The following is a 43584-nucleotide window of genomic DNA, read 5'->3' on the forward strand; positions in this document are numbered from 1 at the left end:
GATCTCCATCGCCCGATGATGAGACCCGCCGGTACGGAAAGGAAGCCCCGACCCCGATCGCCGCGGGCCGGCCCGGCGGGGGTGATGTTGCGCCGGCCGGGGGGTGTTGACTATGACTTGTCAGGCCCGCCCGCCACCCCGTACGAGGAGCCTCCCGTGGCGTTGTTTCGTCGCCAGTCCCGCAGCCAGCAGAACACCGCCTGGGGGCAGGACGTGCGCGGCGTCCTGATGAGCGCGCCGCCGGATCGCATCCGCCAGGACCTGCGGCTGATCGTCAGCCGACCCGGCCCGCACCTGGGCGCGCAGGGCATGGTGTGGCCGCTGGGCGATCGCGGCGAGATCGTCGCCGTGGCGTGCGTCAAGGGCCCCGACGGCGTCGCCGTCACGGTCGAGACGCCGATGGTGCAGCACTGGGGGATGGCGGTCGAGGACGTCTGGCTCCAGGCCGCGACGAACCTGCGGATGGAGGGGTACGGCGGCACGCCGATGGACATCTCCACCGGCAGCACGCTGCACTCGCTGCTCGGTCAGGGCTGGCCCGGATCGGCCCAGTTGTTCCGGCTCGGCGAGGCGATCGGAGACCCGCTGCGCGCGGGTGCGCTGGTCTGCCTGCCCGTGGACAACGGCCTGCTCGCGCTGCCGCTCACCTCGCAGCGCACCGTGGGCATGGCCGGCTTCGTACTCAAGACCGCCCAGGGGCTGACTCGGGATCAGCAGGCCCTGTCCAGCGGGATGTTCTGGTGGCACGAGGGCATTCTGGAGGAACTCGAAGTCAACTGGCAGGGGCCGGAGCACGCCACGCTCACCGGGTCCGCGCGATTCGGGCAGGTGGTTCGCGCACTGCCGCCCCAGTGAGTGATCACCCGTTCCGGCCTTCTCGTCCCACTACGTACCGAGGTGCCGTCATGCCCGCTGTGTTCTCCGAACTCGTCGTAGACGCCAACGACGTCCCCGCCCTCGCCGAGTTCTGGTGTCGAGTGCTCGACTGGGACCTCACCGTCCAGGGCGAGGACATCGAGCTGAACGCGCCCGACGGGTCGCTGCCCACGATCCTGTTCCAGCCGGTCCCCGAGGGCAAGGCGGTCAAGAACCGGCTGCACATCGACGTCAGCCCGGCGATCGGCTCGAACCAGGAGAGCGAACTGGCCCGCCTGCTCGCGCTCGGTGCCAAGCCCGCCGACGTCGGCCAGGGTGAGCAGAGTTGGCACGTGCTGACCGACCCCGAGGGCAACGAGTTCTGCCTGCTGCGCACCCCCAAATAGCCCGGCGCCCGCCCTGCGCGGCGGTCCCGTGCCCGTGAGCCGCCCGCCCCGTGCCACCGCGGGCGCGGGCGCGGCGGGCTCACGTCTCGGTGAGCCGGTACCGGTAGTGCTCCCGCTCCACCGTCCAGGTCCGCCCGCCTGTGTCCGGCGCGTCCGGAAAGCCGGTGCCCGCCGGGACCGCCTCCAGACGCAGCCGATCGGCGTTCACCACCGGTGCGCCGGCCACGCCGTAGTACAGCTCGACCGCCGCGTCGCGGTCGCCGTAGACCAGGATGCGGTCTTGCATGAGCACCGCCAGCGCGGGTCGCTCCGGGTCGAACAGGCCCCACGTCATCCCGTCGCCCGGATGCCCCAGGAACAGCACCGAGCGCGGCTCGGCCAACGCGAAACCGGTCAGCCGCACATCCACCGGACCCAGGACGGGCCCCGCGTCCACCGCGCCGTGGTCGAGCAGGTCGCGCAACACGTCCAACGCGCCCGGCGCCAGATCCTCGCCGATCACCGCGAGGTCGCCGGTCAGCGCGTGGGTCCGGCCCGGCCCGGCGTGCGGGCCGCGGAGCTGGAGGAAACCGCAGCGCGCCACCGACGCGCTGGTCAGCGTCCCGTCGACGGCGCGCTCCCACGCCACGGCCAGTTCCAGGCCCGGCCGCAGCCACATCGGGGCGACCAGCACGCCGTCCGGCGCGAGCTGCTCCACCCAGGCCGGCGGCAGGTCCGGCACCCCCACCGTGGCCTCGATCCGGTCGAACGGCGCCCGGTCCGCGACCCCGACCCAGCCGTCCCCGGTCCGCACGTCCACACGCGTGCCGAGCCCGGCCAGGCGCCGTGCGGCCGCGCGCGCCAACTCGGCGGAGACCTCGACGCTGACCACCTCGCCCTCGGGACCGGTCAGCCGGGCCAGCAGGGCCGCGTTGTACCCGCTCCCGGTGCCGATCTCCAGCACCCGCATCCCGGGTCGCACGGCGAGCTGTTCGAGCATCAGCGCGACCATCGCCGGCTGGCTCACCGTGCTGTCCGGAAGCCCTCGCTCGTCGGTGGACAGCACCACGACCCGGTCCTCGTAGGCGTGGGCCAACGAGGTGGCGCCGGGGGTGAACAGCTCGCGGGGCACCTGCGTCATCGCGTTCGCGACCGCCTCGGTGCGTACGCTCCCGGTCAGGCGCAGCCGCTGCACCAGCGCCATCCGCAGGCGGGCCGCCGCGCGCTCGTCGTTCATGGCCCCCGTGTACCCGCCCGGGCGGGTGTCGGCACCCCGGTACGGCGCTCGGCTGTCCACTGCGCGCCGCTCGACCCGGGCGGTGCGCCCCCTCGGCGCGCTCACGGGTGGGCGGCGCGGGATCCGGTGCGGGCGGTGATCTCGTTCGCCGACAGGTAGGCGTCGGTCTTCTCCAGGTTGCCCATCCGGCCGTCCAGGTCGGACATGAAGCCGAGCCGGACCAGGTCGTCGCCCGCGAAGGCGTGCTGGACCCAGTTGGACAACACCCGGGTGCGGGCCCGGATCGAGGGCACGGTCATCAGGTGGTAGCCGCGGGTGATCGCCTGCGCCGGCAGGCCGCGCAATTCGTAGCCGAGCGGCCGAGCCACCGCCTGGGTGCCGCCGAGGTCGACGACCAGGCCCAGGTCCTTGTGCCGGAACGGGCTCATCCGTTGTCCGCGCAACGAAGCGACCACGTTGGCGGCGGCGATCTTGGCCTGCCGATGCGCGTACTGCGCGGTCGGCGGGCAGATCGCGCCGTTGCCCTTGGCCAGGTCGGGTACGGCCGCGGCGTCGCCGAGGGCGAACACGTCCGGGTGGCCGGGCACGGCCAGGTCGGCGGCGACGGCGAGCCGACCGCGCACCAGTTCGGTGCCCGTCGTGCTCATCAGCGGGCTCGCGGTGACGCCCGCCGTCCACACCAGCGTCCGGCAGGGCAGCTTCTCGCCGGTGGTCAGCGTCACCGAGTCCTCGGTGATCTCCCGCACGCTGATTCCCAGCCGCACGTCGACACCGCGCTTGGCCAGCATCTGTAGCGTGGCCTTGCCCAGGTTCTCGCCGAGCTCGGGCATCAGGCGCGGAGCCACGTCCACGATCATCCAGCGCACCCGCGCCGGGTCCAGGCGCGGGAAGTGCCGGAGCGAGTTGGTGGTGAGCATCTCCAGGCACGCCGCGGTCTCCACGCCCGCGTAGCCACCGCCGACCACGATGAACTGGCAGCGCGAGGCGCGCTCGGCCGGGTCGGTGCTGGAGTTGGCGATCTCCAACTGGGCGATCACGTGGTCGCGCAGGTAGACCGCCTCGGCCAGGTTCTTCATGCCGTGCCCATAGGTGGTCAGGCCCGGGATGTCGAAGGTGCGGGTCACGCTGCCCGGTGCCAGTACGAGCTTGTCGTAGTGCTCGTTGGTGATGTCGCCGGAGATCTTGCGTACGACGCACACCTTGGCCGCGAGGTCGACGCCGATCGCGCCGCCGGGCAGGACGTGGGTGCGCTTGAACATCCGGTGCAGCGGCACGGCCGTGGTGCGCGAGGACAACACGCCGGCCGCGACCTGTGGCAGCAGCGGCCGGTAGACCATGTAGTCCATCGGACTCACGAGCACGATCTCGGCCTCGCGCGGACCGAGGGTTCGTTCCAGTCTGCGCACCGTCTCGAACCCGGCGAATCCTGCTCCGACGACGACCACCCGCTGCACCATGGTTGCCCCTTCCGGGAAGGCCCCGGGCAGGAAACCCGCGACCATTTGGCACATTTTGTCCAAACATATGGGGATCGTCGGCCCGACACGACCGGGGCGGGCCATCCGAGGCGGCGCCGGCGGCGGCTCCGGGCGGCTCAGCCGGCGGGGCGCCGGGACCGACCCAGCGCGAAGCCGGCCGCGACACACAGGACCGGGGCGGTCAGGAAGCCGGCCACCAGATTGAGGCCGCCGTAGCCGGCCAGACCCAGGACCGACCCGGAGGCCGCGCCGCCCGCCGCGCCGGCCAGGTTCATCAGCAGGTCCGACACGCCCTGAACGCCCGGTCGTTCGCCCGCCGGCACCGATTCGGCGAGCAGCGCCGACCCGGCGACCAGAGAACACGACCAGCCGAGGCCGAGCAGGACCAGGCCGACCATGGTGCGCCACGTGGAGTGGCCCGAGGTGCCGGCGACGAACACCGCGACCAGCAGCACGAACTGGCCGCCCAGGATCACCGGGATCCGGCCGAATCGGTCGGCGGCCCAGCCGACCACCGGCGACAGGGCGTACATCCCGGCGACATGCAGGCTGATGGTCAGCCCGATCAGGGTCAACGCGGTGCCGTGGTCCTTCATGTGTACCGGTGTCATCGCCATCACCGACACCATCACCACGTGTCCGAACGCCATCGTGGCCAGCCCGAGCATCGCCCGCGGTGCCCGGCGGACCACCGCGAGCGCACCGCGCAGGTTGCCGCGGGGCGGCTGCCGGTCGCCGAGGTCGATGCGGGCGAGCAGCAGCGGATCCGGGCGCAGCGCGGCCCACAGGATGCCGCCGGCGCCGGCGAAGGACACGACGGAGAACAGGAACGGCCCGGACAATTCGGGCAGGCCGAGTGCGCGGGCGACCACGGCACCCGGCTCGTTCAGGTTGGGGCCCAGGACCGCGCCGACGGTGGTCGACCACACCACGATCGACAGCGCCTTGGCCCGGCCCGCGTCGTCGGCGAGGTCGGTCGCGGCGTATCGGGACTGAAGGTTGGCGGCGGTGCCGGCGCCGAGGACGAGCAGCGCGGCGATCAACAGCGGGAACCACTCCAGTACGGCCGCCAGGATCACCCCGCCGGCCGCGGCCGTCGCGAGCCCCCAGCCGACGGTCAGCGCGACCCGCCGTCCGTGCCGGGACGCGGCCCGCGACATCGGGATGGCGAACACCGCCGCGCCCAGGGTGATCGCGGTGGTCGCCAACCCCGACCAGCTCTTCGATCCGGACAGGTCCTCGGCGAGCAGGCCGCCGACGGTCAGCGCCGAACCCATCCCCACACCGCCGACCACCTGCGCGGCGATCAGGACGCGTACGGTCCGCTGCTGAAGCGCCGATCGGTCGACCCGCTCGGGATCGGCCGACGCGGATATGGCCGGATCCAAGTCGGTCATGCCGGGTTCACCACCAGGTTTGGAAGGGATACGCGAACCCACAGCGTGACGGACGGACCCGGGTGATCCCAAGTGGGGGCCATGGTGACCCGGTCGTCGGTGGCGCGAATCGTTGGGGACTGCAAGATCATTCCACTGGAGCGGGCGGGCGGTCGACTGGGATGATGCGGGCATTCCAATGGGACGATCGACGATCGTGGGGGAGCGGACGTGTTCATTTCCGAAGTGGGCGGAGTCCGGGCGCCGGACACGGCGAGCGCGCGGGCCGCGTACGGGGTCTGTGCGGAGTACGCGGAGATCGGGCTGCGGAACCACTCGGTGCGGTCGTACTTCTGGGCCGCCTCGGTGGGGGCGGCCCGGGGCATCGAATTCGACGCCGAACTGCTCTGCGTCGCGGCGCTGTTGCACGATCTGTCGCTGACCGCTCCGTTCGACAGCCATACGCTCGCGTTCGAGGAGGCGGGTGCGCACCTGGCCCGGGTCTTCGCGGCGGGGGCGGGCTGGGCCGAGCCGCGTCGGGACCGACTGGCCGAGATCATCGTGCTGCACATGCGCGACGCGGTGCCGGCGGAGGCGGATCCGGAGAGTCACCTGCTTCAGATCGCGGTGGGGGCCGATGTGTCCGGGCGCGGACTGGATTCCTTCGAGCCGGACTTCGCCGCGGCGCTGCTGACGGCGGTGCCGCGAGCCGGGTTCGCGCCCGCGTTCCTGCGGGCCGCGCGCGATCAGGCGGAGCGCAAGCCGGCGAGTGTGGCGGCCGAGTTGATGCGGGGCGGGTGGGCCGAGCGGATCTGCGGGAATCCGTTGGACCACTGACGCGGGGCTCGCAGCGGCGCCGCCGGGTGTGTGCCCGGTCGTGGTCCCGGGTATGTACAGGCGCCGCAGACCGGAGGGATCGGCTGACCCATGGCGATGCTCGACGAAGACCAGGCCCGGGCGCTGCTGCGGGCCCTGGACGACCCGGAGCATCTGGCGGCTCCGCCGGATTACGACGCGGTCGCCACGCGCGAGCGTTTCGACCGGCTGGTCGAGCGATTGCACGCGGACTTCGGATGTCGCTGTCCGGTCGAGGGCGCGGCCGGAGCGGCGAGTCGACACGGGGTGATCGTGGTGCCCGCGGCGGCGCTTGCGGGGACCGGGCGGATCACCCTGGTGGTCAGCAACTTCGGCGACATGGTCGTCACGAGCGTCGACGCGCCGGACGATCACCCCGTCGGCGCGGCGCCCGCGTACGTGTCGCCGGCGGACCTGGAGCGGGTCGAGGCCGCGCTCGACGAACTCGGCTATCGGATCGTGCCGGAGGATGTGTTGCGGACGACGTACGACGGGGTGAGCCGGCTCGCGGACCATTACACGGTCGAGGACGGGCCGACGTGGTGGATCAGGTTCTTCGACTACCCGTGATCCGGGCGCCCCGGTGCGGGCCGTGTCGGCGTCCGGGGTGCCCATGCGGCAGGTCGCCGTCGGCCCGAACGACCGTGCCGGGACCGGGGCGCGACCGCCGCCGGGGGCCGGCCGACGGCCCGAGCCGGGGGCGCGTCGATCACGGCGGCGCGACCACCTCTGGCTGGGGTTTTGTTCCATCTCGGTGACGGTCTGGTCGAACTCGCCTACCTCCGGATCGGCTTCCCCGCCTGCTGGTGTGCGATGTCGGTGACCGGAGCGCCGTTGGCCGAGGTCGAGGCGGTGTACGCGTCGACGTGGCGGGACTTGACCGGACCGGCTTCGGATCCGCAGGCGGGCGACGAAAAGCATTGCGACCACTACATCTGAAGTACTATAACTGTAGTCATCGTCGCATGTCAGCGATCCCCACAGGAAAGAGCCCGGATGCGAAAGCTCACGTACTTCATCGCCGCGACCCTCGACGGCTTCATCGCCGACAAGGACGGCAACTTCGACTTCTTCCCGGTGGGCGAGGACGTCCTGGCGCACCTCGTCGCCGAGTACCCGGAGACGCTTCCGGCGCATGTGGCCCCACACGTGGGCGTCGCACCGGACGCCGAGTTCCGGCACTTCGACACGGTCGTGATGGGCCGGGCCACCTACGACCCCGCCCTGCAAGTGGGTATCACGAGCCCGTACAGCCACCTGCGTACGTACGTCGTCACCGGCAGCATCACCGAGAGCCCCGACCCCGGGGTGACCCTGGTGGCCGGCGACCCGGTCGCCAAGGTCCGCGAATTGAAGGCCGAGCCGACCGGCAAGGGCATCTGGCTGGCCGGCGGCGCGCGCCTGGCGGGGAGCCTGATGGGCGAGATCGACGAACTCGTGATCAAGACCTACCCGATCCTGATCGGCACCGGAATCCCGATGTTGTCGGGCGAGTTCGAGGTCACCGCGTTCACCCGCACGGGCGGCACGGTGCTCGCCGGCGGGACGTCCGTCGCGACCTACAGCAGGACGTGACGGCGCGACGGTCGCGCTCCGCCGCCACGCGAGGCCGTCGGCGGCGGGGCCCGGTCGGGGCGGGCTCAGTCGAGGGCGAGTTCGAAGTCCCAGACCCGATGTTCGATGCGTAGACCGGCGAGGGGCAGGGCCTGGCGTACGGCGCCCTCGGTGTCGCCGTCGAATTCGAACACCGCGAGTTCGCGCACGTCCGGATACGTCCGGCGGATCGACTCCACCAGTTCGGCGACCAGGGCTCCCAGGATGGCGGCCCCGACCCCGGGGGCGGTGATCGCCTCGCCCGCGTTGAGGTACGCCCGGTCGTCTTCGACGGCGACGGTGAGCTCGGCGCCCTCGCCGATCAGGCCCACCCGGGGCGGGGGCAGTGTGCGCACCCGGACCGCGGGCAGGCCGCCCGGCGGCCACCAGCCGCTCGGGTCGACCGTCCAGATCCGGGCGATCTCGCCGGTGACCCGGGCCCCGAGCACCCGGGCCGCCTCGCCCTCCGGCCCGGTTTCGGTGCCGCTCCAATGCAGCACCCGCGCCCCGACGGTACGGGCCTGCTCGGCGGCGCGCCGGTACATCCGCACGAACGCGTCCCGTTCCTCGGCGGTCGCGGGCGCAGCCCCGGGGCGGGGCTCGCAGACCAACCGGCGCGCGAGTCGATCGGCCCGCTCGCCCTGCGCGGTCACGGCGGCCTCGCCGTCGCCGTGGATGCTCAGCCGGCCGAGCATCCGGCCGGCGCGACGCGCGGTGACGGTCCCGATCCGATCGCCGGACGTGTCCGCGGCGGAGCCGATGCCGACGCCGGTATCGGCATCGGCCGAGGCGGCGATCGAGGGGGTCTGCGACGGCGACGTCGGGGCGGGAAGGGTCACCGAGGCGTAGACCTCCGTGGCACGCCGCTCCTCGGCCGCGGGGTTGCCGACCCAATCGAGAGAAATGTCGCGCTTCATGGACCCATCGTCCCCCGACCGGGGTGGGCACACAGATCGCACACCGCCGTCCGGCCGGGCCGGCCCCGTCCCGGACCGGACCCGGACCCGGATTCGGGGTGGTCGGGCGGGTGTGCCGTCGGCGGGTGCGGCGTGCCCCTGCCGTGTGGGGTGCGCGGGTGTGGCGGGGCCGGGGTGCTGTGGCCGCGACGCGGCGTGCGAGGGGCCCGGGCCGGGCGTCGGCCGGACCCCTCGGGGCGGGTGGGCTCGGGGCTACGGGTGAAGCGCGGCCACGATCGCGTCCGCGAGGCGGTCGGCGGCGCCGTCGGCGTGGGCGAGAAACAGGGAGGGCTCGGTCAGCTCCAGTTCCAGCAGGGTGGGCGTGCCGTCGGCGCCCGGGATGAGGTCGACGCGCGCGTACAGCAGGGGGCCGACCGGGATCTCGGTCAGCACTCGGGCCGCGACCGCGAACTCCGCAGCGGAGGGCTCGCGTGCCTCGATCTGCTCGCTTCGGTACAGGTCGCCGACCACTTCGGCGGTGCCGTCGAGCATGGCGCCCTTGCGGACGGCGTGGCTGAAGACGCCGTCGAAGTAGACGAGTGCGGTCTCGCCGACGGTGTCGACGGCCTCCAGATACGGCTGGACCATCACGGTTCGGCCGTCCGCGAGCAGGCTCGTGGCGTGCCCGGCGGCGAGTGCGCGTTGTTCGGGTGAGGCCAGGTCGTAGCGCTCGGTGTCGAGGGACCCGGCGCTGACGGCGGGCTTGACCACATGCAGGCCGGACGTGGGCAGCGTGACGGTCGAGTCGGGCTCCAGCCACATCGTCTCCACGACGGGCAGGCCGGCTCTGGTCAGGTCGCGCAGGTAGGTCTTGTCGGTGTTCCAGGTCACGATCGACGCCGGATTGGCCAGCCGCGGCACGCTCGCGGCCCACTCGATGAACTCCTTGCGGCGCGCCGGGTAGTCCCATACCGAACGCAGGACCACCAGGTCGTAGGCCGCCCAGTCCACCGCCGGGTCGTTCCATACGGCGGCCTCGGCGCGGATGCCGTGAGCGGCCAGCGGTTCGAAGAGCAGGCGCTCGTCCGGGTCCAGGTCCGGCAGCTCGGCGCAGGTGACGAGGGCGACGCGAGGTTCGATCATGCGGTCAGATTATCCGGACACGCGGACGGAAGATCACACAAGTCCGACCGTGTCTCATATGAACGACCGACGAGATGGTCGGTGCACGATCTGCCGATGGCCGGCGGCGCACCTCGCGGGAAGGCGTGCGCCGGGCGCGGTGCGGACGCGGGACGGGGCGGGCGTCGGCGACCGGCGACCGGGGCCGGATGCGCCGGCCGGTGGTCGAGTCCGGGGTGGCAACCGGTGGTCGGGTCCGCCGTCGGGAGTTTCGGTGCCTCCTTGGTGGTGAGAACCATGACAGGGAACGAAGCTTGGGGGCACCGTGGTCGGCACGTCGGACACCGCGCCCTTCGGGCCGGTCGAGATAGTCGCCGTACGCCACGGCGAAAGCATGGCCAACGCGGCCTTTGCCGCCGCCGAAGCGCGCATCGGCTCCTCGCCGGCCGACGGGGCACCCGAAGGGGACGACGGGGCAGTCGAGTTCGACCTGGCGACGGCCGGTCGGGACGCCGACATCGCGCTCAGCGCGCGGGGTGAGGACCAGGCCGGCGCCGTCGGGCGACGGCTCGCACTCAAGGGCGAGACGCCGGACGTGGTCCTGGTCTCGCCGTACCGCCGGGCCCGCTCGACCATGCGCATCATCGCCCGCGAGGCCGCCCGGGTCGGCCTGCTGTTGCCCCGGCCGCGTCGCGACGAGCGCCTGCGGGACCGCGAGATGGGGATCCTGGAACTGCGGACGGCCGCCGCGATCGAGCAGCTCTACCCGGAGGAGGCCGAGCGTCGACGCCGGGTCGGCGACCTGTACTACCGCCCGCCCGGCGGCGAATCCCTCGCCGACGTCGCGCTGCGGTTGCGCACACTGCTGACCGACCTGCGGCACGAGGCGCCGGGCGCGCACGTGCTGATCGTCGGGCACGACGCGACCGTGCTGATGCTGCGTTACATCCTGGAGGGCCTCACCGAGACGGACGTGGACCGCCTGGTCCGGACCGACCCGGTGGGCAACGCCTCGATCTCCCGCTGGCGCGTTCGGGACGGGCGGCTGCGGGCGATCCGCTACAACGACACGCGGCATCTGCGCGGCATCGACGTGCGCTGAGCGGCGGAGGTCGCGTCGCCGGCTCTGCCGGGGCGCGGCGTTCGCGGCAGCCGACGGTCGGGCACGGGGGAGTGGGCCCGACCGCCGGCGCCTTGATACCCACGGGATGCGGTGCGCCGTCGCGCATTGGGGGTGTCAGGTCCCCTCCGTCCCGTTCGGTGCCCTCTGGTTTCCCCTCTGCGGGGCCGGAAAACCGCCTCCGAACGAAGAGGTCGAACCCGGCCGGACCAGGCTGCCAACCGATCGCGGACACGACCATTCGAAGGCGATAGCGCCATTACCGAACAGAAATATGACGCTGTGTCAGTAACCGGAAGAGGAACCCTCGCGCCCCATTTCTTCCCTGATCAGCCGCTTGATCACCGATCCGGCACTCCGCCGGAATCCATCGGATCAACCCCTCTCGTCCGCCTGACAACCATCCGGTCGCCGGGTGGGCGAGCGCGGCGCCGGGTGCGTGGGCGCGGCGCCGGCCGGCCGCTCCGGCGCCGCGGTCACTCGTGCGCCGCGGTCACCCCCGGGGCAACCGCTCCAGTGCGCCGATCAGATCCGGGTACCGGCGGGTGCGGGCGCCGCCGTCGACGCCGTAGACGCTGCCGGAGACGAAGGACGCCTCGTCGGAGGCCAGGAACAGGACGACGGAGGCCACCTCCTCGGGTTCCGCGAACCGGCCCAGCGGGGCGTTCTCGACGTACTCCTCGACCACGCCCGGGACATGCCACATGCCGGCCGTGGCCTGCGTGCGGATCAGGCCCGGGGCCACCGCGTTCACCCGGATGCCCGACGGCCCCAGTTCGAGGGCGGCCACCTCGGTCAGGGCGACCACGCCGGCCTTGGCCGCGCAGTACGCGCCCATGCCGCGGCCGGGCTGGACCGCGTTGAGCGAGGCCAGGTTGACGATCGAGCCGGCGCGGCCGTCCTGGGCGCGCATGACCCGACCCGCGTGCTTGACGGTCAGGAACGCGCCGTTCAGGCACAGGTCGACAACACGGCGCCAGGCGGCGTAGTCGTGGTCGGCCAGTTCGGCCGCCGTACCGCCGCCCGCGTTGGCCACCGCGATGTCCAGAGCGCCGAACTCGTCCACGGCCGCCCCCACCAGCCTCGCCACGTCCTCCTCGACGGTCACGTCGCACAACCGGGTCACGCACCGCTCCGGGCCCAACTCCGCGGCCAGCGAAGCCAATCCGGCGGCATCGATGTCGCCCGCGACCACGTACGCCCCCTCGGCCGCGAGGCGGTGTGCGACGGCCCGCCCGATGCCCGCCGCCGCCCCGGTCACCAGCGCCACCTTGCCCGCCACGCGTCCCGCGCCGACACCGCTCTCGATCCGCGCGCTCACGCCGTGCTCCCCTTCGTGTTCTCGTAGTCCTTCACTGCTCCGCCGACGGCCTGCGCCGTGCGGTCGCGCCAGGTCTGGGACAGGCCCACCTGCCAGTCCTGGGACGCGAGCGGGCCGTGCGCGGCACCGGTGAAGTACGGGATCACCTCGCGGGCGATCAGTTCGTAGGAGCGCTTCGTCGCCTCCGCGTCCGCGAAGTCGGCGCCCATGAACAGGTAGGTGCCGAATCCGCCGGACTTCTGCCACAGCCGCTCGATCTGACGAATCGCCATCTCCGGCGTGCCACAGATGAACGAGCCGGTCGTGTTGCCGTGTTCGATCCGCTCGGCCAGTGGCGTGGTGGTGTCCAGCGGGATCGGCAGCACCTTGGCCTGGTAGTTCTGGATGCCTTCGAGGCCGTACGCCACCTCGCGGCGCGCCTGCTCCTCGGTCTCGGCGATGTGCATCATGCCCATCAGCCGCCACTTGGACCGGTCCATGGTCTGCCCGTACCGGTCGGCGACCTCGTTGGCGATGCCCCAGTGGGTGCCGAGCGCGTCGAAGCCGCCCTCCTGGCTCGCGGCGATCGAGAGCATGCCCGCACCGAACCGCCCGGCCGTACGCGGCCCGGCCGGCGAAAACGTCGCGGCGACCGCAAGTTCCGGCGACGGGTGGGTGTACGGCCGCAACTGCAACCGGGCATCGCGCAGCGTGAACCAGTCGCTCTCCCGGGTCACCGGTTCGCGGCCGGCGAGCAGTGCGACGATCGCCTCCAGCGACTCCTCCATCATCGTCCGCTGACGAGCGGTGTCGATGCCCAACATGTGTGCGTCGGAGGCGAGTTGGCCGGGGCCGACGCCGAGCATGACCCGGCCGCGGGTGAGGTGGTCGAGCAGGACCAGCCGATCCGCGACGTGCAGCGGGTGGTGGTACGGCAGCGAGACGACGCCGGTGCCGAAACGGATGTGCCGGGTACGGGCCGCGGCGCTCGCGATGAACAACTCGGGCGAGGCGACGATCTCCCAGCCGCCGGAGTGGTGCTCGCCGATCCACGCCTCGGCGTAGCCGAGCCGGTCCAGGTGCTCGACCAGGGCCAGGTCCTGTTCCAGCATCAGGGTGGGGTTGCGCCCCGCTTGATGAAAGGGGGCCAGAAAGACCCCGAACGCGAGCGGGCTGCGCTCGCCCATGGCGACCTGCCGGGCGATCTGCTGCGGTTCCGTGTGTGCCACCGCGACTCCTTGAATGACCCCGAAACTGATGAGCCGTCACCGTTCCAGGTTGCGATGCGCGAATCAATAGTTGCACTATGCGAAAGGGTTCGCGGATCCGCGATCCGCCGCCCGCGACACGGACACGCCCGCCGCCGTGTTCCGGGCCTGTCCCGGGGCGCGCTACCGTGCGGGGAAGCCCGAAATGCGTTGGCCCGGTCGGCGTGGAGCGGGTAGGAAGGGTTGTCATCCTCGGAACGACCCGTGGAAGACCACCCTCGGATCCCCCGACCGCAGGACGAAGGACGCGCGCACGCCATGGGCTACATCGATGTCAATACCGTCGGCTTCACCCTCCCGGACGGGCGTGTCCTGCTGGACGAGGTGTCCTTCCGAGTCGGTGACGGCACCACCGTGGCGCTGATCGGTGCGAACGGCGCCGGCAAGACCACGCTGCTGCGGATCATCACGGGTGAGCTGAAGCCCGATACCGGCGCGGTCGCCCGAACGGGTGGACTGGGCATCATGCCGCAGTTCGTCGGCCGGATCCGAGACGCGTCCACCGTGCGCGACCTGCTCGTCTCGCTCGCCCCGCCGCGGATCCGGGACGCGATGCGCGCGGTCGACGAGGCCGAGCTGGCGCTGATGGAGAACGACGACGAAAAGCGCCAGATGCGGTACGCGACGGCGCTCGCCGAGTTCGGCGACGCGGGTGGCTACGACATCGAGCCGGCCTGGGACCAGTGTTGCCAGTCGGCGCTGGGCACCACCTACGACGGCGCCAAGTGGCGCGAGGTGCGCACGCTCTCCGGCGGCGAGCAGAAGCGGCTCGCGCTGGAGGCGCTGCTGCGCGGCCCGGACGAGGTGCTGATCCTCGACGAGCCGGACAACTATCTCGACGTCCCGGGCAAGCGCTGGCTCGAACAGTCCCTGCGCGAGACCCAGAAGTCGGTGCTGTTGGTCTCGCACGACCGCGAACTGCTCGCCCGGGCCGCCGACCGGATCGTCACGATCGAACTCGGCGCGGCGGGCAACACCGTCTGGATCCACGGCGGCTCGTTCGGCACCTACCACGAGGCCCGGCGGGCCCGGTTCGAACGCTTCGAGGAGTTGGGCCGGCGCTGGGACGAGGAGCACGCCAAGCTCAAGGCGTTGGTCCTGATGTACAAGAACAAGGCGGCGTACAACGACGGTCTGGCCTCCCGGTTGCAGGCCGCCCGGACCCGACTGCGCAAGTTCGAGGAGGCCGGCCCGCCGCAGAACATCCCGCGCGAGCAGGACGTCAAGATGCGGCTGCGCGGCTCTCGCACCGGCAAACGCGCGGTGATCGCCGAGTCGCTGGAACTGACCGGCCTGATGCAGCCGTTCGACGCCGAGATCTGGTACGGCGACCGGGTCGCGGTACTCGGCTCGAACGGCTCGGGCAAGTCGCACTTCCTGCGCCTGCTCGCGGCCGGCGGCACCGATCCCGAGGTCGAGCACGAACCGGTCGGCGACACGGTGATCGCGCCGGTGGCGCACACCGGCCGGGCCCGGCTCGGGGCGCGGGTGCGGCCCGGGTGGTTCGCGCAGACGCACGACCATCCCGAATTCGCGGGCAAGACTTTGGTCGACATCCTGGGCCGGGGCAACGAGCACCGCAGTGGGCTGGGCCGCGAGGGCGCCGCGAAGGTGCTCGACCGGTACGAACTCGCCTACGGTGCCGAGCAGCCCTTCGACACCCTCTCGGGCGGCCAACAGGCCAGATTCCAGGTGCTGTTGCTGGAACTCTCCGGCGCCAACCTGCTGCTGCTCGACGAGCCGACGGACAACCTCGACCTGGTCTCGGCCGAGGCGCTCCAGGACGCCCTGGAGGCATTCGACGGCACCGTGCTGGCGGTGACCCACGACCGGTGGTTCGCGTCGTCCTTCGATCGCTTCATGGTCTTCGGCCAGGACGGCCGGGTCCGCGAGACGGACGGCCCGGTATGGGACGAGGGGCGCGTCGAACGCGCTCGCGGCTGAGTGAAACAGACGGGTGGGCACGGGAATTCCGCGCCCACCCGAGTCCGGGTGTCCGGGTGCCGGTATCCGGAATGACGTCGACGGGCGCTCTGCCCTACGGTTCGGCGGATGCATCCCCACTTCGACGCGGCGAACGAATCGTACGAGCCGACCGGATCGACCGACCCGGACGACGTGATCATCCGGTGCAACGACAATCCGGCCATCCGGATCCGCCTCCGCGACGCGGTCAGCCCGGACGACGAGGTCGCCGCGCGCTACCCGGCATCGCGGCTCGTGCACTACACCGTCGAGATCCAGGCGCCCGGGATGGCCGCGCATCTCGATCGTGTGGTCGGCTGGACCGGCGAGGCGAGGGAAATAGCCGGCTTCCTGACCGACCTCGCCCGTGACTTCGGCGGCTGGGACGGCGAACGCCGCTGGCACACCGACGATCGCGATCTCACCGTCACGGCGGTCTTCCGGTCCGGCGGGCGAGTCGAACTGACCTGGGAACTGCGACCGAGGCGGATGGGCGGCTGCGGCTGGGCCGCCTCGGTGACCCTGGTGGTGGAGGCGGGCGAGCAGTTGGCGATGCTCGCGGCTGATGTCCGGCAATTCCTGTCCCGCGCGGGTGGGTGAACGAGCCTTTCCACCGGGGCCGGCAAGCTTTGCGAATTCGTTGCTCCGCGGCTCCGTCGCCCCGGTCGACGGGCGGCGGTCTGGGCCGCCGGGCCGGATTGCTCGGCTCGGCGCCGGCATGCGATTCACCCGGCGTCATCGACCCCGGCTCGGATTCACCCGTGCTCGGCGAAGGCCGCGGCAAGGGCGCCGCGGTCGGCGCCCGAGGCGATCAGCAGGCGGAGCAACACCCGTGCCTTGTACGGGTCGAGCAGGCCGGCGTTGAGCAGGCCGCGGCGTTGCAGGTCGGTTTCCGAGCCGATCGCGCCGTAGGTGTGTCGCAGCACGGAACCGGCGCCGGTGCGCGAGGTCAGCACGACGGGGATGCGCGCGGCCAGTTCGCCGAGAACCGGCGCGAGTGCGGCCGGTACGTGGCCGACGCCGAATCCGGCGACCACCAGGCCCCGTTGGTCGGTCGGGAAGTCGGCGAGCAGCGCGCCGTCGTCGTCGAGGGTGACCGAGTACAGCGCCACTCGGGCCGAGGTGAGCGCCACCGGCTCCGGGATCGGCAGCGGCTTGTGCGCCGGCGGCGTGGCCAGGATCCGTACCCGGCCCTCGACGACGACCCCCAGCGGGCCGGTGTCGGGCGAGCGGAACGTGGCGGTGCTCGTACTGTGCGTCTTGCGCACCCTGCGCGCGGCGTGGATCTCGTCCCCGAACACCACCAACGCGCCCAGCCCGCACGCGGATTCGGCCGCCGCGACGCGGGCGGCGGCGAGCAGATTCGCGGGACCGTCGGGGCCGGCCAACGTCGGGTTGCGCATCGCGCCGGTGAGCACGAACGGCTCCGGGTGCGGCCAGACCAGGTCGACCAGGTAGGCGGTCTCCTCCAGCGTGTCGGTGCCCTGGGCCACCACGACGCCGGCCGCCCCCGCGGCGACCGCGCGCGACGCGGCGGCGACCACGTCGAGGACCTGGGTGAACGTCAGATTCCCGCTGGGCACCGCCTGTACGTCCTGCACGTCGAGCGCGACACCCAGATCCGCGAGGCCCGGTACGGCGGCGATCAGCTGCGCCCCGTTCAGGCGGGCGACCACCGTCCCGGCATCCGCGCCGACCGCCCCGGCCATCGCGATCGTGCCCCCGAGTGTGAACAACGCGACGCTCATCGGCAGAGCCTCCTCATCGATTCCTTCAGCGAACGCCGCCAAGGTAACCGCCTCCGACGGCGGCCGTTGCCCGACGTTGCCCCGATCGACACCGGGACGGTGCCTGCGGCGCCGCGGACGCGGTGGGCCGAGTCCGGGCACCGGTCCCGGACGTGCGGCGACCCCGAGGGACAAAGGTCCACTCGGGGTCGCCGGGGGATTTCCGTGGTGCTCCGTTGCCGTGCACTGCCCGGCGGTGTCGCGTGCCGCTCGACCGGTGGTGACATCGTCCGGTCGATCCGGACCGCGGGTCGGTGGTCACCGTCGCCGTCACCGGGTGAGCAGCTGCAGGTTCCGACGCATGCGTACCGACTCGATCGCGGCGGCGCTCTGCACCACTTCGTGGGCCGCCCGCTCGGCGCGACGGGCCTTGGCGGCGGCGCGCCGGCTGCGCAGGGCCGCCATGACCAGACGGTCCCGGTCGGCGCCGGCGAGAAGCTCCTGCTGACGGCTCTTGTAAAGCTCGTACTCGATCACTGTGTCCACCTTCTGTTACTTCGACCCGGTCTCCCCGGCTCGTGGTAACAGCTTCGCGTCCCAGTGGGGGGTCGGGCATGAGGCGGATGCCGCATCTATGCCGGTGCCCGAACCCGGCCCGATACCTAAGCCGCGCCGAGGAACCCTAAGGCGGGGTAAGGCGGCCCGAGGCACGCCCTAAGGCGCCTGAGGCGGCCCGGTTTCGCGGCGTCGACCGGCCGTATGGTCCGGCCTGTTGCGACGGGCGGACGAGCGAGCGTATGCAGATGTATACCGTCGGTCGGCGCGGGGGACAACCGCCGTGTGCGGTGCCCCGGCCGACCGAGGCGGGCACGCGCGCGGATCCGGCCGGGAGCGGGTGCGGGTCGGGAGTCGTGGGTCGAGGAGGAGCGCTGGCGGTGCGGACGCGAGCCGAACGGGACGCGATGACCGCCGAGATCGGCTTCGCCGTGCTTTCCGGGCTGCTGCTCGCCGGTCTGGTCGGGGTCCTGTGCGCGAGTGTGATCGCGATCCTCGGTCTCGACGGCGACACCCGGGACACGGTCGTCGAGAGCACGTTCCTCGTCGCCCTCGGCGTGCTGGTGTGGCGCGTTGCAGCCGTCCTGTCCGCTTCGATCGCGAGCACTCCCGCGTCGATCGCGAGAACCGCGGCGACGAGCGCGGACGCGACGAACGCCTTACCCCCGAGGAGGGTTGAGCCGGCTCGCGCGAGCGCCCCGGCGGTGGTGATGCGCCGCGGCCTGCCGGGCGAGTGCCGATCGATCGGTCCGCCCGGCCGCGCGCGGTTCGAGTGGGGTGCGTATTCACCGGTTCACCGGTTCCGACCCCCGACCCGGCTCCGCCACCGGGCCCGGGAGGATGGCGGGATGGTGTCAACCGTGCTCGCATCGCTGACCGTGCCCTGGATCCCCACCGCGCACCGGATGGACGTCCTGCGCTGTGCCGACCTGCCCGAGGACTACACCGTCACCACCGCCTTCGTTCTCGCGCTGGACGGCCTCGGGCGCACCCTGCTGACCCGGGTGGACCGGCCGGGACGCGGCTGGGAGGTGCCGGGCGGACACCTGGACCCGGGGGAGACGCCGGCCGGGGCGGCGGCACGCGAACTCGCGGAGGAGGCGGGGCTGCGGATGCCCCCCGAGCGGCTCACCCTGCTCGGCGGCCAGCGGATCACCCTCCTGGACCCGCCGCCGGCCGACTACCGCTATCCGACCCGGGCGTTCCAGGCCTTCTACTCGGTGCGGCTGCCGGATCCGGGCGCGCCGACCCGGCCCGACCCCGCGTCCGAATGCGACGCGGCCGAGTGGGTCGAGCCGGCCGAGGTGGCCGCGCGCTGCCGTGGCGCGGCCTGGTTGGCGCTGCACGCCACGCTGCTCGACTGAGGTCCGAGGGCGGCGTACGGGCCGAGCGGCCGATCCCGTGTGCCACCTCACCCCCCTGCTCGGCAGCGCCGCGAAACGGGCTAATCTGCACCGATGATCACCGTCTCCACCGCCAACGTCAACGGCCTGCGCGCCGCCGCCGGCAAGGGCTTCACCGCATGGCTGAACGCGACCGAGGCCGACGTGGTGTGCCTGCAAGAGGTGCGGGCCACGCCCGAGCAGCTCACCGACGAGGTGCGCGACCCCAAGGGGTGGCACGCCTACTACGCCCCGGCGGCGGCCAAGGGCCGGGCGGGCGTGGCCGTGTACAGCAGGGTCGAGCCGAGCGCGGTGCGGATCGGGTTCGGGTCGGCCGAGTTCGACGCGGCCGGACGGTGGATCGAGGTGGACCTGCCCAAGGCGACCGTGGCCAGCCTGTACCTGCCCACGGGGGAGGCGGAGACGCCCAAGCAGGAGGAGAAGAACCGGTTCATGGCCGACCTGGTCGCACACCTGAAGGTGATGCGGGCGACGGCGGCGATCGGCGGACGCGAGTCGTTGGTGTGCGGGGACTGGAACATCGCGCATACCGAACACGACATCAAGAACTGGAAGGGCAACGTCAAGAAGTCCGGCTTCCTGCCGGAGGAGCGGGCCTGGCTCGACGCGTTGTTCGGCGCCGCCGACTGGCACGACGTGGTCCGTCGGATCCACCCCGACGGCCCCGGGCCGTACTCGTGGTGGTCCTACCGAGGCAAGGCGTTCGACACCGACGCGGGCTGGCGGATCGACTACCACGTGGCGACCCCCGCCCTGGCGAACGCGGCCGTGACCGCCGTGGTCGAACGCGCCGACACCTACGCGGAGCGCTGGTCCGACCACGCGCCGGTGACCGTGGCCTACGACATCTGAGCCGCCCGCGGCGGTCGAGTCCGCGGCGAGTCCTCGGCGGACCGCCCGCGAGACGGGTTCGACACGCGGCCCGGTCAGCCCGAAATCGGACCCAGCGCGCGACCGAGCCTGGTCGACCAGACCGCCTGGGCGCCCCGCGCCGACGGGTGCTCGATGCGGAACCGGTCCCAGTCCGGAACCGGCCAGGTCGCGATCTCGCCCGCCGTGATCGGCACCCCGCCCACGACTCGGCCCAGCAGTTCGGGGCGCAGCCGGGTGTGCGGCGATTCGGCGAGCAGGACCGCGTCGTACAGGTCCTTGGCGAAGACGCCGCCCTCGGCCGCGTCCCTGCGCAACCAGCGCAGCTTCCAGGCCAGGGACAGCGCCCGGCTCGCCACCGGCGCCACCACCGGCGGCCCACCGCCGGCGCGGGGGATCGCCGTCCACCGCGCCGGCTCGGGCATCGACTCGTCGAAGGCGTAGTCGACTTGGATGGTGCCTTCGGGCAGCCCGTCCGCACGCCAGGGGATGATCAACCGCACGCCGCGCCCGCCGCCGTCCGCGTCTGCGCCGTACGACCCCCCACCCTCGACGCGCGCGTAACCGCCGTCCAGGACCACGCCCGCACCCGCGTCGGGGCACTCGTTCAGGGCATCGACGAGTTCGTGGTGCGGTGACTCGCCCACGTCGTCCCACTCGTCGTCGTACGGCTCGTCCCACTCGCCGTCCCACTCGTCGTCGCAACAGCTCTCGACCTGCACCCACGCGGTTCCCTCGGGCGGTGGGCAGACCCGGATGCCCCGGGTGTCGAACTCCTCGTCGCACCACAGGTCGGCCGCGCCCGCGCCGGCGAACACCTCGGGCCACTGCTGGACCACGGCGCGGTGCGGGACGTGCGGGTGCGGGCCGAGCGGCTGGACCGGTCGTATCGGCGAGCGCGAGACGACCCAGTCCAGGTCGCCCGGCTCGCGCGCCGCGGCGCCCAGCCACGCGGTCAGTGGCATGCTCCCGCGCAACACCAGTGCGCCGGCCGAGGGCCCCTCCGTGCACAGCCGCAGCGTGTGTTCCAGGGCCCGCCGCCGAGCGGCCCACCAGTGCCGACGCCGCGCGGGGTCGGCGAGCGCCGGCACCTCGATCCCGCTCCCGCGATCGGAGGCCGCGCCGTTCGGCATCGTCCCGCTCACCCGCTCACCCGCAATGGGCGGCGGGGACGGCGGTCGCGGGGTCGCCGGTCCGGTCCGTCGCCACGCCGAGCGGCGAGGTGGGGTGGCTCCAGCGGGACTTCCGCCGGCACCGCTCGCAGCACCAGTGCGTGGTCGGCATCGCCATCAGCTCGGCCATGCGCTCGCGCGTCTCGTCGTCGGCCGGTGTGTACACCACCATCCGAGTCTCCGGCACGCTCAGCCCCAGCCGGGTGCCGGCGAAGTCCATCCGGCCCAGTTGGTTGTGCACGATCCGCTTGATGTGCCGATTGCCCGAGCCGACCTCGCGGCGCGCCCACAGCCGGGCGAACCTCGGGCTGCAACTCGCCAGGCGTTGCACGAACGACTCCCACTCCGGCTCGCCCACGTGCCGGGCGAACGACGCCTGCAACTCGGCGACCATGCGCGGCTCCTCGAACTCCCGGTCGAGGAACGGATTGCACTCGTCAGGAGACATGAACGTGGCCCAGATCACGTTGCGTTCGTTGAGCGGTTGCTCGACCAGACCGGGAAACACCTTGTGGTACGCCGTGTTCCAGGCCAGCACGTCGTATCGGGCGTTGTACACGGCGGTCGGATTGGGGACCAGGCCGTCCAGAATCTCCTGGATCTCCACCGGCAACGTCGTCGCCGCCTGCGCCTCGATCTCCCAGGACACCTGCGCGAGTCGGTACAGGTGGGTGCGCTCGGCCGGGTCGAGTCCCAGCGTGCGGGCCACCGCGTCGAGCACCTGCACGCTCGCGTTGATCGGCCGACCCTGCTCCAGCCACGTGTACCAGGTCACCCCCACGCCGGCGAGCATCGCGACCTCCTCGCGGCGCAGGCCCGGAGTACGCCGGCGCAGGCCCGGCGGCAGGCCGACGTCCTCCGGGGTCCGGCGTTCGCGCCTGCTGCGCAGGAACGCGCCCAGTTCGGTGCGTCGGCTCGCGGTATTGGTGCTCATCCGGCCATCCTCATGCCTGCCGCGGTTCGCTGCCAGGTGCTCTCGGTACCAGGATCGACAGACTCTCGGCAACAGGATCCCGCCACCCGCACGATCGCGGCATGACCATCACGACCGCGGCGCCGGACACGGCGCGACGCGCCCATCCGCTGCTGCTGACCGCACTGCTCACCGCCCAGTTCATGGCGTTGCTGGACACCTCCGTCGTCAACGTCGCCGGCCCCACGATCCGTACCGACCTGGACACCAGCGGTGCGGGACTGCAACTGGTCATCTCCGGCTACACCGTCGTCTACGCGATGCTGATCGTCACCGGCTCGCGGCTCGGCGGCCGGCACGGCTTCCGTCGGGTGTTCGGCATCGGCCTGGTCGTCTTCACCGTCGCGTCGCTGCTGTGCGGCCTGGCCTGGGACGACACCTCACTGATCGCGGCCCGCGCGGTCCAGGGCGGCGGCGCCGCGCTGATGGTGCCCCAGGTGCTCAACCTGATCCAGGCCACCTACGCCGGCGCCGACCGGGCCCGGGCGATGGGTCGTTACGCGGCGACCATCGCCGGCGGCATGGTCGCCGGCCAGGTGCTCGGCGGACTCCTGGTCAGCGCCGACCTGTTCGGGCTGTCCTGGCGGCCGGTGTTCCTGATCAACATCCCGGTCGGGATCGTGCTGTACGTGCTCGCCCGCCGGGTGTTGCCGGCCGGCGGGACCCCCGCGGCGCGCGGCCTGGACGTTCCGGGCCTGGCGCTGCTCGCTCCCGCGTTGCTCGCGCTGGTCGTTCCGCTGGTGATGGGGCACGAGTTGGACTGGCCGACCTGGGGTTGGTTCAGCCTGGGCGCCTGCGCGGTGCTGTTCGCGCTGTTCGCGATCGTCGAGCGACGTGTGCCGGCGCCGCTGATCCCCACTGAGCTGCTGCGGGTGCCGGGCGTGGTGGCGGGTGCGGTCACGCTGTTGTTGGTGATGACGGCGTTCGGCGGGCTGATGTTCGCCACCGCGCTGTACGTGCAGAGCGGTCTGGGCTACAGCGCGTTGGAGGCGGGGTTGACCTTCATCCCTTCCTCGGTCGTGTTCGCGACGGTGTCGTTGCGGTGGCAGCGGTTGCCCGCTGCCTGGCATCGGTGGTTGCCGACGATCGGGATGCCGATCGGCGCGCTCGGGTTCGCGGCCACCGGATGGGCGTTCGGCAGCGGGCAGCCGCTGGTGGTGATGCTTGCCACGATGATCGTGAGCAGCTTCGGCCTGGGCGTCGCGTACAGCCCGGTGATGATGCTCGGGCTGCGCCGGGTGCCGCTGCCGCGGGCGTCGGACGCGTCCGGGCTGATGGTGACGATGATCCAACTCGGTCAGGTGCTCGGGGTGGCCGCGTTCGGCACGCTGTACCTGTCGGTGGGTGGCGACTTCCACCACGCGGGCGAACTGACGGCATGGGCCATCGCTGCGACGGCGCTGGCCACCACGGTGCCGGCGGCTCGGTTGGGGCGGTGATCGGGGGCCGGGACCTCGGGCCGTGAACGCCGCACCGCGCCCGGGTCGTCGGTCAGCCGGTATCCGCCGCGACGTCCGCCGCGTCCTGGGCGGCCAGGACGCGGTGGCCGTGTTCGACCGACCAGGCGCCGAGCGCGCGGAACGGAACCAGGAGGGTTTCGCCCAGCTCGGTCAGGGCGTACTCGACGCGCGGCGGGGCCTCGGCGTAGGCCCGGCGGACGACCAGGCCGTGGTACTCCAGGCGGCGCAGCGTCTCGTTGAGCACCTTGGCGCTGATCCCGCCGATCTGCGCGGCCAGCGCGCCCGGCCGCATCGGGCCGTCGGCCAGTGCGTAGACGACCACGCTGTTCCAGCGGTTGGTGAGCAGGTCGAAGCCGATGCGGGCGCGGCAGTCGGCGACGTACTCGCCCTCGTGCTCGGTCATGGGGCCATTGTGGCCCGGTCGATGGTTACCGGATGGTGCGTATCGGCCTGCCTAGCTTCGAGGGGTCGGAGTCGGTCTCTCGAAGCGAGCGGGGTAGTGCTGTGCGAATCGGAATCCTGGGCGCGGGCAACATGGCCGGCGCGTTGGGCGCGAAGTGGGTCGAGGCCGGGCACGACGTGCTGATCGGGGCACGTTCGACGCAGCGGGCGCGGCAGGCGGCGAAGCGGGTCGGGGCCCGGGCGGGCGGTTTCGTCGAGGCGGCCGGGCACGGCGACGCGGTGTTGGTCGCGGTCGGGCACGCCGCGACCGCCGAGGTGATTCCGCCGGTGGCCGGCCTGCTGGTCGGGAAGGCGGTGCTGGACTGCTCGAACCCGATCGTGCCGGGGCCGGGCGGGCTGATGTTGACCACCGACGGAGGGCGGTCGGCGGCGCGCACGCTCGCGGACGCGGCGCCGGGTGCGCATGTGGTCAAGGCATTCCATCTCGGCGCGGCCGAGTTGTGGGCGGGGCCGCATGGGAGGGGGCTCGCGGTGCCGCTGTGCGGGGACGACCCGGACGCGCTCGCCGTGGCGCACACCTTGGTCGCGGCGCTGGGGTCGGTGCCGCTGACGGTCGGCGGGTTGGACCGGGCGGGCTATCTGGAGGCGACCGCGGCGATCGTGATCGGGATGTGGTTCGCCGGCCAGGATCCGCGGACGATGTTGCCGGCGGCGGAACACGCGCACGGGTAGCGAACACGCGCACGAACCTCGGTCGAGGTGGGCCGAGCTGCCCTGCCCGTGTGGCGGTTCCGGTGGGGTTTCGGGGGTTCGTGGACCTGGTGGGACGAGGACCGGTGGGGGGTACGACGACACCGCAGGAGTGTGGAGCCAGGTCCTACGGGCCCTCGCCCAGATACTCGATCAGAACCGGTACGTGGCTGTGGTCCGGGTCGCGGACGGCGGTGAGCAGGGTCAGTCGGCCCTCGCCCGCCCGGTCGAGCAGCGCGGTGCGAGCCGCGTGCGCCGGTGCGGCGTCCAGTTCGTCGCGGTAGCGGGCGTGGAAGACCTCGTCGGCCAAGCCGCCCGCGTGCCAGGCCCGGCGCAGCTCGGTGGACGGGGTCAACTCCTTGGGCCACGCGTCGAGGTGCGCGTCCGCCTTGGCGAGCCCGCGCGGCCACAGCCGGTCGACCAGGACGCGCAGGCCGTCGTCCGGATCGGCCGGCTCGTATACCCGGCGCACGGTGATGGTGGGTCCGCCGGTCGTGTCGCGCCGGGCCATCGTGCCTCCCGCTCGTGGGGGTGATTTCGGTGGCGTGTACCCGACTCGGGGCGATCTCACCGTCGGTCCGGCCCGGCGCGCGATTCAGTACGCGATGCCCACCGGTCGGCGGTAGGTCGCCGGGTCGTCCAGGACCGCGAGCATGGCGTGCGCGAGGTCGGCTCGGGCGATGGTGCTGCCGCGTGGGACGCTGCCGCCGATCCGGGTGCGGTAGGTGCCGGTGCCGGCGCCTTTGGTGAGCATCGGTGGTCGCATGGTGGTCCAGTCGGCGTCGCTGAGGGCCAGCGCGGCCTCCATGGACGCCAGGTCCGCATACACCCCCTTGAGCATCGAGCGCAGGATCGGGATCAGTGCGCCGCGTACGAACACCGAGTCCTCGCGTGGCGTCGGGCCCACCGGCGCCGCGCTGATCGTCACCACGCGTCGCACGCCGGTGTCGGCCATCACGGCCAGGATCGCGGTGGTCGCCGCCGTTGCGATGCCGGGCCTCTTGCGGTTGCGCGGTCCGATTCCGGACAGCACCGCGTCGCGGCCCTCGATCGCCTCGCGCAGCTCGGCCGGGTTCGTCACGTCCGCCCGTACGACCTCGATGTTCGGGTGTTCGAAGGCGGGTCGGGACGGCGCCCGGACCACGGCGGTGATCTTGTGTCCGGCGGCTGCGGCGTGGCGCAACACGTGTTCGCCGGTGGCACCGGTCGCTCCGAGGACGGTGAGCCTCATGTTCTGCCTCCCGAGGTGGGTGAGTGTTCACTCACCTCTCCATGGTGAATACTTGCTCACCACTACGTCAAGTCCGGGAGACGGACCGCCCCGAACCCCCTCGGAGGCACCCGAAGCCCCCGGATCGGACCGCCCACGACGAACGGACGACCGCCTCGATGCCGCACTCGCCCCGCCCCGAACCCCCGCAGCGGGAGCCGCACTCGGCGACCCGGGGGCCGCGACAGGTCGTGCCCACCCGGCAGCGGATCCTGGACGCCGCCGAGCACCTGATGCGTACGCTCGGCCTCGCGCGGACCACGACCAAGGAGATCGCGCGCGCGGCCGGCTGCTCGGAGGCCGCGCTGTACAAGCACTTCACCGGCAAGGAGGAACTGTTCGTCGCGGTCCTCCAGGAGCGGCTGCCGCCGCTGGGGCCACTGCTCGCCCAACTCGCCGAGGAGTCGGAGGAGTCGGACGGCCCGGATGGGTCCGACGATCCCGATGGATCCGGCGGGTCCGGTGGGTCCGCGGAGTCCGGCTCCGACGGGGTCGAGCGGCGCCTGGCCGCGATCGCGACTCGGGCCGCCGAGTTCTACGAGCAGAGCATGCCGATCGCCTCGTCGCTGTTCGCCGAGCCCGCGCTGCTGCACCGCCACCGTGAGGCGCTGCGCGGTATCGGCGCCGGTCCGCATGTCCCGCTGCGCCTGCTCGCCGCCTACCTCACGGTCGAACGCGACCGGGGTCGGATCGACCCGGACGCCGACCCGGACGCGGCCGCCGCGATGCTGCTCGGCGCGTGCTACCAGCGGGCGTTCCTACGGCACTTCATGGGTATCGAGGACGGCCCGACGGTGGCCGAGTTCGCCGCGAGCACGGCTCGTACCCTGATCCGAGGCATCGCCCGCTCCTGACCCGAGGCGGACCCGGGGCCGGTACGCGGCGGACCGTGCCCGAGGCGCGGGGGCGTCATGTCGGTGTGGGCTGCGAAACTCGCGGCGAGAGGTGGACCGCAATGTCGGAGCGGCCTTCTATCGTGCGCGTATGGAATTGAAGCAAGAGATGATCACGATCGACTGCGCCGACCCGGGCACTCTGGCCGCATGGTGGGCGAAAGCGCTGGGGGTGGAGATCGCCCAGGACTTCGGCGACTTCGTGATGGTCGCGGCGCAGCCCCTGGTCCTGGGGTTCCAGCGGGTGCCGGAGGATCGGGTCGGCAAGAACCGGGTACACGTGGACTTCTCCACGTCGGACCGCCCGGCCGCGGTCGAGCGGTTGGTGGCTCTGGGTGCGACGGTGGTGGCCGAGCGCGATGCGCCGGGGCTGAATTGGACCACGATGCAGGATCCTGCGGGCAACGAGTTCTGCGTCTCGGGCTGATCGCGGACCGGCCGGCGACGCCGGTGGGGCCGATCCCGGTGCGATCGATGTCCGGCTGAGCTCGGCGGGGTGCCGCCGGGCGCATCGTCGGGAACGGAAGCCGGCACGAATACCCGGCGGCCCCGCGCTCGGGGACTGGGTGGGCCACACGTTTGTGCACAGGTAACAGGCCCATGCACACGATCCGGGTCGACGCCATCACCCCCGCGCCACGCTCACCGAGACCATGCGCGAGTGACGGGGCGCGCCCTGCCGCTCGACTCGGATTTTGCAACCACAAGCCCTCCACCGTCCCGGCGGTCGAGGGCTTGTCCTGTTCGGGTCGGGCGGCGTGGGGTTCGGTCAGGGACGGGTGCGGAGGTAGCGGCCGCGTGGGAGTTCGGTGACCAGGACCGGACGACCGTGCGCGGGAACGGTGGTGCGGCGCTCCTCGGTCATGCCCAGTTTGCTCATCACCTTCGCGGACGCGGTGTTGTCCTCGTGGCAGATGGAGACCAGGCGCGGTACGCGGGCGTACTCGAAGGCGAAGCGGAGCACCTCGAAGGCGGCCTCGGTGGCGAAGCCGTGACCCCAGTACGGGCGGGCCAGCCGCCAGCCGATCTCGACGGCGGGCATCACCTCGGGCAGGAACTCCGGTACGGCCAGGCCCGCCCAGCCCGCGAGTGCGCCGACCGGGCCCGGTTCGGCGGTGCGCAGTTCGATCGCGAACAGGCCGAAGCCGCGGGTCTCCCAAGCGAGTTCGTAGCCTGCCAAGGCGGCGGCGCTCTGCTCGGGGGTCCGCGGCAGGCCGTCGCCCACGTAGCGCATCACCTCGGGGTCGGCGTTCATCGCGGTGAGCGCGGGCAGGTCGTCGTCACGCCAGCGGCGGAGCAGGAGACGGTCGGTTTCGATCATCGGACCATCCTGCCGGAATATGACGCTCGGGCCGAGCGGTTGGGCGTGGCGGTGGCCCGTGGTGGGACCGCGGCGAGACCCGCTCCGCAACCCGAATCGACGCCCGAATCGAGCCCAACGCGATGTCCGATTCCCGCCGGACGACGCGCCCGTCATCGCGCACAGTGGAACCCGGAAGCACCTGTGACCAGTGCACACGGCAATCGGCCGGTGCACGCGACACCGGACCGGCGCGCATGGCAACCAGCCAGTACACCCGCCAACCGACCGGCACCCGGCTGCCCCCGTGCGGCCCCGACGAAAGGAAGCGCTCATGATCGTCCACACCACCCTCGACAGCCCCCTCGGTGAATTGCTGCTGATCGGCGACGAACGCCCCGACGGCACGCTCGCGCTGGCCTCGCTGTCCGTGCCGGGCCAGAAGGGCGGCGCCGCGGTGCCCGTCGACTCGCGACCGGACCCGGCCGCGTTCGCCGAGGTGGTTCGCCAACTCACCGCCTACTTCGCGGGCGCGCTGCACGACTTCGACCTGCCGATGGCACCGCGCGGCTCGGCCTTCCAGGAACGCATCTGGGACGCGATCGACGAGATCCCCTACGGCACCACCACCACGTACGGTGCGATCGCCGAGCGGGTGGGTACCTCGCGGGCGGGAGTGCGTGCGGTCGGTACCGCGATCGGGGCCAACCCGCTGCTCCTGGTCCGGCCGTGCCACCGGGTGATCGGCGCGGACGGCGCGCTGCGCGGGTACGCCGGCGGCCTGGAGCGCAAGGAGTACCTGCTCGCCCACGAAGGCGCCCTCCCGGCGCGGGTGCGGTGAGCGCGGTGGACACGCTGTTCGCCGCCGAGCCGGTGGCCGGCACGGAACTCGCCGCGCGGGTGGACGAACACGGCCATGCGCTGACCCACCGCATCCTGGACCCGGACACCTGCCGCGAGATCGCCGAGCTGTACGACCACCCGGAGCTCTTCCGGGCCACCATCGACATGGCTCGACATCGCTTCGGCTCCGGCCGGTACCGCTACTTCGCCGCACCCGTGCCCGAGCCGATCGCGGCGCTGCGTGCGTCCTGCTACCCGCACCTGTTGCCGATCGCCCGGGCTTGGGCCGAGCGTCTGGGTCGGCCCGCACCCTGGCCGGACACCCTGGACGAGTGGCTGACGATGTGTCATGCGGCAGGCCAGACCCGGCCGACGCCGATCCTGCTGCGCTACGGACCGGGAGATTGGAACGCGTTGCACCGGGACCTGTACGGCGACCTGGTCTTTCCGCTTCAGGTGGTGATCGGCCTGGACGAGCCGGGAGTCGACTACACCGGTGGCGAGTTCCTGATGGCCGAGCAGCGCTTCCGGGCCCAGTCGCGCGGCACCGCGATCAGCCTGCCGCAGGGGCACGGGCTGATCTTCACCACCCGGGACCGGCCGATCCGTTCGGCGCGCGGCTGGTCGGCGGCGCCGATGCGGCACGGCGTCAGCACCGTGCACACCGGGCTGCGCCGCACACTCGGCCTGGTCTTCCACGATGCGGCGTGAGGTGAGGTACACACTGATCGGGCCGGACGGGCGGCCCTACCGCAGTGCAACGCCCGGCACGTTGGGCGGTACCACGAACGGTCGGCTGTACGGTCGGCTGGACTGCCGCAGCGCGTTGCGGGCCATCGCGCGCGGCGGCTATGTCGCGAGTCGGGTGTTCTTCGTGGACGAGGCCGCAGCGATCGCGGCCGGGTTCCGACCGTGCGCGGTGTGCCTGCCGATGGCCTACGCCCGCTGGAAGGGCCGCCCGCCCGCACCGCACACCGACGCCGAACTGGCCGTACTGCTCGCCAGGTTGGCCGGCTGCCGGACGTTGGCGATCGGGCACGGGCGAGACCGCGCCTCGACCGCCGCGGCGCACGCGCTCGCGGCGGCCTGGCCGGGTGAGGTGGTGGCGCTCGTCTCGTGGCCCGAGCAGGCCGCCTCGTGGCTGCGTCCGGCATTGCGGCTGACCGCACAGGCTCCGGACGCGTGGGTGGTGGCGGGCGCGGCACCGGGCTGGGCAGGCATGCGTGACCGGCTGCTGCGCAGCACCGACTGGGATCCGCGACGCACGTACGCTTTCGCGTCGTTGGCGGACGCGATCACCGATCCAGGTCGGGACGACGGGCCCTGGTGGGCGGTGGCCCGGCCGGGCTGAGGCCGGCCGAGCCGATGCCGACTACCTTTTCGCGTACCGGATTTGCTCGAAGGGCCAGTGTTCGGCCAGCCAGGCGGAGACCTCGCGGTACAGCGGCTCGTCGAGTTCGGCCCGATCGGCCCGGACCCAGGAGCGCACCGCGGTGACGGCGGGGTCGTCCCGGTCCGGGTAGATGTAGACGCAGCCGATCACGTCGTAGTCGCCGGCGTTGCCACCGTTGTCGAGCACGGTGTACGTGAAGCCGGTGCGCTTGGTGAAGTCGTCGGCGTGCCGGACCAGATCGCGCAGATTCTCGTCCGCGGTCAGCCCGTCGAGCGGCGGCCAGTGGCGATCGGCGAAGCCGGGGGTGGCCCGGATGTGCTCGATGCTCGACGACCACGCGGCCAGATCGGCCCGGTTGTGCCGGGCGGCCAGCGGCTCCAGTCGGAAGGACGGTGTGCTCGGCGGCGCCGGCACGACGAATTCCGTTGGGACGAAGGTGGGTTCAGCCATGGCGGGAGCCTACGCGGCGGGGTCCGGCCGGGCGACCGCGGGTTGTCCGAATTCGGCGGTCAGCGCGGCCAACTCGCGCCACTCCGCGAGTGGCATGCGGCCTTGGTCGGAGGTCAGTACCTGGAGGCAGACGTGGTCGGCGCCCGCGTCCAGGTGTGCGCGGATTCGCTCGGCGATCGACGCGATGTCGCCGAGCGCGCACAGCGCCTCGACCAAGCGGGTGCCCTCGCCGTCGAGTTCGGCTTCGGTGAAGCCCAGCCGGCGCAGGTTGTTCACTTGGTGCCGGGCGATCCGGTAGCCGGCCGTGAAGCCGCGCGCGACGTCCACGGCCCGGGAGCGGTCGGTGGACAGGACCGCGGTCAGCGATACGGACAGGTACGGTTCCGGGCCCATCGTCTCGCGGGCCAGCGCGGTGTGCTCCACCGTCACCAGGTAGGTGTGCGCGCCCCAGGTCCGGGTCCCGGCCAGCGCCAACATTTTCGGGCCGAGCGCGGCGAGGACCCGGCGGCCGGGGCGGTCGGGCGCGGTGGCGACCAGGACGGCGGCGTCCATTTCGTCCAGGTAGGCGCCGACGGTCGCGACGGCGGGAGCGGTGTCGGCCTTGGGCATGCCGGCCACTTCCCCCTGGCCTGCGGCGCGATGACCGCCCAGGCCCAGGACGAAACGGTCCGGATACGCCTCGTTGAGGGTGCGTTCCGCGGCGGCCGTCAGGCGCGGGGTGCGCTCGGACATGATCGCGATTCCGGTGGCGACCGGGAGCGTACGGGTCGCGGCCAGCAGGAGTTGGGCGTGCGTGGTGGCCTCGCGGCCGATGCCCTCGCCGACCCACAGGCCGCCGTAGCCGAGCTCCTCGATCTCGGCCGCCGCCTCGCGTACCGCGCCGGCCGGTTGCCCGTCGAACGCGAAGGTCCACAGGCCGAGCCGCCCGAGGGCGGCCTTGTCGTGCGTCATCGGATTCCTTTTCGTTGTTGCCGTGGGTGGGGGCTGCCGTGGATGGGGTTGTTGTGGGTGGGTCGGGTGCCCGCGCTGTCGCGCGGGCCCGCCGGTTGCGGCGCCGGTTGCGGTTCCGGTCCCGGCGCGCGGCCATGCCCCGGGCACGGCTCCGCCTCGACCCATACGGAGGCTGCCTCCGGTTTGCTTGCCCCACCATATGGAGGCAGGCTCCGTTTGACAACGTCCGAGAGGAAACGCCGATGACCCGACCGATGCGTGCCGATGCCCGCCGCAACTACGAGCGACTGCTCGCCGAGGCCCGTGTGGTGTTCGCCGAGCACGGCGTGGACGCGTCGTTGGAGGACCTCGCCCGCCGGGCCGGGGTCGGCATCGGCACGCTGTACCGGCACTTCCCCACCCGCGACGCGCTGGTCGAGGCGGTGGTGCGGGACCGCTACGACGGCCTCACCGCGCGAGCCGAGGCGTTGCGCGACACCGAGGCCGCGCGCGACGCGTTGGCCACGTGGCTGCGGCTGCTGATCGAGGGGGCGGGCACGTTCCGGGGAATGAGCGCGACGCTGATGAACACACTCGCCGACGAGACCTCGGAGCTGTACGCCTCCTGCCATGCGATGCGTGCCGCCGGCGCGGACCTGCTCACCCGCGCCCAAGCGGCCGGCGAGGTCCGCCCGGACATCGACACGGACGAGCTGTTCACCCTCGCCCACGGCATCGCCTGGGCCCACGAGCAGCGCTGCGGCGACGACCCGGAGCGCCTGCCCGCACTCGTCGACGTGGTCGTCTTCGGCCTCGCCACGCGTCCCTGAGCCGAGTGCCGCACCCGGCGACGGCGAGCGGGTCGGGACCCGTTCGGCCGGTGGGACGGGGGCTGGGTCAGACTTCGTGGTCATGGACATCCAAGCGGACGGCTACGCGGACGGCCTTGCGAAGAGCGGTGCGGACCGCCGGACGGACGGTGGCGCGAACCGGGGCGCGGCGGGCGGATTGACCACCGCCGCCGGGGCGTTGTTCTTCGACGGCGAGGGACGTGTGTTGCTTGTCGAGCCGGACTACAAGCCCGGGTTGGAGTTTCCCGGTGGGATCGTCGAGCCGGGGGAGTCCCCGTGGGCGGGCTGCGTTCGGGAGGTTCGGGAGGAGTTGGGGATCGCCCTGGACGGGCCGCCGAACCTGCTCGTGGCGCAGTGGGTGGCACCGGTGGACGGCCACCGTGGGGGGATGCGCTGGTTGTTCGACGGTGGCGTGTTGAGCCCGCGTCGGCTCGCCGAAATCCGGCTCCAAGCCGACGAGTTGCGCGCCTGGCATCTGCTGACGCCGGACCAGGGAGCGGCGGCGATGCCGGCGGAGCGGGCCCAGCGGCTGCGAGCCGCGCTGCGGGCGCGGGGCAGCGGCCGGGGGATGTACGTGGAGGCCGCGGGCTGACGGGCGCTGCGCCGAGCGGGTGGCGGGTCGATCGGGTGGTCGGCTCGGGCAATTCGCCGGCCGCGTTGCTCAAGGTCGCGGAGCGGCGTTCGGCACGGCGGCGGTTGGTCTCGGCGGGCTGATCGGGTGGTTGCTCGGGTGCTTTGCACCCGGGCCGCTCAGGGTTGCGGAGAGGTGTTCGTCACGGCCGTTGTGAGTACCTGGATCAGTGGGATCGGTGCGTTGTCGGCCGCCGGCGGGTGTACCAGGAGTGTGCCGTCGGCTGCGATGCCGAAGCAGCCGCCGGCACGGTCGGTGAGGATGGCCTCGTCGGGGTCGAGCAGGATGGGCGGGCCCGCGCGGAGGATCGGGGTGTCCGGGGTCAGGCCGGCGCGCAGTACGGCCGCGCGCAGTGCGTTGGCGCGGCCCGGGTGCGAGTTGCGCAACCAGATCTCCTGAGCCTGTACGGCGCCGCGTTCCAGGAACGGCCGACCCGCGTGGTCCAGCGAGAACAGGTCCAGGACCGGTCGACGCCGATCCACGACGCCCGGCTGCCGGCGGGTGAGCCGGGACAGCCCCCGCGCGGGCAGGTATCCGAAGACCGGCAGCGCCGCGATGCCCCGGCTGTCGAACTCCGCCGCCGTCGCGGCGAGGAGCGACTCGATGCGTTCGATGATCCGGGCCCAGTCCGCGGGTCGACGCGCGGCCGATGTCACGCCGGCTCCGGCCGCCGGGTCCGCCAACCGCTGCCGCTCCGCCTCGATGCGCGCGTCGAAGTCGCTCATGGCGGCAACCTATCGGCGCGAACCCGACGACGGGCGGCCACGGACGCCGCCGAATCGGGGCCTCGGCCCGGCGGCCCGACCCCGCCTACGTGCGACGGCCGCCCCTCCTCGGTCGGGCGGCCCGGCCGCCTGGGTGCGGCGCCCGACCCGGCCTCGGTTCGGCCCCCGCTCGGCCCCGCCGCGTCCTGCCGGCTCGACCGTCAGTCCGGCCATCCCCCGTCCTGGCCGAACGGCAAGTCACTTTCCTTGTGAACTACCGCGCCGAGATGAAAATTGACGCCCTATCAGCCTTGTCGATTGGCAGAGGTCGACGTATGTTCATGCCCAACAGGAAGGGGGACCCGTGGCGATCCCGGCACCCGAGGACACCTATGACAAGGTGCTCCAGGCGGCAGAGGAACTGTTCGGCGAACAGGGCTTCGCCGGCACCTCGCTGCAGGCCATCGCCGACCGGGTCGGGGTGACCAAGGCCGCTCTCTACTACCACTTCCGCACCAAGGACGAACTGCTCGACGCCCTCCTGCGCCCGGCCCTGAACGAGCTGGACCGAGTGTTGGAGGTCGCCGAGAGCAGGCGCGGCACCACCGCTCGCCAGCGCCTGCTGTTCGAGGGCTACGTCGACTTCCTCATCCGGTATCGCACCCTCGCCGTCATCCTCGATCGGGACGTCGCGATCGGACGCCACCCCGCCATCCAGCCCCGACTCGCCTCGATCACCGCGCGGGTGCGCGAAGTCCTCGACGACGTCGACGACTCGATCGAGTACCGCGTGTCCACGGCCGTGGCGATGGGCGGTATCTACTCCGCCGTCGCCGCCTTCCCGGAACTGCCCGACGACGAGCTCGGCCGCATCCTGCGCGGCGTGGTCCGCAAGCTCCTGGGCCCGCGTCGCAGGGCACCGAGCCCGGTCGCCGGGACCTGACCGGCGGCACACCGCCGGCCCACCACCGGTACCGGTACGCAGCACCGCGCCATCGCCCCACCGCACCACCGCGCTTCCCGGCACTCGTCCCCGGCCGGTTCCCGCGGCGACCTCGCACACCCTCGGCAACGGGAGTTCCACCATGACGTGTCCGGTCCTCGACCACGGCTTCGACCCCACCGACCCCGACCTGTACACCACGCGCATCCCGCTCGACGAGTTCGCCGAGCTGCGCAAGACCTCGCCGGTGGTGTGGGTCCCGCAGACGCCCGAGGTGTCCAACTTCGGCGACGACGGCTACTGGCTGGTCACCCGGCACGCGGACGTCAAGGAGGTCTCCACCAAGCCGGAGATCTACTCGACGAACAAGAACACGGCGATCATCCGGTTCGCCGAGGGCATGGACATGAGCAACATCGATGCCCAGAAGCTCATCATGATCAACATCGACCCGCCGGAGCACACCCGGCTGCGCAGCATCGTCCAGCGCGGCTTCACGCCCCGGGCGATCAACGCGCTCCAGGCCGCGCTGACCGAGCGGGCCGCGCAGATCGTGCGCGACGCCAAGCTCAAGGGCTCCGGCGACTTCGTCACCGAGGTCGCGTGCGAGCTGCCGTTGCAGGCGATCGCGGAACTGATCGGTGTACCGCAGGAGGACCGCAAGAAGATCTTCGAGTGGTCGAACAAGATGCTCGGCTACGACGACCCGGAGTACGCGGAGTCCACCGAGGTGGGCGCGCAGGCCGCCGCCGAACTGATGCTGTACTCGATGGGCATGGCAGAGGAGCGCAAGGCGTGCCCGGCGCAGGACATCGTCACCCGGCTGATCACCGCCGAGTCCGACGGCAGCCTGTCCTCGGACGAATTCGGCTTCTTCGTCCTGCTGTTGGCGGTCGCGGGCAACGAGACCACGCGCAACGCGATCACGCACGGCATGCTCGCCTTCTTCGACAACCCCGACCAGTGGGAGCTGTACAAGGCGGAGCGGCCGGAGACCACGGCGGACGAGATCGTCCGCTACTCGTCGCCGGTGATGTCCTTCCAGCGCACCGCGACCCAGGACACCGTTCTGGGCGGCCAGGAGATCAAGGCGGGTCAGCGGGTCGGCATCTTCTACAGCTCGGCCAACTACGACGCCGACGTGTTCGAGAACCCGATGAAGTTCGACATCACCCGCAACCCGAACCCGCACCTGGGCTTCGGCGGCGGCGGCCCGCACTTCTGCCTGGGCGCATCGCTGGCCCGGATGGAGATCAACCTGATGTTCAACGCGATCGCCGACGCGATGCCGGACATCACCAAGGCCGCCGATCCCCGGCGTCTGCGCCACGCGTGGATCAATGGGATCAAGGAACTCCAGGTGAACTACACGGGCCGGTAGCCCACCCGAACTCGGCCGGAGCCACGCGTCGTCGTTCCGGCCGAACACGACGGGCGCCGTCCGCTACGGGAGCAGCGGGCGGCGCCGTCATGGTGCCGGGCGGCGGCCCGGCGCACGGATGGATCACGACTCGGTGAAGGACGCCCGTGCGGGTGGTCGGAGGGCGTAGCCTCCGCCGCATCCGACTGTGGGGAGTCCCGTGAGCAATCAATCGCCGCAGCCGCGCCGACGAATCGGCAACCGTGTCGTGGGGGCATGTGTTGCCATCGTCCTGGTGATCGGCGCCGCCGTGTTCGTGGCAAGTCTGGTGCAGGGAAAGGCAGACGGCGACGCGGCGGGTCCGGCCGCGGCCGGACGGGCCGACTCCTCGCCGGCCGACGGCAGTCGCTCGCCCACCGACGCCAGGTTCGTCGCCGAACTCGGCCGCTCCGCGCCGCAACTCGTGGGCCCCAAAGCCGACTTGAACGTGCTGTTGAGCATGGCCAACGTGTCTTGCGGATGGGTCCAGATGGGCAAGGGCCGCGAGGAGATCGCCAACCGCATCATGGGCGTCACCTACACGCGCGACGAGGCACTGGCCATCACCGACGCCGCGATGACCGGGTATTGCCCGAACGGGGGGCGCAAGTAGGGGCGTTGCACGTGGTAGCCCACTCCGGTGCCTCCGGTTCGTCGGCCCCGCCGTCGGCGTTCGCGAGGCCGGTGTGGTCGCGCGCCCGGATAGGGCCATCTGCTCGTCGCTTTTTGGGTGTGCGTCCTCGGGCACGGCGACGTCGAACCGGGCGACTCCGGGTGATCTGCCGGAGCGATGTGCCGCCGATGACGCGATCGGCCGGTAGCCGGCGCGCGAGGTGTGGGTGCGGCGTGCGAGGGTGACTCGTTCAAGATCGGTGGAGCCTGGCAAGGGGTGCGACGTGGGTGGCTTTGACGAGGGCGTGTATGTGCTGCGGAATGTGCACAGCGGGCTGGTCCTCGAAGTCGAGGGTGGGCGGACCCACAGCGGGGCCAACGTGTGGCAGGGCGCGGAGGACGGTTCCGCCGCGCAGCATTGGCGGATCACCGCCGTGCACGCGGGCGGTGCGGTGTACCACGTCGAGCACGTGGCCAGTGGAAAGCGGCTCGACGTGACCGGGGCCTCGGAGGAGAACGGGGCCAACGTTCAGCTGTGGCGGGCGAACAACTTCGGCGCGCAGGAGTGGATCCTGGAGCAGCACGCCGACGCGCCGGGCCGGGTCACGCTGGTCAACTACGTCAGCGGACTGCTCCTGGAGGTGGCCGACGGCAGTACCGAGCCCGGCGGGAACGTACGCCAGTGGGAGGACACCGACCGCCTCTCGCAGTGGTGGGCGCTCGAACCGCGCTGACCGCTGACCGCGCCGACTGCCGACCCGCCGACCGCGCCGACGGAACACAGCCTCGGAGCCGTCGTCGTCCCGCCTCGCGCCTACGCGGCGGCCACCAGGTGGGTGCGCGCGAGCGCCGGCGCGACCGGACGCGGGCGCGCACCGGGGCGGGTGAAGACGAACAGGCGCAGCACCACGAACCGGCCGATCCCGGCCAGGCCGGACGCGCCCAGATAGACGCCCTGTTCGACCAGGACACCCGCCCCCGGCGCCGCCGCGTGCAGGCCGAGCACCGCGGCCGTGGTGAACAGGTAGGCGACCAGCGCGCTGAGCGCCGACTGGCCGTGGGCGCGCAACCCGGCGCGCCCGCCGCCGAAGGTGAACCGGCTGTGCAACTCGGTGGCGGCCACCGTGGAGACCACGGTGACGAACGCGTTGGCGACCGCGATCGGCATCGTGCCGGAGAGCACCACCAGCGCACCCGAGGAGGCGATCCCGGTGCCGCCGCCGAAGACCACGAACCGCGCGAACGCGGCGATCGAACCGGACTTCCCGGCCCTGCCGCCGGCTGCGTTGTTGCTCTTCCCCGTGGTCTTCATGTCCTTCAGCCTAGAAACGAATGAGGCCAGAGACGTTCCTGATTCACCAGGTGCGCGCGAGGTGTTCGGCAAAAACATGGCGGTTCGCCGAAACCCTTCTCCCGCTTGGCCTCCGGGCACGCCGCCCCTCGGTGCGGGACGGCCGTGTCGCCCCCCAGCGTGCTGGAAGACCGACGTCGACCGCACCCGATTTTCGCCGCCGCGACGTGTCCGCACGGAACGGTTGTCGGCCCGCCTCCCGACTTCGTCCTCGCCCGCTTCGGCCCCGCTCCGACCGGCCAAGGCCCGCCCCTGCCCGCCTGGCCCCGTGCGTTCGCGACGCGAGCGCAGGCGGCATGCGACGACCCCGGTCGGTGCGTCGGGACGCGGGGACCGGGGTCGGGCGGGCGCGGTGATGGCGCGGCGGCTAGTTCGCCGAGGTGAAGACCAGGGCCGCGTTGTGGCCGCCGAAGCCGAAGGCGTTGGTGACGGCGACGTTCAGGGGGCCCACCCGGGGCTCCTTCGCGACGACGTCGAGGTCGATGTCGGGGTCCTGGGAGTCCAGGTTGAGAGTGGCCGGGACGACGCCATCGCGCAGCGCCGCCACCGCCGCGACCGCGCCGATCGCGCCTGCCGCACCGCACAGGTGGCCGAGCATCGACTTGATCGCGGTGACCGCCGCGTGCGTACCGATCGCCTCGGTGATCGAGGCGGCCTCCAGCGCGTCGCCGCCCGGCGTCGAGGTCGCGTGCGCCTGGATGTGGTCCACGTCCGCGCCGGTGACGCCCGCTTCGGCCATCGCCATCCGCAGCGCCCGGACCTGGCCCGGCCCGTACCCGGCGGTGATGTGGTTGGCGTCCGAGGTCACTCCCGCGCCGGCCAGGTACGCATGCACGGACGCACCGCGCGCCGCCGCGAACTCGGCCCGCTCCAGGACCACCAGCGCGGCCCCCTCGCTCATCACGAACCCGTTCCGCCCGGCGTCGAACGGACGCGATGCCGCGGCCGGGTCGCCGTCGTACGTGGACAGCGCCCGGGCCTGGGCGAAGCCCGCGATCGGCAGAGCGCCTATCGTCGCCTCCGCCCCACCCGCGATCACCACGTCGGCGCGGCCGAGTCGGATCAGGTCCAGGCCGTACGCGATCGCCTCCGAACCCGACGCGCACGCGCTGACCGGGGTGTAGGCGCCGGCCCGAGCGCCGAACTCCATGCTGACCTGCGCGGCCGGCCCGTTGGGCATCAGCATCGGCACGGTGTGCGGGGACACCCGGCGTACGCCGGACGCGGCCAGCACGTCGTGCTGCGCGAGCATCGTCATCGCGCCACCCATGCCGGTGCCCACCACCACGGCGAACCGTTCCGGGTCGACCGCCGGCGCGCCCGCGTCCTCCCACGCCTCGCGCGCCGCCACGAGTGCGGCCTGCTGACACCGGTCCAGCCGCCGCGCCCGGACCCGGTCGAGCACCGTCTCGGGGCAGACCCGCATCCGTCCGGCGATCCGCACCGGCAGGTCGGCCGCCCACGCGTCCGCCAGGGTTTCGATTCCCGACTCGCCCGCGAGGAGGGCCGCCCACGTGGACGGTACGTCCCCGCCCAACGGCGTGGTCGCACCCATCCCCGTCACCACCACATCGGTCTTGCCGAGCGTCATAGAACGCACCCCAGCTCTGTCGAAGCATTGTGGAAACACGACACGGGTGACCCACCCGCGCACGCGTATGGGCCACTTGATCCGCAACGCTGTCAGGGAAAAGGCGGCGCGCGGGTATCGACACCGATAAAGAGGACGTCCTATTACTTGTCGAGTCCCGACAACCGACCGGTAACCGGCTCAGCCCCGTAAATACGTCAGAACAGCCAATACCCGCCGATGATCGTCGGCCGCGGGCGGCAGATTCGGCTTGGCCGGGACGCTCGCGATGTGCGTGGACACCGCGGCCTCGCTGACCACCAGAGCCCGGGCCACGCCCGCATTGGAGCGTCCTTCGGCCATCAGTGCGAGCACCTCCCGCTCGCCCGGCGTCGCCCTGGCCGGCGGGTCGCGCCGCCGGGTCGCGCCGCCGGGCCGGCGACTGGCGGATCACCTCGGGATCGACCACCATCGCGCCGCCGGCGACCCGCTCCAGCGCGGCCGTGAATTTGGTCACGTCGCCGATGCGATCCTTGAGCAGATACCCCGTACCCACCCCGTCGCGGGTGTCCAGCAGCAGCTCGTCGGCGAACGCTGTTCGATGTGCCGGCTCAACACCGACACCGCCAGGTCCGGGCGCACCCGCTGGAAGGGGTTGGGCGGCCTGGGCGGGTTGGGGGTTGGGGGTCGCGGGTTGTGCGGCGACATTATGAGTGGCTTCGTTCCGATCGGCTCGGCTTTTCGGAAAATTGCCGAAAAGCCGGCGAACCGCCGCGACCATGGGCATTTGCGACTCGTCCCCCGACCTCGATCACAGGGAGACCGCCATGGCCTGGTACCCGGGAGCCACCAAGCGCGAACTGGAGCCGGAATCCGACGCGCAGCCCGCCATCCGCCCGACCCAGTTGATCTTCCACTCGATCGCCGCGCCGTGGTCGGGCGAGCGGATGTACGAGTACTGGCGCGACTCGACCAACCTCGAATCGCACTTCGGCTGCGCGTACGACGGCGGCCTGTGGCAGTACATCGGCACCGAGACCCGAGCCGACGCCAACGCCTCGGCGAACCGGCGCCCGGACGGCACCGGCGCGGTCAGTTGCGAGAGCGCGAGCAACCTGGAGCACACCGACCCGTGGACCGACGCGCAGGTGGACAGCCTGATCCGGCTCGGCGTGTGGATGCACGAGCGGCACAACCTGCCGCTGCGGGTGTGCCGGGCGTGGGACGACCCCGGTTACGGCTACCACCGGCTGTTCGCGAAGTGGTCCCTCGACGGCACCGCGTGCCCCGGTGACGCGCGGGTACGGCAGTTCCACGACCGGGTCTTCCCGGGCATCGTGGCCGGCACCGGCGGCACACCACCCGTCGACATCCCCGCCCCGCGCCCCGAGGTCGACCTGGTCGAACTGGTCGCCGCGGCACGGTCCGACCCGAGCCGCGAGGGCACGCCGGTCACCTACGTGGGCACCCGCATGGTCGAAAACGCCCTGGTCGCCGAGGGCCTGCTCGCCCGCAACCTGGCCGACGGCCATTACGGCACCGCGACCGTGAAGGCATACGCCGAATGGCAGCGCCGGCTTGGTTACAGCGGCTCGGACGCGGACGGCATTCCGGGGCGCCGGTCACTGACCCGACTGGGGGCCAAACACGGGTTCACCGTCGCCTGAGCGGGCCACGCACCGGGCGGAGTGGTGGCCTCAGACACCTCGGTCGGTGGCCACCAGCAGGCCCGTGACGATCGCCATCAGCGACCACACCAGCCACATCCAGGCCACCGCGTCGTACAGCGCGCTGTACAAACCCAGGATGGTCAGCAGCACGAGTGTGCAGACCACCATGCCCCGACTCTGTGGACCGTACGTGCGGATCATCGTCGCCTCCACCCTCGGAGCCCGGGAACGAACCGGTGTCTGGCACGGTAGCGCAGCAGCTCGCGACACGGACAGAGCGTGGCGGCCGGCAACCGTGTGGCGTTGGGGCTGCGCCTGTGCTGCCGGGTCTCACGATGTGGGTCTCACAACACCAGCAGGTCGAAGAGCCGGTCCAGGTCCGCCGCCGGATTCGCGGTCAATCCGCCGTGCACCGGTCCGGGCTGCACGATGGTGCTGCGTGGTGCGGTCAGCCAGCGAAATCGCCGCCCGACCGGCTCGGCCCCGGGCGCGCCGGCCGCCTCGCTGCCCGCACACACCAGTTCCCACGCGGCGAGCACCGCGCGCGCCTGGGTGACGTCGGCGTCCGGGTCGAGCGCGCACAGCCTGGACTGCTCGACGTGGGTGCGCGCGCCCAGGAAGTCGAACGCCTGGCTGTACAGCGCGACGCCGACGTTCAGGCACTCCCCGCGCTCCACGCGCGGCACCAGGCGGATGATCGAGTACTCGAAGAACTCCCGCTGCGCGGTCATCGTCATCACTTGAGCCAATCCGGGCGGTTCGACGGTTGTGCCGTGCCCTGCCGCGCGACCGCCTCGGGAGCGATCTCCGGGAGCCACGTGCGCGGCGCGGCGGCCCGGACGAGCAGGTGCGCGATGTACGCCTCGCGCAGCGCGGCGGGGCTGTCCAGGCCCAGTGCGCGCTCGGCGTCACCGGACTCCAGCCACTCGTCCGGGACCAGTGCGAGCACCTCGGTGAGCAACTCGCGGGTGATCCGCGGAGCCAGTTCGGCGTCCGCCTTGAGCAGGCCCGGACCGCCGAGCGCGGCCAGTACGTGGTCGGCGGCATCGAACGTACGCGTCGCGGCCGACGTCGCGGCCTGCCACGCGTGGTGGAACCACAGCGAGGCCCCGTGGTCGATCAGCCACAGCCGGCCGTGCCACACCAGCAGGTTCGGATTGCGCCACGAACGATCCACGTTCGAGGTCAGTGCGTCCAGCCACAACACGCGCGCGGCCAGCTCGGCGTCCGGCTCCCAGGTGGCGGGCGTGAAGTCGGCCGAGCCCGGCAGGAAGTCCATCCCCAGGTTCAGCCCGGCACTGGCCCGGACCAGCTCCTGCACCTCCTGGTCCGGCTCGCCGCGCACGATCACCGGATCCACCTCGACCCGCACCAGGGCAGGCACCGGCAGCCCGAGCCGACGGGCCAGTTCACCCACCACGACCTCGGCGACGAGCACCTTGGCACCCTGTCCGGCGCTGCGGAACTTCACGACGTAGGTGCCCAGATCGTCGGCCTCGACGAGCCCGGGCAGCGAACCGCCCTCACGCATCGGCGTGACGTAACGAATGGCATGGACCAGGGGAAGCATTCCCGAACAATGCCACGCCTCACATGGCGAAAAACACTCGGGTTGTGTTTGTCGGGCGGCTTGGTGGCGGGGCATGTGAGGGGCCGCGAAGTCAGGGCTTGGGGGGTGGTGCTTTTCGCGGTGCGGGCGTTGATTGCCGGGTCGGGAGGGGGACGGTGCTGTTGGGCGGGGTCGGGAGGGAGGCGGCGCTGCCGAACCCAGAGCGCGAGAAGGACGGTGCTGTTGGGCGGGGGTCGGGAAAGAGACAGCACTACCGAACCCAACCGCGAGAAAGACGGTGCTGTCGGGCCGGAGTCGCGGGCGTGGCGGGTCGTGCGCGGCCGGAGTCGTGACGGGGGCGTTGCTGCTTGTTGGGCGCCTTCGGCGCCGGCTCGCGAGGCACCGCCTTTTTCTCTCCCCCGCTTCGCTCCTCCGAGAAAAAGGCGGCCCCTCGCTCGGGAC

General features: G+C 72.1%; 48 protein-coding genes and 2 pseudogenes (1 of these 50 running past the window's edge). 25 read left to right on the top strand and 25 right to left on the bottom strand.

What is annotated here, in order from left to right:
- On the bottom strand, positions 1–9 hold the beginning of the coding sequence (locus A3IC_RS0131260) for a hypothetical protein (protein ID WP_020554024.1). It extends 381 nt beyond the left edge of the window; 9 of the gene's 390 nt are visible here — the first part of the coding sequence; its start codon is at positions 7–9; the stop codon falls past the left edge of the window.
- Between the two features lie 147 nt (positions 10–156).
- Here A3IC_RS0131260 and A3IC_RS0131265 point away from each other — a divergent pair, with 147 nt between their 5' ends.
- Both A3IC_RS0131265 and A3IC_RS0131270 read left to right on the top strand, forming a co-directional pair.
- A complete protein-coding gene (locus A3IC_RS0131265) occupies positions 157–855 on the top strand; it encodes a hypothetical protein (protein WP_020554025.1) in 699 nt (232 codons plus the stop codon).
- 50 nt (positions 856–905) lie between these two features.
- The gene (locus A3IC_RS0131270) at positions 906–1262 is read left to right on the top strand and encodes a VOC family protein (RefSeq protein ID WP_026218962.1); all 357 of its coding nucleotides are present in this window, start codon (positions 906–908) and stop codon (positions 1260–1262) included.
- Positions 1263–1341: 79 nt separating this feature from the next.
- On the opposite strand, the gene A3IC_RS62870 is transcribed toward A3IC_RS0131270, so the two are convergent.
- The 3 genes from A3IC_RS62870 to A3IC_RS0131285 form a co-directional block, all read right to left on the bottom strand.
- The gene (locus A3IC_RS62870) at positions 1342–2478 is read right to left on the bottom strand and encodes a methyltransferase domain-containing protein (RefSeq protein WP_020554027.1); all 1137 of its coding nucleotides are present in this window, start codon (positions 2476–2478) and stop codon (positions 1342–1344) included.
- A 101-nt stretch (positions 2479–2579) separates the two neighbouring features.
- Entirely contained in the window at positions 2580–3980 is a 1401-nt protein-coding gene (locus A3IC_RS0131280; RefSeq protein WP_020554028.1) for an NAD(P)/FAD-dependent oxidoreductase, read from the bottom strand.
- A gap of 92 nt (positions 3981–4072) precedes the next feature.
- Positions 4073–5353 (bottom strand): MFS transporter, encoded by a 1281-nt coding sequence (locus A3IC_RS0131285; RefSeq protein ID WP_020554029.1) that lies wholly within the window; start codon positions 5351–5353, stop codon positions 4073–4075.
- A 210-nt stretch (positions 5354–5563) separates the two neighbouring features.
- On the opposite strand from A3IC_RS0131285, the gene A3IC_RS0131290 reads away from it, so the two are divergent.
- The 4 genes and pseudogenes from A3IC_RS0131290 to A3IC_RS0131305 all read left to right on the top strand — a co-directional run bounded on the left by A3IC_RS0131290 (position 5564) and on the right by A3IC_RS0131305 (position 7762).
- Positions 5564–6169, top strand: coding sequence for an HD domain-containing protein (locus tag A3IC_RS0131290; protein ID WP_020554030.1), 606 nt, complete (start codon positions 5564–5566; stop codon positions 6167–6169).
- A 90-nt stretch (positions 6170–6259) separates the two neighbouring features.
- Positions 6260–6757 (top strand): hypothetical protein, encoded by a 498-nt coding sequence (locus A3IC_RS0131295; protein WP_020554031.1) that lies wholly within the window; start codon positions 6260–6262, stop codon positions 6755–6757.
- 180 nt (positions 6758–6937) lie between these two features.
- A pseudogene (locus A3IC_RS0131300) lies at positions 6938–7072 on the top strand (aminoglycoside phosphotransferase family protein); the annotation flags it as partial.
- 111 nt (positions 7073–7183) lie between these two features.
- On the top strand, positions 7184–7762 hold the full coding sequence (locus A3IC_RS0131305) for a dihydrofolate reductase family protein (RefSeq protein ID WP_020554033.1): 579 nt from the start codon (positions 7184–7186) through the stop codon (positions 7760–7762).
- 65 nt (positions 7763–7827) lie between these two features.
- On the opposite strand, the gene A3IC_RS0131310 is transcribed toward A3IC_RS0131305, so the two are convergent.
- Together A3IC_RS0131310 and A3IC_RS0131315 are read right to left on the bottom strand one after the other, a co-directional pair.
- On the bottom strand, positions 7828–8697 hold the full coding sequence (locus A3IC_RS0131310) for a hypothetical protein (protein WP_020554034.1): 870 nt from the start codon (positions 8695–8697) through the stop codon (positions 7828–7830).
- Between the two features lie 252 nt (positions 8698–8949).
- The gene (locus tag A3IC_RS0131315) at positions 8950–9819 is read right to left on the bottom strand and encodes an ATP-grasp domain-containing protein (RefSeq protein ID WP_020554035.1); all 870 of its coding nucleotides are present in this window, start codon (positions 9817–9819) and stop codon (positions 8950–8952) included.
- Between the two features lie 304 nt (positions 9820–10123).
- Here A3IC_RS0131315 and A3IC_RS0131320 point away from each other — a divergent pair, with 304 nt between their 5' ends.
- Positions 10124–10900 carry a histidine phosphatase family protein gene (locus A3IC_RS0131320; protein WP_020554036.1) on the top strand — a complete coding sequence of 259 codons (777 nt, stop codon included), beginning with the start codon at positions 10124–10126 and terminating at the stop codon, positions 10898–10900.
- A 511-nt stretch (positions 10901–11411) separates the two neighbouring features.
- Here A3IC_RS0131320 and A3IC_RS0131325 read toward each other — a convergent pair.
- Together A3IC_RS0131325 and A3IC_RS0131330 are read right to left on the bottom strand one after the other, a co-directional pair.
- Positions 11412–12239, bottom strand: a complete 828-nt coding sequence (locus A3IC_RS0131325; RefSeq protein WP_020554037.1) for an SDR family NAD(P)-dependent oxidoreductase — start codon at positions 12237–12239, stop codon at positions 11412–11414.
- Entirely contained in the window at positions 12236–13447 is a 1212-nt protein-coding gene (locus A3IC_RS0131330) for an LLM class flavin-dependent oxidoreductase (RefSeq protein ID WP_020554038.1), read from the bottom strand. Before A3IC_RS0131330 ends, A3IC_RS0131325 begins: the two co-directional genes overlap by 4 nt.
- Positions 13448–13744: 297 nt before the next feature.
- Here A3IC_RS0131330 and A3IC_RS0131335 point away from each other — a divergent pair, with 297 nt between their 5' ends.
- Together A3IC_RS0131335 and A3IC_RS57515 are read left to right on the top strand one after the other, a co-directional pair.
- The gene (locus A3IC_RS0131335) at positions 13745–15430 is read left to right on the top strand and encodes an ABC-F family ATP-binding cassette domain-containing protein (RefSeq protein WP_020554039.1); all 1686 of its coding nucleotides are present in this window, start codon (positions 13745–13747) and stop codon (positions 15428–15430) included.
- A 108-nt stretch (positions 15431–15538) separates the two neighbouring features.
- Positions 15539–16051: a DUF6228 family protein gene (locus tag A3IC_RS57515; RefSeq protein ID WP_020554040.1), complete on the top strand. Its 513-nt coding sequence runs from the start codon at positions 15539–15541 to the stop codon at positions 16049–16051.
- Positions 16052–16206: 155 nt separating this feature from the next.
- Here A3IC_RS57515 and A3IC_RS0131345 read toward each other — a convergent pair whose 3' ends face one another.
- Positions 16207–17199, bottom strand: coding sequence for an asparaginase (locus A3IC_RS0131345; protein WP_020554041.1), 993 nt, complete (start codon positions 17197–17199; stop codon positions 16207–16209).
- A 309-nt stretch (positions 17200–17508) separates the two neighbouring features.
- Positions 17509–17715: a hypothetical protein gene (locus A3IC_RS0131350; protein ID WP_020554042.1), complete on the bottom strand. Its 207-nt coding sequence runs from the start codon at positions 17713–17715 to the stop codon at positions 17509–17511.
- Positions 17716–18113: 398 nt separating this feature from the next.
- Between A3IC_RS0131350 and A3IC_RS73130 the strand changes: the two genes are divergently transcribed.
- Together A3IC_RS73130 and A3IC_RS0131360 are read left to right on the top strand one after the other, a co-directional pair.
- Positions 18114–19097: a DUF6332 family protein gene (locus A3IC_RS73130; protein WP_020554043.1), complete on the top strand. Its 984-nt coding sequence runs from the start codon at positions 18114–18116 to the stop codon at positions 19095–19097.
- 93 nt (positions 19098–19190) lie between these two features.
- Positions 19191–19988 carry an exodeoxyribonuclease III gene (locus A3IC_RS0131360; protein ID WP_020554044.1) on the top strand — a complete coding sequence of 266 codons (798 nt, stop codon included), beginning with the start codon at positions 19191–19193 and terminating at the stop codon, positions 19986–19988.
- A 74-nt stretch (positions 19989–20062) separates the two neighbouring features.
- Here A3IC_RS0131360 and A3IC_RS57525 read toward each other — a convergent pair whose 3' ends face one another.
- Positions 20063–21151 carry a nucleotidyl transferase AbiEii/AbiGii toxin family protein gene (locus A3IC_RS57525; protein ID WP_158696160.1) on the bottom strand — a complete coding sequence of 363 codons (1089 nt, stop codon included), beginning with the start codon at positions 21149–21151 and terminating at the stop codon, positions 20063–20065.
- A gap of 4 nt (positions 21152–21155) precedes the next feature.
- Entirely contained in the window at positions 21156–22112 is a 957-nt protein-coding gene (locus tag A3IC_RS0131370; RefSeq protein ID WP_020554046.1) for a helix-turn-helix transcriptional regulator, read from the bottom strand.
- A gap of 101 nt (positions 22113–22213) precedes the next feature.
- Between A3IC_RS0131370 and A3IC_RS0131375 the strand changes: the two genes are divergently transcribed.
- A complete protein-coding gene (locus A3IC_RS0131375; RefSeq protein WP_020554047.1) occupies positions 22214–23590 on the top strand; it encodes an MFS transporter in 1377 nt (458 codons plus the stop codon).
- A gap of 52 nt (positions 23591–23642) precedes the next feature.
- On the opposite strand, the gene A3IC_RS0131380 is transcribed toward A3IC_RS0131375, so the two are convergent.
- On the bottom strand, positions 23643–24014 hold the full coding sequence (locus A3IC_RS0131380) for a winged helix-turn-helix transcriptional regulator (protein ID WP_020554048.1): 372 nt from the start codon (positions 24012–24014) through the stop codon (positions 23643–23645).
- A gap of 101 nt (positions 24015–24115) precedes the next feature.
- On the opposite strand from A3IC_RS0131380, the gene A3IC_RS0131385 reads away from it, so the two are divergent.
- Complete coding sequence (locus tag A3IC_RS0131385; RefSeq protein WP_020554049.1) at positions 24116–24745, top strand: NADPH-dependent F420 reductase; 630 nt, start codon at positions 24116–24118, stop codon at positions 24743–24745.
- Between the two features lie 145 nt (positions 24746–24890).
- Here A3IC_RS0131385 and A3IC_RS0131390 read toward each other — a convergent pair whose 3' ends face one another.
- Positions 24891–25274, bottom strand: coding sequence for a DUF488 domain-containing protein (locus A3IC_RS0131390; RefSeq protein ID WP_020554050.1), 384 nt, complete (start codon positions 25272–25274; stop codon positions 24891–24893).
- An 84-nt stretch (positions 25275–25358) separates the two neighbouring features.
- The gene (locus A3IC_RS0131395) at positions 25359–25994 is read right to left on the bottom strand and encodes an NAD(P)-dependent oxidoreductase (RefSeq protein ID WP_020554051.1); all 636 of its coding nucleotides are present in this window, start codon (positions 25992–25994) and stop codon (positions 25359–25361) included.
- A 158-nt stretch (positions 25995–26152) separates the two neighbouring features.
- On the opposite strand from A3IC_RS0131395, the gene A3IC_RS0131400 reads away from it, so the two are divergent.
- Both A3IC_RS0131400 and A3IC_RS0131405 read left to right on the top strand, forming a co-directional pair.
- A complete protein-coding gene (locus tag A3IC_RS0131400) occupies positions 26153–26887 on the top strand; it encodes a TetR/AcrR family transcriptional regulator (RefSeq protein WP_020554052.1) in 735 nt (244 codons plus the stop codon).
- Positions 26888–27017: 130 nt separating this feature from the next.
- A complete protein-coding gene (locus A3IC_RS0131405) occupies positions 27018–27353 on the top strand; it encodes a VOC family protein (protein ID WP_020554053.1) in 336 nt (111 codons plus the stop codon).
- Positions 27354–27695: 342 nt separating this feature from the next.
- Here the strand turns inward: A3IC_RS0131405 and A3IC_RS0131410 are convergent, their stop codons facing one another.
- Positions 27696–28247, bottom strand: coding sequence for a GNAT family N-acetyltransferase (locus A3IC_RS0131410; protein ID WP_020554054.1), 552 nt, complete (start codon positions 28245–28247; stop codon positions 27696–27698).
- A gap of 313 nt (positions 28248–28560) precedes the next feature.
- On the opposite strand from A3IC_RS0131410, the gene A3IC_RS0131415 reads away from it, so the two are divergent.
- Genes A3IC_RS0131415 through A3IC_RS71510 form a run of 3 tightly spaced genes read left to right on the top strand, consistent with a single transcriptional unit; the run spans position 28561 to position 30420 of the window.
- Positions 28561–29067 carry a methylated-DNA--[protein]-cysteine S-methyltransferase gene (locus A3IC_RS0131415; protein ID WP_020554055.1) on the top strand — a complete coding sequence of 169 codons (507 nt, stop codon included), beginning with the start codon at positions 28561–28563 and terminating at the stop codon, positions 29065–29067.
- Positions 29064–29780, top strand: coding sequence for a 2OG-Fe(II) oxygenase (locus tag A3IC_RS0131420; RefSeq protein ID WP_020554056.1), 717 nt, complete (start codon positions 29064–29066; stop codon positions 29778–29780). The genes A3IC_RS0131415 and A3IC_RS0131420 overlap by 4 nt, the downstream gene beginning before the upstream one ends.
- A 1-nt stretch (position 29781) precedes the next feature.
- Complete coding sequence (locus A3IC_RS71510) at positions 29782–30420, top strand: hypothetical protein (RefSeq protein WP_245599716.1); 639 nt, start codon at positions 29782–29784, stop codon at positions 30418–30420.
- Positions 30421–30441: 21 nt separating this feature from the next.
- Here the strand turns inward: A3IC_RS71510 and A3IC_RS0131435 are convergent, their stop codons facing one another.
- Positions 30442–30912, bottom strand: coding sequence for a hypothetical protein (locus A3IC_RS0131435; protein ID WP_026218969.1), 471 nt, complete (start codon positions 30910–30912; stop codon positions 30442–30444).
- A 9-nt stretch (positions 30913–30921) separates the two neighbouring features.
- Positions 30922–31863, bottom strand: coding sequence for a TIGR03620 family F420-dependent LLM class oxidoreductase (locus A3IC_RS0131440; RefSeq protein WP_020554059.1), 942 nt, complete (start codon positions 31861–31863; stop codon positions 30922–30924).
- Between the two features lie 242 nt (positions 31864–32105).
- Here A3IC_RS0131440 and A3IC_RS0131445 point away from each other — a divergent pair, with 242 nt between their 5' ends.
- Both A3IC_RS0131445 and A3IC_RS57540 read left to right on the top strand, forming a co-directional pair.
- A complete protein-coding gene (locus tag A3IC_RS0131445; protein ID WP_020554060.1) occupies positions 32106–32672 on the top strand; it encodes a TetR/AcrR family transcriptional regulator in 567 nt (188 codons plus the stop codon).
- An 82-nt stretch (positions 32673–32754) separates the two neighbouring features.
- The gene (locus tag A3IC_RS57540) at positions 32755–33285 is read left to right on the top strand and encodes an NUDIX domain-containing protein (protein WP_052173893.1); all 531 of its coding nucleotides are present in this window, start codon (positions 32755–32757) and stop codon (positions 33283–33285) included.
- Between the two features lie 158 nt (positions 33286–33443).
- On the opposite strand, the gene A3IC_RS0131460 is transcribed toward A3IC_RS57540, so the two are convergent.
- Positions 33444–34049 (bottom strand): hypothetical protein, encoded by a 606-nt coding sequence (locus A3IC_RS0131460; protein ID WP_020554061.1) that lies wholly within the window; start codon positions 34047–34049, stop codon positions 33444–33446.
- Positions 34050–34392: 343 nt separating this feature from the next.
- On the opposite strand from A3IC_RS0131460, the gene A3IC_RS0131465 reads away from it, so the two are divergent.
- The 4 genes from A3IC_RS0131465 to A3IC_RS0131480 all read left to right on the top strand — a co-directional run bounded on the left by A3IC_RS0131465 (position 34393) and on the right by A3IC_RS0131480 (position 37716).
- A complete protein-coding gene (locus tag A3IC_RS0131465; protein ID WP_020554062.1) occupies positions 34393–34971 on the top strand; it encodes a TetR/AcrR family transcriptional regulator in 579 nt (192 codons plus the stop codon).
- A 142-nt stretch (positions 34972–35113) separates the two neighbouring features.
- Complete coding sequence (locus tag A3IC_RS0131470) at positions 35114–36352, top strand: cytochrome P450 (protein ID WP_020554063.1); 1239 nt, start codon at positions 35114–35116, stop codon at positions 36350–36352.
- Positions 36353–36551: 199 nt separating this feature from the next.
- The gene (locus A3IC_RS0131475; RefSeq protein ID WP_158696161.1) at positions 36552–36983 is read left to right on the top strand and encodes a DUF732 domain-containing protein; all 432 of its coding nucleotides are present in this window, start codon (positions 36552–36554) and stop codon (positions 36981–36983) included.
- A gap of 283 nt (positions 36984–37266) precedes the next feature.
- On the top strand, positions 37267–37716 hold the full coding sequence (locus A3IC_RS0131480) for an RICIN domain-containing protein (protein WP_020554065.1): 450 nt from the start codon (positions 37267–37269) through the stop codon (positions 37714–37716).
- An 80-nt stretch (positions 37717–37796) separates the two neighbouring features.
- Here the strand turns inward: A3IC_RS0131480 and A3IC_RS0131485 are convergent, their stop codons facing one another.
- From A3IC_RS0131485 to A3IC_RS73715, 3 genes and pseudogenes are all read right to left on the bottom strand, one after another.
- Positions 37797–38294, bottom strand: a complete 498-nt coding sequence (locus tag A3IC_RS0131485) for a GtrA domain-containing protein (protein WP_020554066.1) — start codon at positions 38292–38294, stop codon at positions 37797–37799.
- A gap of 406 nt (positions 38295–38700) precedes the next feature.
- A complete protein-coding gene (locus A3IC_RS0131490; RefSeq protein WP_020554067.1) occupies positions 38701–39924 on the bottom strand; it encodes a beta-ketoacyl-[acyl-carrier-protein] synthase family protein in 1224 nt (407 codons plus the stop codon).
- Between the two features lie 180 nt (positions 39925–40104).
- A pseudogene (locus A3IC_RS73715) lies at positions 40105–40542 on the bottom strand (LuxR C-terminal-related transcriptional regulator); the annotation flags it as partial.
- A 188-nt stretch (positions 40543–40730) separates the two neighbouring features.
- Here A3IC_RS73715 and A3IC_RS63910 point away from each other — a divergent pair.
- On the top strand, positions 40731–41570 hold the full coding sequence (locus A3IC_RS63910) for an N-acetylmuramoyl-L-alanine amidase (RefSeq protein WP_063744904.1): 840 nt from the start codon (positions 40731–40733) through the stop codon (positions 41568–41570).
- Between the two features lie 30 nt (positions 41571–41600).
- Here A3IC_RS63910 and A3IC_RS69025 read toward each other — a convergent pair whose 3' ends face one another.
- The 3 genes from A3IC_RS69025 to A3IC_RS0131510 form a co-directional block, all read right to left on the bottom strand.
- On the bottom strand, positions 41601–41774 hold the full coding sequence (locus A3IC_RS69025; protein ID WP_158696162.1) for a hypothetical protein: 174 nt from the start codon (positions 41772–41774) through the stop codon (positions 41601–41603).
- 143 nt (positions 41775–41917) lie between these two features.
- A complete protein-coding gene (locus A3IC_RS0131505; protein ID WP_020554069.1) occupies positions 41918–42310 on the bottom strand; it encodes a DUF3037 domain-containing protein in 393 nt (130 codons plus the stop codon).
- Positions 42310–43143: a HipA family kinase gene (locus A3IC_RS0131510; RefSeq protein WP_026218973.1), complete on the bottom strand. Its 834-nt coding sequence runs from the start codon at positions 43141–43143 to the stop codon at positions 42310–42312. The genes A3IC_RS0131505 and A3IC_RS0131510 overlap by 1 nt, the downstream gene beginning before the upstream one ends.
- Positions 43144–43584: the final 441 nt, after the last annotated feature.

Source organism: Embleya scabrispora DSM 41855 (assembly GCF_000372745.1).
GTDB classification, from domain to species: domain Bacteria; phylum Actinomycetota; class Actinomycetes; order Streptomycetales; family Streptomycetaceae; genus Embleya; species Embleya scabrispora.

Excerpts from the sequence above, each read along its gene's own strand:
- A3IC_RS0131270 (WP_026218962.1), top strand. The coding sequence starts at position 906 with ATGCCCGCTGTGTTCTCCGAACTCGTCGTAGACGCCAACGACGTCCCC.
- A3IC_RS62870 (WP_020554027.1), bottom strand. The coding sequence starts at position 2,478 with ATGAACGACGAGCGCGCGGCGGCCCGCCTGCGGATGGCGCTGGTGCAG.
- A3IC_RS0131280 (WP_020554028.1), bottom strand. The coding sequence starts at position 3,980 with ATGGTCGCGGGTTTCCTGCCCGGGGCCTTCCCGGAAGGGGCAACCATG.
- A3IC_RS0131285 (WP_020554029.1), bottom strand. The coding sequence starts at position 5,353 with ATGACCGACTTGGATCCGGCCATATCCGCGTCGGCCGATCCCGAGCGG.
- A3IC_RS0131295 (WP_020554031.1), top strand. The coding sequence starts at position 6,260 with ATGGCGATGCTCGACGAAGACCAGGCCCGGGCGCTGCTGCGGGCCCTG.
- A3IC_RS0131305 (WP_020554033.1), top strand. The coding sequence starts at position 7,184 with ATGCGAAAGCTCACGTACTTCATCGCCGCGACCCTCGACGGCTTCATC.
- A3IC_RS0131310 (WP_020554034.1), bottom strand. The coding sequence starts at position 8,697 with ATGAAGCGCGACATTTCTCTCGATTGGGTCGGCAACCCCGCGGCCGAG.
- A3IC_RS0131315 (WP_020554035.1), bottom strand. The coding sequence starts at position 9,819 with ATGATCGAACCTCGCGTCGCCCTCGTCACCTGCGCCGAGCTGCCGGAC.
- A3IC_RS0131335 (WP_020554039.1), top strand. The coding sequence starts at position 13,745 with ATGGGCTACATCGATGTCAATACCGTCGGCTTCACCCTCCCGGACGGG.
- A3IC_RS57515 (WP_020554040.1), top strand. The coding sequence starts at position 15,539 with ATGCATCCCCACTTCGACGCGGCGAACGAATCGTACGAGCCGACCGGA.
- A3IC_RS0131345 (WP_020554041.1), bottom strand. The coding sequence starts at position 17,199 with ATGAGCGTCGCGTTGTTCACACTCGGGGGCACGATCGCGATGGCCGGG.
- A3IC_RS0131360 (WP_020554044.1), top strand. The coding sequence starts at position 19,191 with ATGATCACCGTCTCCACCGCCAACGTCAACGGCCTGCGCGCCGCCGCC.
- A3IC_RS0131370 (WP_020554046.1), bottom strand. The coding sequence starts at position 22,112 with ATGAGCACCAATACCGCGAGCCGACGCACCGAACTGGGCGCGTTCCTG.
- A3IC_RS0131375 (WP_020554047.1), top strand. The coding sequence starts at position 22,214 with ATGACCATCACGACCGCGGCGCCGGACACGGCGCGACGCGCCCATCCG.
- A3IC_RS0131380 (WP_020554048.1), bottom strand. The coding sequence starts at position 24,014 with ATGACCGAGCACGAGGGCGAGTACGTCGCCGACTGCCGCGCCCGCATC.
- A3IC_RS0131390 (WP_020554050.1), bottom strand. The coding sequence starts at position 25,274 with ATGGCCCGGCGCGACACGACCGGCGGACCCACCATCACCGTGCGCCGG.
- A3IC_RS0131395 (WP_020554051.1), bottom strand. The coding sequence starts at position 25,994 with ATGAGGCTCACCGTCCTCGGAGCGACCGGTGCCACCGGCGAACACGTG.
- A3IC_RS0131400 (WP_020554052.1), top strand. The coding sequence starts at position 26,153 with ATGCCGCACTCGCCCCGCCCCGAACCCCCGCAGCGGGAGCCGCACTCG.
- A3IC_RS0131405 (WP_020554053.1), top strand. The coding sequence starts at position 27,018 with ATGGAATTGAAGCAAGAGATGATCACGATCGACTGCGCCGACCCGGGC.
- A3IC_RS0131410 (WP_020554054.1), bottom strand. The coding sequence starts at position 28,247 with ATGATCGAAACCGACCGTCTCCTGCTCCGCCGCTGGCGTGACGACGAC.
- A3IC_RS0131415 (WP_020554055.1), top strand. The coding sequence starts at position 28,561 with ATGATCGTCCACACCACCCTCGACAGCCCCCTCGGTGAATTGCTGCTG.
- A3IC_RS0131435 (WP_026218969.1), bottom strand. The coding sequence starts at position 30,912 with ATGGCTGAACCCACCTTCGTCCCAACGGAATTCGTCGTGCCGGCGCCG.
- A3IC_RS0131440 (WP_020554059.1), bottom strand. The coding sequence starts at position 31,863 with ATGACGCACGACAAGGCCGCCCTCGGGCGGCTCGGCCTGTGGACCTTC.
- A3IC_RS0131445 (WP_020554060.1), top strand. The coding sequence starts at position 32,106 with ATGACCCGACCGATGCGTGCCGATGCCCGCCGCAACTACGAGCGACTG.
- A3IC_RS57540 (WP_052173893.1), top strand. The coding sequence starts at position 32,755 with ATGGACATCCAAGCGGACGGCTACGCGGACGGCCTTGCGAAGAGCGGT.
- A3IC_RS0131460 (WP_020554061.1), bottom strand. The coding sequence starts at position 34,049 with ATGAGCGACTTCGACGCGCGCATCGAGGCGGAGCGGCAGCGGTTGGCG.
- A3IC_RS0131470 (WP_020554063.1), top strand. The coding sequence starts at position 35,114 with ATGACGTGTCCGGTCCTCGACCACGGCTTCGACCCCACCGACCCCGAC.
- A3IC_RS0131485 (WP_020554066.1), bottom strand. The coding sequence starts at position 38,294 with ATGAAGACCACGGGGAAGAGCAACAACGCAGCCGGCGGCAGGGCCGGG.
- A3IC_RS0131490 (WP_020554067.1), bottom strand. The coding sequence starts at position 39,924 with ATGACGCTCGGCAAGACCGATGTGGTGGTGACGGGGATGGGTGCGACC.
- A3IC_RS63910 (WP_063744904.1), top strand. The coding sequence starts at position 40,731 with ATGGCCTGGTACCCGGGAGCCACCAAGCGCGAACTGGAGCCGGAATCC.
- A3IC_RS69025 (WP_158696162.1), bottom strand. The coding sequence starts at position 41,774 with ATGATCCGCACGTACGGTCCACAGAGTCGGGGCATGGTGGTCTGCACA.
- A3IC_RS0131505 (WP_020554069.1), bottom strand. The coding sequence starts at position 42,310 with ATGACGATGACCGCGCAGCGGGAGTTCTTCGAGTACTCGATCATCCGC.
- A3IC_RS0131510 (WP_026218973.1), bottom strand. The coding sequence starts at position 43,143 with ATGCTTCCCCTGGTCCATGCCATTCGTTACGTCACGCCGATGCGTGAG.